Raw genomic sequence first — 57,671 nt, 5'->3', positions numbered from 1 at the left:
TGGTCGGCGGGGACGCCATGACCGCTTCCCTGGTGCGGACCGGGCGGCGGATGTCGGACATGATGATGGACGCCCCTTGGTCCGTGGCCCACGTCGAACGACCCAGCGGATCGCGCGCCGACGCCCGGTCGGCGGAGCGGCTGTCTGAGGCCTTCAAGCTGGCGGAGCAACTGGGCGGGCGGCCCGTGACCATCAGCGGCGACGATGTGGTGCGCGCCGTGCTGGATCACGCGCATCGCAACAACGTCACCCAGATCGTCATCGGCAAAACGCGCGGCGGGCGGTTCAGCGAATGGACCGGCCGGGCGCTGGCGACCGAACTGCTGCGCAAGGCGCAAGGGGTCGCCGTCCACGTCGTGACCGAGGGCGACCTGACCGCGCCCGAACCGGCGACACGGTCGGGTGTCCGGGCGGCGCTGGACTGGCGCGGCTATCCGGTCGGCGCGGCCTTCGTCCTGGCGGCGACAGGGGCGGCCCTCTTGCTGGACGCCCGGTTCGAGCGGGTCGATCTGGGCGTCATCTATCTGGCGGCGGTGGTGGCGGCAGGGGTGCTGAACGGGCTCAGGCCCGCTCTGGCGGCGGCGACTCTGGCCTTCCTGACCTACAACTTCCTGTTCCTCCAGCCGCGCTACAGCTTCCTGATCGGTTCGCCGACGGACGTCCTGACCCTTATCCTGTTCTGGGGCGTGGCCCTGGGCACGGGCGCCCTGGCGGGACGGGTGCGCGAACAGGCCAGAGCGGCCCAGCGGCGTGCCGCCGCCGTCTCGGCCCTGCTGGCCGCCAGCCAGACCTTGTCGGCCGGCCAGGATCGCGCCGTCACGGCCCGCAGCCTGGCCGAACAGGCCTCGGCCGCCGCCGGCGCGGGCGCCGTCGTTCTTCTGCCCGACGGCGAGGACATCGTTCTGACCGGAGCCAGCCCCGACGGCGTGACCCTGGCCCCCGACGCCATGGCCGCCGCCCGCTGGGCCTGGACCCACGGCGAGGTCGCGGGCCACGGCACCGGCACCCTGCCGCAGACCTGTTGGCGGTTTCAGCCTCTTCAGGGCGTGCGCGCCCGGGCGGGCGTGGCGGGCATAGATGCGTCCGCCGTGGCGGCGGGCTCGGACGAGGAACGTCTGGCCATGGCCCTGCTGGACCAGGGCGCCGTGGCGCTGGAGCGGGCCGATCTGGCAGGTCAGGCGCTGGAGACCGAGACCCTGCGCCGCGCCGATCGTTTCCGCGCCGCCCTGATGAACTCGGTCAGCCACGATCTGCGCACCCCCCTGTCCACCGTCCTGGGCTCGGCGACGACCCTGATCGACTATGGCGCGACCCTGAAGCCCGAGGTCCGCGAAGACCTGCTGCTCAGCATCCGCGAAGAGGCCGAACGTCTGTCGCGCTATGTCGGGGATCTGCTGGACATGACGCGGCTGGATGGCGGGGGGCTGAACGTCCGCACCGACTGGACCGATGTGCGCGACATCCTGAATGCGGCCGCCGACCGGGTGTCGCGCCGCCTGAGCCGGCGCAGAGTCACGCGCGACTTTCCGGCCCAGCTCAGTCTGGTCGAGGCCGATCCGGGCCTGCTGGAACAGGCGGTGGTCAATATTCTTGAGAACGCCATCGCCTACAGTCCCGATGACACCACCATCGAACTGGCGGCCTATGAGGATCGCGGCGCCGTCGTCATCTCCATCGAGGATCAGGGGAACGGCATCCCGACCGCCGAGCTGGAACGGGTGTTCGACAAGTTCCGCCGCATGGAGGAGCCGACCGACCGCGCGAAAGGGGCGGGCCTGGGCCTGGCCATCGCAAAGGGCTTCGTCGAGGCGATGCGCGGCCGCATCGCCGCCGCCAGCCCGATCCAGGACGACGCCGACGGCAAACGCGGCGCCCGCATCCTGATCCGCCTGCCCAAATCCATCGCCACCCACCCGGATCTACTCTGATGTCCGCCGTTCGCCCCCAGGTTCTGGTCATCGACGACGAACCCCAGATCCACCGTTTCCTGGCACCCGCCCTGAACGCCGCCGGCTACGAGCCCCGCCGCGCCGACAGCGGCCAGGAGGGCCTGCGCGCCATCGCCTTGTGGAGCCCCGACGCCGTGGTTCTGGACCTGGGACTGCCCGATATGGACGGCAAGGATGTGCTGACCCGCGCGCGTGAGTTCTATCCGGGGCCGATCATCGTCTTGTCCGCCCGTGACCGCGAGGCCGAGAAGATCACGGCCCTGGACCTGGGCGCCAACGACTATGTCGAAAAGCCGTTCGGCGTGGGCGAACTGCTGGCCCGCATCCGCGCGGGTCTGCGCCAGGGCGCGCTGACGCCGATCGTGGGCGGCGTGGTCACGGCGGGCGATATGGTGATCGACCTGGACCGTCGCATCGTCGCCCGCGCGGGCGAGCGGGTGAAGCTGCGCCCCAAGGAATACGAGGTCCTGGCCTATCTGGCCCGCAACGCCGGCAAGGTGCTGGGTCACGTCGATCTGCTGAAGGCCATATGGGGCGCCGGCCATGCCGACGACGTCCAGTATCTGCGCGTCGTCGTCGGTCAGCTGCGGCACAAGCTGGAGGCGGACCCGGCCCAGCCAGTCATGCTCGTGACCGAGCCCGGCATCGGCTATCGGCTGGTTGTCTAAACCGCTCCGTCTTCCTGCGGCATGCCCTGGGGCACGATGGTCTTGATGATGGAGGCGTCCAGGTCTTCGAAGGCGTGCAGGCCGATGGTGTCGTACAGTTCCTGGCGGGTCTGCATGCGGTCGACGTATTTGTGCGTGCCGCCATTGGTCTTGATCGAGGCGTAGAGTTCGGCCTGGGCCTTGTTGGCGACGCGCAGGGACGACACGGGCCAAATCACCATCTTGTAGCCCATCTGCTCGAACTCGGCGGCCGTGTAGAAGGGCGTCTTGCCGAACTCGGTCATATTGGCCAGCAGGGGGACGCCGGGCATGGCCTTGGCGAACTTCTCGAACATCTCGCGGGTGTTGAGCGCTTCCGGGAAGATGCAGTCGGCGCCGGCGTCAACATACATCCTGGCGCGGTCGACGGCGGCGTCGAAGCCTTCCACGCCGGCTGCGTCGGTGCGGGCCATGATGACGATGTCGCGGCTGGCCTTCCTGGCGGCGGCGACCTTGGCGGCCATATCCAGGGCGGGAACCAGGGCCTTGCCGTTCAGGTGGCCGCACTTCTTGGGCAGGATCTGGTCCTCCAGATGTACGGCCCCGGCGCCCGCCTCCTCGAACGTCCGCACCATGTGCATGACGTTCAGCGCCTCGCCATAGCCGGTGTCGCCGTCCACCAGCAGGGGAAGGCCGGACGCCCGGGCGATCTGGCGGATGAAGAAGGCGACTTCGTCCACCGTGATGATGCCAAGGTCCGGCAGGCCCATGGAGGCCGTCATCGCCGCGCCCGACAGATAGACCCCGTCGAAGCCGGCGTTCCGGGCCTGGATGGCCGCCTGGCCGTTGTGGGCGCCGGGCAACTGCCAGATTCCTTCGCGGGCCAGGGCGGCGCGGAAACGCTTGCCGGCGGATTCGGTCGGCAGGTCGGCGGCGACGAGATAGGGCATGGAGGCTCCGTAGGCTTTCAGGCGGTCTTAGGCGCGTTCGGCCAGAGGCGCGAACGTCAGGTTTTCCGGGCCGGTATAGTTAGCCGAGGGGCGGATGATCTTGTTGTCGGTGCGTTGCTCGATCACATGGGCGGCCCAGCCCGTGGTGCGCGAGATGACGAACAGGGGCGTGAACATCGCCGTCGGCACGCCCATCATGTGGTAGGAGACGGCCGAGAACCAGTCCAGGTTCGGGAACATCTTCTTCTCGTCCATCATGACGCTCTCGATGCGTTCGGCGATGTCGTACATCCGGGTCGAGCCGGCCTCGTCCGACAGGGTCTTGGCGACACGTTTGATGACGACATTGCGGGGGTCGCTGATCGTATAGACGGGGTGGCCGAAGCCGATGATGACCTCTTTCGCCTCCATGCGACGGCGAATGTCGGCCTCGGCCTCGTCGGCGTCGGCGTAGCGTTTCTGGATTTCGAAGGCGACTTCATTGGCGCCGCCGTGCTTGGGACCGCGCAGGGCGCCGATGGCCCCGGCGATGGCCGAGAACATGTCCGAGCCCGTCCCGGCGATGACGCGGGCGGTGAAGGTCGAGGCGTTGAACTCATGCTCGGCGTACAGGATCAGCGAGGTGTGCATGGCCCGCACCCAGCTGTCGGACGGCGCCGTTCCATGCAGCAGATGCAGGAAATGGCCGCCAATGGAATCGTCGTCGGTCTCCACCTCGATGCGGCGTCCGTTCTGGCTGAAGTGGTGCCAGTAGAGCAGCATCGAACCCAGGGAGGCGATCAGCCGGTCGGCGATGTCGCGGGCGCCGGGGTGGTTGTGGTCGTGCGCCTCGGGCAGGGCGCAGCCCAGGGCCGAAACGCCCGTCCGCATCACGTCCATCGGGTGGGCCGCCGCCGGAACCGTCTCCAGCGCCGACTTCACGGCGGCGGGCAGGCCGCGCAGGGCCTTGAGCTTGGCCTTGTAGGCCTTGAGCTGAGCGGCGGTCGGCAGGGCGCCGTGGATCAGCAGATGGGCGATTTCCTCGAACTCGCTGGTCTCGGCGAAGTCCAAGATGTCATAGCCCCGATAATGCAGGTCGTTGCCCGAGCGACCGACGGTGCACAGGGCGGTGTTGCCCGCCAGGACGCCGGACAGGGCGACGGACTTCTTCGGCTTCACGCCAGGAGCGGCGGCGACTTCGGACATGGATTTCCTCGAAAAGCTTATTGGGCGGCCACGAAGACCGGGGCGCCGGAGCAGGGGTGAAGGGTGATCGGGCGCGGACGGCCTTCGGCGTCGACGGCGACCATTTCGAAGCGGCCGTTCAGCGCCGGGCGTCGCGCGCCGGTGGACAGGGTTTCGGCCACGCCCTCGACCTCCACGGTCAGGGACGTGCGACCGACACGGATCACGCGCGCCACCATGTCCAGCAGTTCGCCGACGCGGACGGGCGTGTGAAAATCGGTGGCTTCGGACCGCGCCATCACGACGTCGTTGCGGGCGCGGCGGCTGGCGGCGACGAAGGCGGCCTTGCTCAGCAGCGCAAGGGCCGAACCGGCGAACAGCGCGCCATAGTGATTGGCCTGTTCCGGGAAGACCATTTCGGCGAACCGGGTCTCGTCAGGGGGAAGCGGCGTCGGCGACGACATGGGGGCCTCGGACAGCGGATCATCCGCAAGGCCCTTGAATATTCACGCTTCGATCGATCTCAGAAGGACTGAAAGAGCGGAAATCAGTGAAGGCGATGCTGCAAATCCGCGAAAGCTGCAAACCTGGATGTGTCCGCAAAGTTTGCTGATTTGCAGGGCGGCGTTCACAAATCTCCGCCCTTTCAGGCGTTCCGAAGCCCCCGTCGCGGGTCGATAATGACGCGATGAAGATCAGGGGAACTCGGCTCAAATGAATGAAGCCTATCGTCGCCGACTGCTCGGTACGTCGCTCGACTATTTCGATGTGCGCGCGGCGGTTCACGCCATTCAGCCGGGAGCCTATGACCGTCTGCCCTATGTGTCGCGGGTGCTGGCCGAGCAGCTGGTGCGTCATTGCGACCCCGCCTCGCGCGACGAGGCGCTGAGGCAGATCGTCGAGCGCAAGCGCGATCTGGACTTTCCCTGGTATCCGGCGCGCGTCGTCTGCCACGACATTCTGGGCCAGACGGCCCTGGTCGATCTGGCGGGACTGCGTGACGCCATCGCCGAGCAGGGCGGGGATCCGGCCAAGGTCAATCCGGTCGTGCCGACCCAGCTGATCGTCGACCACTCCCTGGCGGTCGAGGCGCCGGGGTTCGATCCCGAGGCCTTCGCCAAGAACCGCGCCATCGAGGATCGCCGCAACGAGGACCGGTTCCACTTCATCGAATGGACCAAGCGGGCCTTCGAGAATGTGGACGTCATTCCCGCCGGCAACGGCATCATGCACCAGATCAATCTGGAGAAGATGTCTCCGGTCGTGCAGGTGCGCGATGGGCTCGCCTTCCCCGACACATGCGTCGGCACCGACAGCCATACGCCGCACGTCGACGCCCTGGGCGTCATAGCGATTGGAGTCGGGGGGCTGGAGGCCGAGACGGTGATGCTGGGGCGGCCGTCGATGATGCGCCTGCCCGATATCGTGGGCGTCAAACTGACGGGGCGGCGCCGTGAGGGCATCACCGCCACCGACATCGTGCTGGCCCTGACCGAGTTCCTGCGCAAGGAGCGGGTGGTCGGCGCCTGGCTGGAGTTCTTTGGGGAGGGGGCGGACAGCCTGACCATCGGCGACCGGGCCACCATCTCGAACATGTGCCCTGAATACGGGGCGACAGCGGCGATGTTCTACATCGACCAGCAGACCATCGACTATCTGCGCCTGACCGGTCGCGAGCCCGAACAGATCGACCTGGTCGAGACCTATGCCAAGACCATCGGCCTTTGGGCCGACGGGCTGAAAACCGCCGACTATGAGCGGGTGCTGGCGTTCGATCTGTCCACGGTCGAACGCAATCTGGCTGGGCCTTCCAATCCGCATCGTCGCCTGCCGACCTCGGCCCTGCAGGCGCGCGGCGTGGCGGTCGATCTGGACGGCGCCCTGGCCGAAGAGCGCGAGGGTCTGATGCCGGACGGCGCGGTCATCATCGCCGCCATCACCAGCTGCACCAACACCTCCAACCCCCGAAACGTTGTCGCGGCGGGCCTGGTGGCCCGAAAGGCCAACGCCCTGGGTCTGGTCCGCAAGCCTTGGGTCAAGACCTCGTTCGCCCCGGGCTCCAAGGTGGCGCAACTCTATCTGGAGGATGCAGGCCTGCTGCCGGAACTGGAGGCGCTGGGCTTCGGCATCGTCGGCTTCGCCTGCACCACCTGCAACGGCATGTCGGGCGCGCTCGATCCGGTGATCCAGAACGCGATCGTGGAGCGCGACCTCTATACGACGGCCGTCCTGTCCGGGAACCGCAACTTCGACGGCCGCATCCATCCCTACGCCAAACAGGCCTTCCTGGCCTCGCCGCCACTGGTGGTGGCCTACGCCATCGCCGGGACGGTGCGGTTCGATATCGAGCAGGATGTCCTGGGCGTCGCGCCCGACGGTAGTAAAATCCGTCTGAAGGACCTGTGGCCCACCGACGCCGAGATCGACGCCATCGTCGGCAGGCACGTCAAGCCCGAACAGTTCCGCAACGTCTATGAGCCGATGTTCGCCAAGCGCCTGCATGGCGGAGCGCCCGCCGCGCCGCTGTATGACTGGCGGCCCCAGTCGACCTATATCCGCCGTCCGCCCTATTGGGACACCGAGGGGCTGGGTGCCCTGGCGGCCAGCCCGCGCACGCTGAAGGGGATGCGGCCCCTGGCCATCCTGCCGGACAACATCACGACCGATCACCTGTCGCCGTCGAACGCCATCCTGCCGACCTCGGCGGCGGGCGAATACCTGACGGCGATGGGCGTGCCGGAGGAGGACTACAACTCCTACGCCACCCATCGGGGTGATCACCTGACGGCCATGCGCGCCACCTTCGCCAACCCCCAACTGGTCAATGAGATGGCTGTGGTGGACGGGGCGGTGAAGAAGGGCTCTCTGGCGCGGCTGGAGCCGGACGGCCAGGTGGTGCGGATGTGGGAGGCGATCGAGACCTATCTGGGCCGTCGTCAGCCGCTGATCATCATCGCGGGCGCCGATTACGGCCAGGGCTCGTCGCGCGACTGGGCCGCCAAGGGCGTGCGTCTGGCGGGGGTCGAGGCCATCGTCGCCGAGGGTTTCGAGCGGATTCACCGCACCAATCTGATCGGCATGGGCGTGATGCCGCTGGAGTTCACCGGCGGGGTGACCCGGCTGGGTCTGAAGCTGGACGGCACGGAAACCTATGACGTCGTCGGTCAAGCCGCGCCGGGCGCGGAGCTGAGCCTGGTCGTTCACCGCGCTGAAGGGACGCAGGAGACGGTCTCGGTCAAATGCCGCCTGGACACCGCCGAGGAGGTCTCGATCTATGAGGCGGGCGGGGTGCTGCAACGTTTCGCTCAGGACTTCCTGGAACAGGAGGCCGCCGCCTGATGTCGCACGGTCCGCAGATCCGCATCCCCGCCACCTATATGCGCGGCGGCACATCGAAAGGCGTCTTCTTCCGTCTGGAAGACCTGCCCGACGCGGCGCGCGTGCCCGGCCCGGCGCGGGACCGGCTGTTCCAGCGGGTGATCGGCAGTCCGGACGCCTATGGCAAACAGATCGACGGCATGGGCGGCGCGACCTCGAGCACGTCGAAATGCGTGATCATCTCGCCCAGCGACCGGCCCGACCATGATGTCGACTATCTGTATGGCCAGGTCTCCATCGACATGGATTTCGTCGACTGGTCGGGCAACTGCGGGAATCTGTCGACGGCGGCGGGGGCCTTCGCCATCCACGCGGGCTATGTCGATGCAGGGGGCGACGGCGTCCGCACTGTCCGGATTTGGCAGGCCAATATCGGCAAGACCATCATCGCCCATGTCCCAGTCGCGGGCGGGGCCGTGCAGGAAACCGGCGACTTCGAACTGGACGGCGTGACCTTCCCCGCCGCCGAGATCGTGCTGGAGTTCCTCGATCCCGCCGATGAGGGCCAGGCCGATGACGGTTCAGGGGGCGCCATGTTCCCGACAGGCAATCTGATCGATGAACTGGACGTGCCGGAGGACCTGGTGGCGGGCGGCAGGCTGAAGGCCACGCTGATCGACGCCGGCATTCCGACCATCTTCGTGGACGCTGCCGATATCGGCTATACCGGCGCCGAGTTGCAGGAGGCCCTAAATGGCGATGCGGCGGCCTTGAAGCGGTTCGAGGCCCTGCGCGCCATCGGCGCGGTTCGGATGGGGCTGATCGCATCGACCGATGAGGCCTCGCGCCGTCAGCACACGCCCAAGATCGCCTTCGTCGCGCCGGCCCGCGATCACGTCGTCTCCAGCGGCAGGACGATTAAGGCGCAGGAGATCGACCTGCTGGTCCGCGCCCTGTCGATGGGCAAGCTGCACCACGCCATGATGGGCACCGCCGCCGTCGCCATCGGCGCGGCCGCCGCCGTGCCGGGCACGCTGGTCAATCTGGCGGCCGGCGGGGGCGAGCGCAGCGCGGTCCGGTTCGGTCATCCGTCCGGCACGTTGCGGGTCGGGGCCGAGGCGCAGCGGCGCGACGGCGACTGGACCGTCGTCAAGGCCGTCATGAGCCGCAGCGCGCGTCGGCTGATGACGGGCGACGTCTTCGTGCCGTCGGAGCCCTGAGCGGTCTGAGCGGCGGCAAGACGTCTTGCGATGTCTTCATGTTTGCAATATTTGCATTTATCGGTCAGGCTTAAGCATTCTCTTTGCGGATGTTTGAGAAATTCTTTCCGGCTTTATGCAAAAGTTGTAAAAGTCTATGAGCAAGACCTTCATGGGTGTTCGTCTGCGTCGGCTGCGCGAAGAGCGCAGCCTGACCCAGACCGCCGTGGCGCAGGCGCTGGGAATATCCAACAGCTATCTCAGTCAGATCGAGCACAACCAGCGCCCGCTGACCGTGCCCCTGCTGCTCAAGCTCAACGCCGCTTTCGGCGTCGATGTTCAGCTGTTCTCGGAAGACGAGGAGGGGCGGCTGATCTCGGATGTGCGCGAAGCCCTGGGGGAGGGCGGGGCCGAGCACATATCGACGGCTGAGTTGCGGGAACTGGCGCTGAACATGCCTGCGGTCGGGCGGGCGCTGGTCGCGCTGCACCGCAAGTCGAGGCGCAGCGCCGACCGGGCCGAGGCCATGGCCTTGAGGCTGGGAGAGGAGTTCGCCGACGACACGCCCGCCCGTATGCCGTTCGAACAGGTGCGCGACTTCTTCTATTCGCGTCGCAATCATGTCGCCGAACTGGATGAGGCGGCCGAGCGTCTCTATGCCGCCGCTGGTCTGGCGCCGCGTCAGGTCCGGCCGGGCCTGGCGGCCTGGCTGGCCCAAAGGCACGGCGTGCGCGTCGTCGTCGACGAGGGGGAGGAGGCCCAGCGTCGCTTCGACGCCGTCAATCGCACCCTGCATGTCTCGCCCTTCACCAAACAGGGCCAGCAGGCGTTCCAGATGGCGATGCAGCTCGCCTATCTGGAGGCGGGCGCCGCCATCGAGACCTTGATCGACGGCGCGGGGTTCGACGACCGGGAGACGCGCGACCTTCTGCGCATCGGCCTGGCCCAGTATTTCGCCGGCGCCGTCCTGTTGCCCTATCGTGATTTTCTTCAGCAGGCCGAGACCTTCGCCTATGACATCGTGCGGCTTGGGCGGCATTTCGGGGTGGGGTTCGAGACCGTCTGTCACCGGCTTTCCACCCTTCAGCGTCCGGGGGCGCTGGGCGTGCCCTTCTTCTTCGTCAGGGTCGATCGCGCAGGCAATATCTCCAAACGCCAGTCGGCGACCGACTTTCACTTTTCGCGCGTGGGCGGTTCATGCCCGCTCTGGAATGTCTACGAAGCCTTCGCCCAGCCCGGCCGCGTCCTGACCCAGATGGCGCAGATGCCGGACGGGCGCACCTATCTGTGGATCGCCCGAACGGTCGGCAGTCCCGGTCCGGCCTTCGGCGCGCCGGGCAAGAGTTTCGCCATCGGCCTGGGGTGCGACATCCGCCACGCCTCGCGCCTGGTCTATTCGCAGGGTTTGGACCTGTCGGACGTCGCCGCCGCCACGCCCATCGGCGCGGGCTGCAAGGTGTGCGAGCGCCCAGCCTGCCCGCAAAGGGCGTTTCCGCCCATAGGGCGCGCGCTGGTGATCGACCCCAATCGCAGCGCGGCGACGCCCTATCCAACGGCGGCCTGAAGGAGCGCTGGTGGATCATATAAGGACATAAAGATATCTTTATATCTTTCTTGACTTCAGGCGTGGCTGTGGCAGTGTCCGTGCGTCGTGGTTCTCCGCTCAGTCTTCGGGCTGGGGGGAGCTAAGAGGGAAACCGGTGCAATGCCGGCGCTGCCCCCGCAACTGTAAGCGGCGAGCTGAGGGTCCATTGGATGTCACTGGGGGTTCGCCTCCGGGAAGGCCGGACCGGAAGCCGTGACCCGCGAGCCAGGAGACCTGCCTCGACAGATAACGTCCTCCGGCGGGGTGTCGGTCAGGTCGCATGAACGCCGCGACGGAGGCTTTTCGTGTGCGAGCGGTCGCGCGTTCCTGCCCGCTGTTCCGCCAGCATCAACGGCAGAGACCATGGCGAACAGCGCGTTCACATTCACCCTCAAGCGCACCGCGCTCGACGAGAACTATATTCCCGCCGAGAACACGCGGATCACGACCAATTTCGCCAATCTGGCCCGGGGGGACAGCCGACAGGAAAACCTGCGCAACACCCTGAGGATGATCGACAACCGCTTCAACTCCCTGGCGCATTGGGACAATCCGAGGGGGGATCGCTATGGGGTGGAACTGCAGATCGTCTCCGTGGAGATGAGCGTGGAGCCGGGCGAGGGGACGGACAGTTTCCCGCTGATCGAAATTCTTCAGACCACGATCGTGGACCGCCAGACCGGCCGGCGCATCGATGGGATCGTCGGCAACAACTTCTCCTCCTATGTGCGTGACTACGACTTCAGCGTCGTCCTGCCCGCGCATATGAAGGCCAATCCCGGCGCCTTCGCGCCGGCGGATTTCGGCGACCTGCACGGCAAGCTGTTCAAGCATTTCCTGAACTCGGCCGCCTATCGCGACAACTTCGCCAAGCCGCCCGTCATCTGCCTGAGCGTGTCGAGCAACAAGACCTATCACCGGACTGGCGGCGAGCATCCTGTGCTGGGCAGCGAATACGCGAACGACGAGTTTTCCCCGACCGATCAGTATTTCGCCAAGATGGGGATGAAGGTCCGCTACTTCATGCCTAGGGGCAGCGTCGCGCCCTTCGCCTTCTATCACATCGGCGACCTGACGGGCGACTACACCGACCTGGAACTGGTCAGCACCATCAGCACGATGGAGACCTTCCAGAAGATCTATCGGCCCGAGATCTACAACGCCAACTCCCCGGCGTCGGAACAATACCGGCCCAGCCTGCAATGTCAGGACTATTCGCTGACGCGCATCGTCTACGACCGCGAGGAGCGCAGCCGCCTGGCGGTCGAACAGGGCCGGTTCGTCGAGGAGCGTTTCATCAAACCCTATCGGCAGGTTCTGGACCAATGGTCCGCCAGCTTCGCCGCCTGATCCGTCATTCCCTAAGAAGTCATCCGTCATGAAAACCCTGCTGCCCACATCCACCGCCGGAAGCCTGCCCAAGCCCGTCTGGCTGGCCGAGCCCGAGACCCTGTGGTCGCCCTGGAAGCTGGAAGGCGCTGAACTGGTCGAGGCCAAGCAGGACGCCCTGCGCCTGTCGCTGGACGACCAACGCCGCGCCGGCATCGACATCGTCAGCGACGGCGAACAGACGCGCCAGCACTTCGTCACGACCTTCATCGAGCATCTGGACGGGGTGGACTTCGAGGCCCGCAAGACCATGCGGATTCGCAATCGCTACGATGCGAGCGTGCCGGTGGTCGTGGGCGCCGTCAGCCGTCAGAAGCCGGTCTTCGTCGAGGACGCCAAATACCTGCGCCGGCAGACGGACCAGCCGATCAAATGGGCGTTGCCGGGGCCGATGACGATGATCGACACCCTGTACGACGACCACTACCGAAGCCGCGAGAAGCTGGCCTGGGAGTTCGCCAAGATCCTCAACGAGGAAGCCAGGGAACTGGAGGCCGCCGGCGTCGACATCATCCAGTTCGACGAGCCCGCCTTCAACGTCTTCTTCGACGAGGTGAACGACTGGGGCGTCGCCACGCTGGAACGGGCGGCCGAGGGCCTGAATTGCGAAACCGCCGTCCACATCTGCTACGGCTACGGCATCAAGGCCAATACCGATTGGAAGAAGACCCTGGGGTCGGAGTGGCGTCAGTACGAAGAGGCCTTCCCCAAGCTGCAGACCTCCAGCATCGACATCATCTCGCTCGAGGCCCAGAACTCACGCGTGCCGATGGACCTGATCGAGCTGATCCGGGGCAAGAAGGTGATGGTCGGGGCCATCGACGTGGCGACCGACGTCGTGGAGACGCCCGAACAGGTCGCGGACACCCTGAGGAAGGCGTTGCAGTTCGTGGACGCCGACAAACTGTATCCCGCCACCAACTGCGGCATGGCGCCCCTGTCCCGCCGCGTCGCCAATGGGAAGCTCGCGGCTCTGGGCGCGGGCGCTGCGATCGTTCGCAACGAACTCTTGGCCTGAACCCTGACGATGGGGGAGTTGGCTCGCGGTGGCGTCGTCGAGCCATCCGACGAAACGCCCGTCCTACGCCCGGAAGGCTTTTGATCATGCCGAACCACCTCACCGACATCGCCGAGGAAGCCGATCTGCGTCGGCTCTTCGGCCTGTTCCCGACCGGAGTGACTGCCCTGGGCGCCATGGAGGACGGCCGTCCCGTCGGCATGACGGCCAGCGCATTCGTCGCCGTGTCGCTAGATCCGCCTCTCGTTTCGGTCTGCATCAAGCGCGGCTCCTGGACCTGGCGGCGGCTGCGCGCCCGGCCGCGCATCGGCATCTCGTTCCTTGGAGACAGCCATGCCGTCGCCGCGCGTCAGCTGGCCCAGACGGGCGATGATCGGTTTTCGGGGCTGGACTATCAGGTCGGCCCGGAGGGCGCGCTGTTCCTGGCCGGCGCGCCCGCCTGGCTGGACTGTTCGGTGGAGAAGGAGGTCGAGGCGGGCGACCACGACATCGTCCTTTTCCGTCTGCACCGGGCCGCCGCAGCCGATGGGATTTCGCCGCTGATCTTCCACTCCAGCAGATTCCACACCCTTTCGCCCATCGAGCGATCGCACGCGCCGCTCTGCCCCGCCGAATGAGAAGCCGGCCTGAGTAGAACGGGTCAGACCAATCGCCGCAGAAGATCCCCGAGAGGAACTGAGCCGGCCTTCGAGGCTTTGGACTTCAAGCCGTGAGCAGGCGCGTGTGGGGGGCGATCATGAATGCAGAACCGATCTGGACGCCCTATTGCGGTCCGGCGCCGGAGGCGGGGGATTGGCGGTGGAACCTGGACCCGGTCCTGTTGGGCGTCATGCTGATGGTCACGATGCTTTTGGCCGCGCGGCTGGACGGGCGGCGGCGGGTGTTCGGTCTGATGGGGATGGGGGTTCTGGCGATCAGTTTCGTCTCGCCCCTGTGCGCCCTAAGCTCGGCGTTGTTTTCGGCGCGGACGGTTCACCACGTGCTTCTTATCGGGGTGGCGGCGCCGCTGCTGGCCTGGGCGACGCCCCGGCGTGACGGCGGCGGGCTGATTCTGGCGACGGCGGCGCAGGCGGTGGTGCTGTGGGCCTGGCACGCGCCGGGTCTTTATGGCGCGGCGCTTTCGAACGACGCCCTCTATTGGGTCATGCAGCTGAGTCTGCTGGGGAGCGCCGTCTGGTTCTGGACCAGGGTCAGAGCCGCTTCGGCCCCGGCGGCGGTCGTGGCCCTGCTGGCGGCCATGCTGGCGATGGGATTGCTGGGGGCGGTGCTGACTTTCGCCGGACAAGCGGTCTATGCGCCGCACTTCTACTCGACACTGGCCTGGGGCATGACGCCGCTCGAGGATCAGCAGGCGGCGGGACTGATCATGTGGGCCCCGGCGTCGGCGCTTTATCTGTTCGCCGCCCTGGCGGTTCTGGGGCGGATGCTGAGGCCGACGCGAGAGGTCGCGGCGTGATCGTTCGGCTGTTCCAGCAGGCCCTGGAATGGGCGGCGGGCCATCATGACGAGGGTCGCTATTCGCCGGTGGCAATCGCCTTTCACTGGACCATGGCAGGGCTGGTGGTGTTCCAGATCGGCTGGGGCTTCTGGATGGGGCGCCAGCCGGTGGGGGCGGCCATGGTCGCGGCCTATGACCTGCATTTCGCGATCGGAGTGCTGATGCTGATCCTGGTGATCGGCCGGCTGTCCTGGCGGCTGATGGCGCCGGACCTGGTCAATGATGCGGACAAGCCAGGCTGGGAAAGCTGGGCGGCGCACGTCACCCACTATGTCTTCTACATCTGCCTGTTCGGTCTGCCGCTGACAGGATGGGCCATGATTTCGGCGACGGATCGGACGCGCCAGCTAGAGGCGCTGGGGTTCATTCGCTGGCCGTTGCTGCCTCTGCAGGATTTGTCGAACACCCAGCTATGGGCGATCGAGGCGGCGGCGGAGTGGATGCATTGGGGCATGGTGCTGACCCTGCTGCTGATGATCCCCATTCATGCGGGCGCCGCGCTCAAGCACCATCTGATCGATCGGGACGACGTGTTTCACGCGATGCTGCCGGTCGTGCCGCTGCGTCCACGGAAGCGGACCCGGTGGCAGCGGCGGTGGCGGGCGCTGGAGCGGCGGGTCGTGTCGACAGCCAAAGGGCTATTGCGCGGGCTTCTGGGTCCGAAAGCGATTTGACGGCTGAGGCCATGACGCCGCGCGGATCGTTGCGGCGCTTGCCCGACTTCCAGCGGTCGATCTGCTCCAGCGTATAGGCGGCGGGCTGGCCGGCGATCTGGGGGTTGCCGCCGCGACCCGTCCCTTCGCCCTCGGCGCCGTGACATGAGGCGCAGGCCACGATGCCGCGCGACGGATCGCCCGACAGATAGACGGCCGGAGCGGGGGCGGGGACCGTTTGGGCCGACGAGGCCGGCAGGCCGGCGTACCAGGCGGCGACGGCGTGGCGATCCTTCTGATTCAGCGCCTTAGCGATGCGGGTCATCTGATCGTCGGGACGAAGGCCCGAGGCGTAGTCCTCCATTTGCTTCCGCAGATAGCCGACATCCAGACCGGCCAGGCGCGGGGCGGAGACGCCGTCGCCCTGGCCCTGCAGACCATGACAGGTGAAACAGGCGTTGGCCGCCCCGCCGGCGCCGCCGCTCATGGCGATGATCCGTCCATCGGCGCTGAAGGCCGCATCCGTCTGTCCGCGTGTGGCGTCGCAGGCCCCGAGCGCCCCCAGGGCGAACGACAGACCGATGAAGGGAAGGGGCGAGCGCACGCCCCTTCGAACCCGCCTCTATGGCGAAGGTTCCGGCGCGCGTCCGGGGCGGCGTGTCGCACCGGGGAACCCCGGCCCCCGCAGCGGATTGTGTGGTCAAGCTTTTGGGGGCGGGATGATACGGTCGACGCAGACGCGTTGGAGCAAGAGGGGATGGCTGATCGCCGGCCTGCCCCTGATGCTGGCCGCGTGCGTGGACAAGGCCGATCTGCCCCGTCAGGTGGCGCAGGGCGATGCGGCCAGGGGGTTGGGCGTCGTGCAAGAGATCGGTTGCGCCGCCTGTCACAAGATCCCCGGCGTCGCCTGGCCCCAGGGTCGCAGCGGCTCCAACCTGGCCGGATTCGGCGCCCGGCCGATGATCGCGGGGCGGCTGCCCAACCAGCCCGACGTGTTGATCCGGTGGTTGATCGACGCCCCTTCCCTGGACCCCCAGACCGCCATGCCGCCCATGCCCCTGTCCCACGATCAAGCCCGCGACGTCGCGGCCTATCTGTATACGCTCGATGACGACTGAACCGACGCCCGGAACCGCCGGCTGGCCGCCGCCCGTGCTCGATCCGGCAGGACCGTTCGCGGCGCCGATCCACACCGTGGCCTGGGTGCTGTTCGTCATGTCGTTGGTGGTCATGGCGATCGTGCTGGCCGCGCTGGGCGTGGCGCTGTTCGGATCGCGAGAATGGAAGCGGCGCGTGGGCGGCGAGCGGTTGATCTGGGCGGCGGGCCTGGTCTTTCCGGTCGTGGTCCTGACGGGGCTGCTGATCTACGGACTGAACACCACCGCGAGGATCGCCGATGCGCCCCGGCCCGGCGAAATGCGCATCCGCGTGACCGGCGAGATGTGGTGGTGGCGCGTGGCCTATCTGGACGAGCAGGGCCGCGAAATCCTGCAGGACGCGAACGAGGTGCATATTCCCGTCGGCCAGCCGGTGGTGTTCGAACTGGAAAGCGCCGACGTGATCCACAGCTTCTGGGTTCCGCGCCTGGGCGGCAAGACCGACATGATCCCCGGTCGTCGCAACTTCATGCGGCTGCAGGCGGACCAGCCGGGGACCTATGGCGGCCAGTGCGCGGAATACTGCGGCGGGCCGCACGCGCTGATGGGGCTGGTGGTGGTGGCCCATGCGCCGGACGGCTTCGCCGCCTGGAGGGCGCGCCAGGCCAGGGCCGCCCAGCCGGTGGTCCCGGCGCAGGAGACGCCGGCCCTGATCGACCAGGGGCGTCAGGTGTTCGCGGCCTCCGGCTGCGCCGCCTGCCACACCATTCGCGGGACCGAGGCCAACGGGCTGGCCGGGCCCGATTTGACCCACGTCGGATCGCGCCAGACCCTGGGCGCCGGCATCCTGCCGAACAATCAGGGCACGATGGCGGGCTGGATTTCCGACAGCCAGGCGATCAAGCCGGGCAACAGGATGCCGTCCTATCCGGTCCTGGCCGGGCAAGACCTGCGGGCCGTCGCCGCCTATCTGGAAAGTCTGAAATGAGTTCGGAAACCGGGTTCGACACCGAACTCTATAAACGCTTTCCGACCACCGAGCCCCGGCCCGAGGGCGAACTGGAGCAGTTGGAGGACGTCTGGTGCGGCCCGCGCAAGCCGTGGGAGTGGATCACCGCGATCAACAACAACTTCGTCGGCGTCTATTACGTCGGCGCGGCCATGCTGTTCTTCGTGCTGGCCGGGGTTCTGGCCTTGTTGATGCGGACGCAGCTGGCCCTGCCGATGACCGGTTTCCTGGCGCAGGAGACCTACAATCAGATTTTCACCATGCACGGCACGGTGATGATGTTCCTGTTCGCCGTGCCGGCGGTCGAGGCGCTGGGCGTGCTGTTGCTGCCGCAGATGCTGGGGGCGCGCGACCTGCCGTTTCCGCGCCTGTCGGCCTATGCCTTCTGGGCCTATCTGATCGGGGGCCTTTGCTTCTTCTGCTCGCTGTTTTTCGGCCTGGCGCCCAACGGCGGCTGGTTCATGTACCCGCCGCTGACCTCGATGACCTATTCGCCGGGGATCAACGCCGACTTCTGGCTGCTGGGCATCGGCTTCATCGAGATTTCGGCCATCGCCGGGGCCATAGAGATCATCGTCGGGGTGCTGAAGACCCGCGCGCCGGGGATGACGCTGGACAAGCTGCCGATCTTCGCCTGGGCCATGCTGATCTTCGCCTGCATGATCATCATCGCCTTCCCGTCGATCATCCTGTCGACCCTGTTGCTGGAGCTGGAGCGGGCGCTGGGCTGGCCGTTCTTCGATGCGGCCAAGGGCGGCGATCCCATGCTGTGGCAGCACCTGTTCTGGTTCTTCGGCCACCCTGAGGTCTACATCATCTTCCTTCCGGCGGCCGGGGCCATGTCGACCCTGATCCCGGCGGTGGCCCAGACCAGGCTGGTCGGATACCGGCTGGTGGTTCTGGCCATGCTGGCGACGGGCTTCATCAGTTTCGGCGTGTGGGCCCACCACATGTTCACGACGGGCATGCCGCAGATTTCCATCAACTATTTCAGCGCCGCCTCCATGGCCGTCAGCGTGCCGGCGGGGGTGCAGGTCTTCGCCTGGATCGCCACCCTGGCGGCGGGCAAGATGCGGTTCAACACACCGGGCCTGTTCGCGGTCGGGGGGCTGGTCACCTTCGTCATGGGCGGGTTGACGGGGGTGATGGTGGCCATGGTGCCGTTCGACTGGCAGGCCCACGACAGCTATTTCATCGTCGCCCATCTGCATTACGTGCTGATCGGCGGGATGGTCTTCCCGTTATTCGCCGCCATCTACTACTGGACGCCGATGTCCAGCAGTCGGCCGCTCAGCGAGCGGTGGGGCAAGTGGATCTTCTGGCTGATGTTCGTCGGCCACAACGTCACCTTCCTGCCGATGCATCTGACCGGGCTGATGGGGATGCCGCGCCGGGTCTATACCTATCTGCCGGATCGGGGCTGGGACCTGCCCAACATGATCTCGACCGTGGGATCGTTCCTGTTCGGCCTGGCCGTGCTGTTGTGGGTCGTGGACATGATCCGCAACTTCCGCCCGTTCCGCGCCAGGGAAGCGGGCAATGTCTTCGGGGGGGCGGGGCTGGAGTGGCTGCCGTCCGGCCTGTATTCGCTGCGGTCGTCGCCGGTGATCCGGAGCCTCTATCCGCTGTGGGACCAGAAGAATCTGGCGCGGGATGTCGTGGCGGGTCGGTACTTCCTGCCTGGCGCGCCGCGCGGCGAGCGCGAAACCCTGATCACCAGTCCAGTCAACGCCGAGCCGCAATATGTGCTGCGCATTCCCCGGCCTTCCAGCTGGTATGTGTGGGGCGCTGTCTTCACGGCCGGCTTCTTCCTGATCCTGACTGTCCAGGCCTATCTGCTCTCGGTCGTCAGCGGCCTGCTGGCGATCTACTGTATCTGGGAGTGGGCCTGGCGGCTGGATCGGCCGAACCCGCATGAGACGGTGGACGTCGGCGGCGGCGTCCGGCTGCCGACCTATGTGTCGGGGCCGTCCAGCCACGGCTGGTGGGCCATGGTCATCACCCTGATCGTCGGCGGCATGGTCGCCGTCATGGCCTGCTTCTCCTATGTCTTCCTGTGGAGCCGCCGGCCTGACCTGTGGCAGGCGCCGCCGGATCTGGGCTCACTGACGTTGACGCTGGGTCTGCTGGTCCTGGCCGGCGTCGGCGGCTGGGCGGCGCAGGCCGCGCTGAAGCTGGACCGGCCGCGCAGTCCGGTGATCGCGGCGGGACTGATGCTGCTGGCGACCCTGGCGGCGGGCGGGGCCTGGGCGGCTGAAGCCTCGGCATGGTGGGCCTCTGGTCTGCGGCCCGACGTTTCCAGCCAGGGCGCCACCGTCTTCGCCCTGTTGGCGTGGCAAGGGTTGTTCGCGGGAATCTGTCTGCTGATGGGGCCGTTCGCGGCGCTGCGCTGGATGTTTGGTCATCTGTCGCCCAAGCGGCCGGCGACGTTCGAGCTGATCGCCCTGTTCCTGGCCTTCACGGCGCTTCAAGGGATGGGCACGACCCTGCTGGTGCGCCTGTTTCCCGGCGTGATGTCGTGAGGTTCTGGTTCGTGACTTTAGGCGGCCTGATGATTTGGGCCGTGCATTTCCTGGGGCTCTATCTGCTGGCCAGTTTCGCGGACGTGGCGTGGCGCGACGCGGCGGGCGGCAAGGTCATCGGCCTGGTCTTCAGCCTGGCGTGTCTCGCCGCCATCGCCGCCGTGGCCTGGCGCGCGGCGTCCCAGCTTCGCCGGGCCGAGCCGGACGACACCCGCGCCTTCGGCCTGCGGATGGCGGTGGCCGGGGGCGTCATCGCGGGCGTCGGCGTGCTGTTTCAGACCGCGCCCCTGATGCTGGCCTGAGCCGCTCTGCCCTTCAGAACCAGGTTTTCAGGCCCACGACGACCTGGGTCTTATCCGGTTCGTCGCCGCGCGCCGCGATCAGGTCAGCGGTCGATCCCAGGGCGCGGGTCCATTCGACCCCGACGTAGGGGGCGAACTCGCGCGTGAATTCATAGCGCAGGCGTAGGCCCGCCTGGATCGAAGACAGGCCCGAACCCAGATCCAGGTCCGGCGCGTCGCGGGCGGACAGGGCGGCCTCTACACGCGGCTGCAGGATCAGCCGCTGGGTGATGCGCTGATCGTATTCGGCCTCGACCTTGGCGGTCAGGTCGCCGCTGGTGGACAAGAAGGCGGCGGCGTCGATCTCCCACCAATGGGGCGCCAGTCCCTGGACCCCCAGCACGGCGTGGGTCGCATCCGGTCCATCCGGGCGAAGATCCTGGCGCACCCCCGCCTGCAGGTTCCAGAAGGGCGATATGGCGCGGCTGTACAGGGCCTGGATTTCCGCCTCGTGCAGACGGCCGTGCAGGTCGCCTTCGCCCTCGGTCTTCCACCAGAAGCGATGGATGTCGCCGCCGGTCCAGCCCTGGGCGTCCCACAGATAGGCGTCGGCGCCGTCGCCAAAGCCGGCCTCAAGCCGGTCGATGACGACGGCGGTCGTGCGAACGTCGCCGTTCTCGGCGATCAGCAGGCGTCGCGAGGCGGCCATGGCCTGGGCGCCGAAGACGGTGTCGGCGGCATGGGCGGGGCCGGACAGGGCGGCGGGGGGCGGCGGCGCGCTGGGCGCAGCCATGCTCATGCCGCCCATGTCGTGACCCGCGTGGGGATCGGCTGTCGCGCCCATCGTGCTCATGTCATGGCCGGCGTGCGGGTCCGCCGGCTGAGCATCCATCCTGCCCATGTCGTGTCCCGCATGAGGATCGACGGAAGGGGGCATCGCATGGCCCGCGTGCGGATCAACGGTCGGTGTGGCGGCCCGCGCCGGCTGCGCCTGGTGATGGCCGGCATGGGGATCGACGGACTGGGCCTGTGCGAGGCCGGCCGCCAGCAGCAGGGGCGTCAGGGTCAGGAAAAGGCGGCTCATGCGGCGCCTCCATGCAGCGGGCGCACGGTCACGACGTTGAACATGCCCGCGTGCATGTGCATCAGCAGGTGACAGTGGAAGGCCCAGTCGCCCGGCGCATCGGCGGTCAGGTCGAAGGTGACCTTCGATCCCGGCGCGACATTGACCGTGTGCTTAGAAGGCTGATGGCCGGCTGGCCCGCCCGTGACCAGTTCGAAGAAATGGCCGTGCAGATGGATGGGGTGGGACATCATGGTGTCGTTGACCAGGGTCACGCGCACCCGCTCGTTGCGCTCGAACCGGATCGGCTCGACCAGTTCGGAGAATTTGCGCCCGTCGAAACCCCACATGAACCGCTCCATATTGCCGGTCAGGTGGATTTCCAGGCTGCGCGACGGCGGGCGGCGGTCCGTGTTGGGGTTCAGCGAAACCAGATCGGTATAGACCAGCACGCGGTGCGGCGCGTCCTGAAGCCCCAGCGGCCGCTCGCCCAGCCGGTCGGCAGGAGCGGGCGAGATCATGTCTACCCCGACGCCCACCGCCATGCCCGGCGGCGCCTTGGACGGATCGCGCATGGACATGCCGCCATGATCCATGGAGCCATGATCCATCGCGCCGTGATCCATGCCGCCCATGCCGCCCATCCCCATGTCGCGCAGGGTCAGGTTCGGCACGGGTCTCAGCGGCGGAACCTCGGCCGTCATGCCCAGGCGGGGCGCAAGTGTGGCGCGGCCCATGCCGGATCGGTCGATGGCTTCGGACACGATGGTGTAGGCGCGGTCCTCGGTCGGACGGACGATCACGTCATAGGTTTCGGCGACGGAAATCTGGAACTCGTCGGTCTCGATCGGGCGCACATTCTCGCCGTCGGCGCTGACCACGGTCATGGGCAGTCCGGGAATGCGGACGTTGAAGATCGACATGGCCGAGGCGTTGATGATGCGCAGACGCACCCGCTCGCCGGGGCGGAACAGGCCGGTCCAGTTCTCCTCGGGGCCGTGGCCATTGATCAGATAGGTGTAGGTCGAGCCGTTGACGTCCAGGATGTCGCGCGGGTCCATTCGCATCGAACCCCACATCCGCCGCTCCTCGAGGCCCATCCGGTCCGACCCGTCGATCAGGCCGGCCAGGGTGGTGCGCTGGCGGTTGAAATAGCCGGGGCTCTTCTTCAGCTTGTCCAGGATCTGGTGCGGATGCAGGAAGCTCCAGTCCGACAGGACCAGCACGTGTTCGCGATCATAGGCGACCGGATCGGGCCCCGCCGGGTCGATGACGAGGGGGCCGTAGTGGCCCATCGCCTCCTGCAGGTTGGAATGGCTGTGATACCAATAGGTGCCCGACTGGATGACCGGAAACTCATAGACGAAGGTTTCGCCGGCCTTGATGCCGGGAAAGCTGATGCCAGGCACCCCGTCCATCTGGAAGGGCAGCAGCAGGCCGTGCCAGTGGATCGAGGTGTCTTCGTCCAGGGTGTTGGTGACGGTCAGCCGCGCGTTCTGGCCTTCGCGCAACCGGATCAGCGGCGCGGGCAGGGTTCCGTTGACGGTCACGGCATGGCCCGTGCGACCGCCCACGGTGAACGGCGAATGGCCCACGGTCAGGTCGATGTTGGGGCCGTTCAGGGTCGGCAGGCCGGACGATCCGCTCTGGGCCCAGGCGGGCAGGGCGGCCTGCAAGGCCATCAGGCCGCCGCCGGCCGCGACGCCTCGCAACAGGCTGCGGCGGTCGAGGGGGAACTGGGTCATGCGTTCATCCGTCCTTGGCCGTGCATCAGACGGCCATCACCAGCATGGCGGCGGCCATGGCGATCATCATCAGGTTCTCGGTCAGGCTGACGAAGCCGAGCGGCACGTTGGACGCCCCGCCGACGCAGGCGCATTTCAGCTCTCGCTTGTCGATATAGACGGCCTTGAACACCGAGACGGCGCCCACGCCGCCGATGACCAGGGCGACCGGCGCCGACAGCCAGGTCAGGGCGCCGGCCAGCATCAGCACGCCCGCGCCCAGCTCCGCGAACGGATAGACATAGCCGTAGCCCGGCCATTTCTGGGCCAAAAGGTCGTAGTTCAGGAACATGGTCGAGAATTTCTCGACGTCCTGCAGCTTCAGCATGGCCAGCAGGCACATGGCCGTGGCGATGAAGTTGGGCAGGATCGACACGCTGGCCAGGGTTCCGAACCGCAGCCAGGCGATGGCGGCGGCGATCAGCAGGGCGACGGCGAACACGGCGAGGACGGGCGTATAGCTGGTCTGGCCCGGCGCGGGGACTTTCTGGCCGAAGAAGCGGCGCAGGTCGTCATGCCCGCCGATGCGCTGGCCATCGATGAAGGTCTGGGGCGTGGTCTTGACGTCGTGCCGGGCCTTGAAGGCGTCGGTCGCGGCGCGGCTCGTCAGATGTCGGTCATCGACCCGGTAGCCCTTGCGTTTCAGCAGCCACAGCGATTTCCGGCCATACGGGCAGACGTGTTCCGGCATGACCATTCGATAAAGGGTGGCGGTCTTTTCGGGTTGCGGCATCGAAGATCCAGACGGGCTGACAACGGGCTGCACCCCCTGTAGGGTCTGTACCATGGTACGGAGTCAAGCGATGGCGATGACGATCGGCGGACTGGCCAAGGCCGGGGCGGTCGGGGTGGAGACGATCCGCTATTATCAGCGGCGCGGCCTGCTGGAGACCCCAGCGGGCGAAGGGACGACACGGCGCTATGGGGCGGCCGATGCGGACCGGCTGCGCTTTATCCGCCAAGCCCAGACGGCGGGGTTCACCCTGGCGCAGATCGGCGAACTGCTGACGCTGGATTCAGGCACGGACCGGACCACGGTCCGGGCCATGGCGACGGCGCGCATCGGGGAACTGGATCGCCAGATCGCGGACCTGCAGGCGGCGCGGGCTGCGCTTCAGCGCCTGGCCTCCGACTGCGCGCGCAACGAAGAGGGACCGTGTCCCATTCTGAAGGCGTTCGAACGGCCCGTTACGGCGTGAAATCGATCGTGCGTTCGAACTGGGCGTCGACCGCGCGGCCCTGTTCGGTGATCGGCGTGACCTGTGCATCGTTCATCAGGGCCAGGGCCGCTTCGCCAAAGCCATAGCCGGGCTTGGTCTCTTCCAGAACCACGCAGTCGGTGACATGACCGGACGCCAAGGCGGTGCAACGCAGACGCACGCTGAAATGGTCCTGGGGCGCAACCGACGCCTTCTGCACCTGCGCCGGCCTGAAGTCGGCGCGCTCGCGCGGCAGAGCGTCGGCGGGTGCGCCGAGCAGGGTGGTCATCAGGGTCAGGCCGAGGATCAGGGTCATGGCGTGTCTCGCTTACGCCCTATTAAGATTTGACTGCGGCCGATGTTCCATCGCCCGACGAACTGTGTTCCGGTCGTGTCGTCCGAAACACAGGCGGCGTCACGCCGAGGGCGTCGCGAAGGGGCGCAACCGGTCGCGGTGGCCGGCGCACAGCGTCTTCAGCCAGGTTCGGACGGTGCGCAGGCGCGCGGTGTCGTGAACCTCGCGGTGGGTGGCCAGCCAGAAGCGCCGCTCGATCAGCACGTCGGGGACCACGCGCTGCAGCCCCGTGGCCATGAAACACGGCAGGACGCCGATCCCGCCGCCGGCGGCGATAATCTCCTTCTGGGCGCGTATCGAGGACGACCCCAGGTGCGGCGTCAGGCCGGGCCTGATCTCGTCCAGATAGCGAAGCTCGGGCGCATAGATCAGATCGTCGATATAGCCGACGATGTCGAAGTCGCTCAAAGCCTCGACCGTATTGGGCGCGCCATGGCGGGCCACATAGTCGGGCGCGGCGTACAGCGCCAGTTGATAGGGCGTCAGCGGCTCCACGATCAGCCGCGCCGCATCGGGCGCCGCCAGGGTGATGGCCATGTCCACCTCGCGGCGGCTGGGCGACAGGAAGCCGGCGTTGGCGGCCAGTTCGATCCGAAGCCTGGGACTGGCGCGACGCAAGGCGGCCAGCGCGGGCGCCATCAGGGTGACGCCGAACCCTTCGGAGGCGCTGATGCGAACCACGCCGGCCAATGTGTCGGGCTGGGTGACGCGCGCCACCGCCTCCATCGCCCCCTCGGCCTCCAGTCCGATGTCCAGAAGCTGGGCGCCCGCCGCCGTCAGGTGCAGGCCGGTGGTGGAGCGCACCACCAGCGTCGATTTCAGCGCGCTTTCCAGCCGGGCGACGCGCCGCCCGACCGTCGCCGCATCCACCCCCAGCCGTTGCGCCGCGCCGCCCAGCGAGCCGGCGCGGGCGGCCGCGACGAAGATGCGCAGATCGTCCCAGTCGAACATGACCTTGTCCATGCAAAAATGCAGATCGGTTCCTGCAACTTCGCATTATCGACCCTCGCGAGGCGATGCTAGCAAGGGCGACACAAGAATAATCACCACGGGAGACCTCGCATGCGCGACATCCGCCACTTCATCGACGGCGCGGCCTTTGACGGCGCGTCGGGCCGGTTCGGCGACGTGTTCAACCCCAACACGGGCGAGGTTCAGGCGCGCGTGCAACTGGCCACCACCGGCGAGGTCGATCGGGCGGTTCAGGCGGCGCAGAACGCTTTCGAAGGCTGGGCCTCGACCAATCCGCAACGCCGCGCCCGCGTGATGTTCGAGTTCAAACGCCTGGTCGAGGCGAATATGAACGATCTGGCCGAACTGCTGTCCAGCGAGCATGGCAAGGTCATCGCCGACTCCAAGGGCGACATCCAGCGCGGCCTGGAGGTGATCGAGTTCGCCTGCGGCATCCCGCACGCCTTGAAGGGCGAATACACCTATGGTGCCGGGCCGGGCATCGACGTCTATTCGATGCGCCAGCCGCTGGGCGTTGTGGCGGGCATCACCCCGTTCAACTTCCCGGCCATGATCCCGATGTGGATGTTCGGCGTGGCCATCGCGGTGGGCAACACCTTCGTGCTGAAGCCGTCCGAGCGCGATCCGTCGGTCCCGGTGCGTCTGGCCGAACTGATGCTGGAGGCCGGGGCGCCCAACGGCGTGCTGAACGTGGTGCATGGCGACAAGACGGCGGTGGACGCCATCCTGACCCATCCGCTGGTTCACGCCGTCAGCTTCGTCGGCTCGTCCGACATCGCCCACTATGTCTATCAGACGGGCGCCGCCAACCATAAGCGCGTCCAGGCGATGGGCGGCGCCAAGAACCACGGCATCGTCCTGCCCGACGCCGATATGGATCAGGTGATCAAGGACCTGTCGGGCGCGGCCTATGGCTCGGCGGGCGAACGCTGCATGGCGCTGCCGGTCGTGGTGCCGGTCGGCCAGAAGACGGCGGACGAACTGCGTGAGCGGATGGTCGCCGAGATCCCGTCGATGCGGGTCGGCGTCTCGACCGATGCGGGCGCACACTACGGGCCCGTCGTCACCGCCCAGCACCGCGACCGCATCGCGGGGTGGATCGAGAAGGGCGTGCAGGAAGGCGCCGAACTGGTCGTTGACGGCCGCGACTTCAGCCTGCAGGGCCACGAGAAGGGCTATTTTATCGGTCCGTCGCTGTTCGACCATGTGAAGCCCGAGATGTCTTCCTATCAGGAGGAAATCTTCGGACCGGTCTTGCAGATCGTGCGCGCGGAGACGTTCGAGGAGGCGCTGGCCCTGCCGTCCAACCATCAGTACGGCAACGGCGTCGCCATCTTCACCCAGAACGGCCGCGCAGCCCGCGACTTCGCCGCCCGGGTCAATGTCGGCATGGTCGGGATCAATGTGCCGATCCCGGTGCCGGTCGCCTATCACACCTTCGGCGGGTGGAAGCGGTCGGCCTTCGGCGACATCAACCAGCACGGCATGGAGGGCGTCCGCTTCTGGACCAAGACCAAGACCGTCACCGCCCGCTGGCCGGACTCGGCGCTGGAGCATTCGGACAGTTCGTTCGTCATTCCGACGATGCGCTGATCCCAACGCCGTCGCCCTCGGGCTTGACCCGAGTGCCGGTTGTCCGCCGCTTGTGCGATGACGCGGACGCACAGACGCTCCCGCCTCCGATCCTCGGGTCAAGCCCGAGGATGACGAGCGAGGGGCGGGGAGTGACGAGATATGGATTTCGCCCTTACCGACGACCAGCGCGCTATTCAGGACGCGGCGCGCGCCTTCGCCGACGCCGAACTGGCTCCGCACTCGGCCCGCTGGGACGAGGAGAAGCATTTCCCCGTCGATGTGATGAAACAGGCGGCCGAGATGGGGTTCTGCGGCATCTACACGGGCGAGGAACACGGCGGCATGGCCCTGGGGCGGGTCGAGGCGGCCTTGATCTTCGAGGAGTTGTCGCGCGGCGACGTGGCGACGGCGGCCTTCATCTCGATCCACAATATGGCCACGTCCATGATCGACCGCTTCGGGTCGGACGATCTGCGGGGACGGTTTGTCCCCTCGCTGGTGACGATGGACAGGATCGCCTCCTACTGCCTGACCGAGCCGGGCTCGGGCTCCGACGCGGCGGCGCTGCGGACGACGGCGGTGCGGGACGGCGATCATTTCGTGCTGAATGGGTCCAAGGCCTTCATCTCGGGCGCCGGAACGTCGGACGTCTATGTCGTCATGGTCCGTACGGGCGGGGAGGGCCCGAAAGGCGTCAGCGCCATCGTGGTCGAGGCCGGGACGCCCGGCCTGTCGTTCGGCGCGCAGGAAAAGAAGATGGGCTGGAACGCCCAACCGACCGCCATTGTCCAGTTCGACGACTGCCGCGTGCCGGTCGCCAATCTGCTGGGCGAAGAGGGGGCGGGTTTCCGCTACGCCATGGCCGGGCTGGACGGCGGGCGGCTGAACATCGCCGCCTGTTCGCTGGGCGGGGCGCGGCTGGCGCTGGAGACGGCGCAAGCCTACGTCGCCACGCGCAAACAGTTCGGCAAGCCGCTGGCCGAGTTTCAGGCGCTTCAGTTCCGTCTGGCCGACATGGCGACGGATCTGGAGGCGGCGCGGCTGATGGTGCTGCGCGGCGCCTGGGCCATCGACAACGACCACCCGGAAAAGACCAAATGGTGCGCCATGGCCAAGCGCCTGGCCACCGACGCCTGTTTCCAGATCGCCGACGAGGCGCTGCAACTGCACGGCGGCTATGGCTATCTGAAGGACTATCCGCTGGAACGGATCGTGCGCGACCTGCGGGTCCACCGCATCCTGGAAGGCACGAACGAGATCATGCGCGTGATCATCGCGCGGGAGATGGCCAAGTGAGCGACGCCGAGATCATTACACGCATCGAGAGCGGCGTCGGCCGCATCACCCTGAACCGACCCAGGGCGATTCACGCCCTGAACCGGACGATGTGCGAAACGATGATCGCCACTTTGCTGAGCTGGCGCGACGACGCGGCCGTGCGCTCCGTGCTGGTCGATCATACGGGCGAGCGCGGGTTCTGTGCGGGCGGCGACATCCGCATGATCGCCGAAAGCGGCGCCGGCGACGGTGTGGATGCGCGGGCCTTCTTCAAGGCGGAGTATCAGCTGAACGCCCTGATGTTCGGCTATCCCAAGCCGATCACCGCCATCGTCGACGGCATCGTCATGGGCGGCGGGGTCGGGATTTCGGAACCGGCGGATATCCGTATCGCCACCGAAAGGACCTCCTACGCCATGCCGGAGACAGGCATTGGCCTGTATCCCGAGGTCGGGGGCGGCTGGTTCCTGCCGCGCCTGCCGGGACAGACGGGTGTCTGGATCGGCCTGACTGGCGCACGGCTGAAGGCGGCGGACACGGTGGCCCTGGGTATCCACACCCACTTCGTGCCGTCCGAGGGCGTCGAGGCGCTGAAGACGGACCTGCTGGCCGATCCCGCCGATCCGTCGTCGGTCGCCGCGCGCCACGCAAAGGACGCGGGCCCCGCGCCCCTCGCTGCCCACCGTGAGGCCATCGACCGGCTGTTCGCCTTCGACACGGTGGAGGAGATTTTCGCGGCGCTCGAAGCCGACGGATCGGACTGGGCGGCGGCGCAACTGGCGACGCTGAAGACCAAGTCGCCGACCTCGCTGAAGGTCACGCTGCGCCACATCCGCGAGGGGGCGAAGGCCGCGTCCTTCGACGCCAACATGGCCGTGGAGTACGCCGTCAGCGGCCGGATCGGCGCGACCTACGACTTCCAGGAAGGCGTGCGGGCCGTGATCGTGGACAAGGACAATGCGCCGAAATGGTCCCCGGCGGACCTGTCGGGCGTTACCGACGCGACGCTGGACGCGCTGTTCGCGCCCCTGCCGGACAATGAAAAATGGACGCCGCTGCCGTGAAAAGGCTGGGTCCCCGCTTTCGCGGGGATGAGCGGAAGCACAAAGGGAGAGAGACCATGACCAAGATCGCCTTCATCGGCCTGGGCAATATGGGCGGCGGCATGGCCGCCAATCAGGCCAAGGCGGGCCATGCGGTCGCGGCCTTCGACCTGTCGCCCAGCGCGCTGGAGCGGGCCGCGTCCCAGGGCTGCACCCCCGTGGGATCGGTGGCTGAGGCGGTCAAGGACGCCGAACTGGTCGTCACCATGCTGCCCGCCGGTCCGCATGTGCGATCCGTCTATTCGGAACAGATCATCGGCGCGGCGCCGTCCACCGCCCTGCTGCTGGATTGCTCGACCATCGACGTGGAGACGGCGAGGACGGTCGCGGGTCTCGCCAAGGAGGCGGGCTACGCCTTCGCCGACGCTCCGGTGTCGGGCGGCACGGCGGCGGCGGATGCGGGGACCTTGGCCTTCATGGTCGGCTGCGACGAAGGTGATTTCGCGCGCGTCGAGACGGCGCTGGAGCCGATGAGCCGCATCACCATCCGCGCGGGCGATCACGGCGCGGGGCAGGCGGCCAAGATCTGCAACAACATGCTGCTGGGCATCTCCATGCTGGGCACGTGCGAAGCCATCGCCCTGGCCGAAAAACTGGGCCTGGACCCGGAGCGCTTCTTCGAGATCGCGTCCAAGTCGTCGGGCCAGTGCTGGAGCGTGACAAGCTATTATCCCTGGCCCGGCCCGGTGCCGACCGCCCCGTCCAACCGCGACTATCAGGGCGGGTTCGCCACGGCCATGATGCTGAAGGACCTGAAACTGGCGCAGGACGCGGCGGCCAAGTCCGGCGCGACAACGCCGCTGGGCGCCCAGGCCGAGGCTCTGTACGCACTGTTCGACGGCATCGGGCACGGCGGGCGCGACTTTTCGGCCATGCTGCAGATGCTGAGGGGGCGGCTGGCGGATTTGGACCCCGCCTGAAGACCCTTCGACTCGGTTTATTCTGACGGTCGGAAGGCCCGCGACGCCGCCCCGTTGCGGGCCTTGTTACCTGTTCGGGTCTGCCGATAACTGGCGCATTCTCGCTTGGATAATGGCGACGACGGCTTGGCCCTGTCGGACGTGCAGCGCCTCGTTGGCGATTGAAATCGCAGATTATTCAGCCCGCGTCCGCGCCGACTTCCATCGCACTTCTTTGCACAACCTGACCCGACGTCTCGCAAAATTGACGGAAATGCGACCTTCAGACGCTTGCGGGCCGGATTACTCCTGTGTCATGTAACCGCTTACATTCTGTATCGACGGAACTTCGACAAGAAGCCGGCACGGTGGGAATTCAGGGAGACGATCGATTGGACATGGCCGCACCGACCGCTGAGTCGACCGCCGGGCAGGAGGGTTCCCCCTTCGCCAAGGCCGCCACCATGCGTGACGTGGCCGAACGCGCCCAGGTGTCCGTCGCCTCCGTCTCTCGTGTGCTGAACGGTCTGGGCGTGACGTCCGACGCGACCCGCCAGCGTGTGCTCGATGCTGTGGAGCATCTGCGCTACGTCCCCCATTTCGGCGCCCGCAGCCTGTCGACCAGCAAGAACGACACCATCGGGGTCATCCTGCCCGACCTGTTCGGCGAGTTCTTCTCGGAGTTGATCCGGGGCATGGATTTGGCCGCGCGGGCGCATGGCAAGCATCTGATCGTCTCCAGCTCGCATGACGGCGCCGAGGACACCCTGGCGGCCGTCCGCTCCATGCGCGGCCGCGTGGACGGAATGATCGTTCTGTCGCCCCATGTCGGCGCCGCCAATCTGGCCAATGAGTTCGCCGGGCGGATGCCGGTCCTGCTGATGAACGCTGGCACGGCCGAGGCCGGGCGCGCCGCCATCGTCATCGACAACCACGGGGGCGCGGTCGCGGCGGTCCAGCATCTGCGCGCCACAGGCCGGCGCCGCATCGCCCATATTCGCGGCGCCGCCGCCAACGTCGAGGCCGACACCCGCGCGGCCGGCTATGTCTCGGCGCTGGACGACCAGGCGCCGATCATCGTGGAAGGCGACTTCTCCCAGGCGTCGGGGCACCGCGCCGCGACGCAGCTTCTGGCCATGCCCCAGCGGCCTGACGCTGTTTTCGCCGCCAACGACATGATGGCGGTCGGCGCCCTTCTGGCCTTTCAGGAAGCGGGCGTGCGCTGCCCCGAAGACATCGCCGTCGTCGGCTTCGACGACGTGCCCATCGCCGCCCTGGTGCGGCCCGCGCTGACCACCATGCGCGTCAACATCGCCGAGATCGGCCGGCGAGGCGTCGAACGCCTGATCGGCCTGGTCCAGGCCGGCCAGACCGGCGAGGCCGCCGACACCAACTGCGAAATCGTCCGACCGATCCTGGTCGAACGCCAATCCACCGCGGCGGTCCCGACCGCCAGGTTCAACAAGGGGTGAGGGACGTCATGCCGACGCCAACCGATCCCAAGGGAAGGGGAGAACTCAGGATGACCCAGTTCAACACACGCAACCTGGCCCTGGCCGCCGCCTCGGTCCTGGCCTTGAGCATGGCCGTCGCGGGAGGCGCGTCGGCTCAGAACGCGACCACCACGCTTCGGGGCTCGGTCTACGACGGCCAGACCGCCGAAGCCGGCGCTACCGTGGTCGCGACCGAAGTGTCGACCGGCTATGCGACCCGCGCGCGCGTCGGCGCCGACGGGCGTTATGTCCTTTCGGGCCTGCGTCCCGGCACCTACCGTGTCCAGGTCACCAGCGCTGACGGTCAGACTGCGGAACAGACCGTCACCCTGTCGTTGGGCCAGGTCGGAACCCTGAACCTGGACGTCGCCGGGGCCACCGCTCCGACCGGCCAGGCCACGGCCGGCGCGACCGAGTTGGGCGACATCGTCGTCACCGGCCGTCGCGTGTTCGAAGTGCGCACGCCGGAAGTCGCCACAAACGTCACTCAGCAGCAGATCAACAACCTGCCGCAGATCAGCCGCAACTTCCTGAACTTCGCCGCGCTGGCTCCGGGCCTGCGCGTGACCGAAGACGATACGGAGCGGACGATTTCCGCCGGCGGCCAGACCGCCCAAGCCATCAACGTCTTCATCGACGGCCAGAACCGCAAGTCGCTGATCAACGACGGGGGCGTGGCCGGTCAGGACGACAGCCGTGGAACGCCATTCCCTCAGGGCGCGGTGCAGGAGTTCCGCGTCATCAGCCAGAACTTCAAGGCCGAATACGAGCAGGCCGGTTCGGCCATCATCACCGCCGTGACGCGATCCGGCACCAACGAGTTCCACGGCGACGCCTTCGTCTTCTACCAGGACCCTGACTGGGTGGCGCAGGACGAGATCTCTCGCCGTCGCGGCGCCGAAAAGGCCCCGGTGCGTCGTCTGCAATATGGCGCCAGCCTGGGCGGACCGATCATCCAGGATCGCCTGCACTTCTTCGGCGCCTATGAACGCAAGGACGAAGACCGCATCGCCCAGTCGTTCCTGAACCGCACCGAATACAACGACTTCTTCGCCGCCGACCTGGGTACGGTGTCCACGCCCTATGAGCAGGACGTCTTCTTCGGCAAACTGTCATGGCAGATCGACGACCGTCAGCGGCTGGAACTCAGCACGGAATACAAGACTGAAGAGGACATCCGCGGCGCCAGCGGTCAGAACGCCCCCAGCCGCGCCGCCCGCAACAATGGCGAGACCCAGGCCTTCAACCTTCGTCATCAGTTCCAGGGCCAGCATTTCCTGAACGAGTTCTCGATCGACTATCTGAAGTCGAGCTACGAGCAGTCGGTTATTAATGGCGGTGACTATGGTCGTCAGTATGTGATCTTCAACGACGACTCGACTGGACCGACCGGCCAGCCCGGCTTCCAGTACAACGTCAACAACAGAAACTCGACTGTCTTCACCGCTGGGGGACGTGCCGACGCGCAATTCCTGCAGCAGAAAAGCACGACGATCCGCAACGATCTGACGATCCCAGACCTGGCCTGGATGGGAACGCACACCATCAAGATGGGTGCGAAATATTCGATGCAGAACTATTTTGTGCAGAAGGATTTCGGTCGCAATCCGACTTTCACATACGACGTCGATGCGCGACCAGAGATCAACGGTAGCCGTGAAATCCCCGTCGCCGTGGATTTGGGCGTGGCTGTGCCTCCAGCGGATGTCGATAACAATGTCATCGGGCTCTATATCCAGGACGATTGGCAGATCACGGACAAGCTCGAACTCAACCTCGGCATTCGTTGGGACTATGAGGACAATGCGGTCAACAACGATTACCGCACGCCCGATTCCATCCGCAACATGCTGTCGGCGATCCAGAATCTTCCGGGCTACGACTTCCCTTCTTACTTCAACCCATCGGATTACATCTCGAACGGTGATCGCAAGGCGTTCAAGGGCGCGTTCCAGCCGCGCTTCGGCTTCTCGTACGATGTGTTCGGCGACGAGCAGACGGTGATCTTCGGCGGCGCCGGCCGCTATTATGACCGCATCGGCTTCAACTTTGCTTTCGACGAGCGTTTCAAGCCGTTCCAGTTCAACAAGACCATCTATTTCACGCGAAACGGGACACCTATCCAGACAGGCACAGATGGTTCCGGCAACCCGACATTCACCAACACTGTGGCTTGGAACACATCCTATCTGACGCCTGCTGGGCTCGATCCGCTGCTGGCCGCAAGCCCGGGCGCCGGCGAGGTCTTCCTGGTGAAGAACGATTTCGAGCCGCCGCGCACGGATCAGTTCAACCTCGGCATCCGTCAGAAGTTCGGCCGCTGGCAGACCGCGCTGACGCTGGCCGCCGGCCATACGGAGGGTGAATCGGCCTGGTATATCGCCAATGCGCTCACCGAGACGGGCGGGCGCTTCAACGGGCCGACCCCGGGCTCGGTCGGCTTCTCGCAGTTCCGCAACCTGATCTTCTTCCAGAACACGGATAAGGAGCGCGACTACAAGGCGATCTATCTGACTGCTGACAAGCCGTATAACGCCGAGGATCGTTGGGGCTTCAACATCGCCTACACCTATATGGATGCGACGCAGAACGGCAGCCGCGACAATGGCTACGGCGCCTTCGACTTCGACTACAACACCCCGGGCCAGTCGCCGAAGTATCGCTCTTCCACGGACGAGCGGCACCGCATCGTGGCGTCTGGCACCCTGGGCTTGCCCGCCGACTTCCTGCTGTCGGGCATAGTGACCCTGGGATCGGGGTTGCCGTACAACATCAACGATTGCCCGAGCGCCCCGGCCGGCGGTCCCAACATCTGCTGGAACGCGGGCAATCCTGAGAAGCGGGCTTTCTTCCCGGGCTTCAACTTCGCCTATCGCCAGGTCGATCTGCGTCTGACCAAGGGCTTCGACGTCTTTGGGGGGCAGCGGGTCGAGTTCATCGCCGACGCGATCAACATCTTCAACTTCACCAACTTCAAGTCGTTCGATACCGGCTTCAACAGCCCGCGCTACGGCGCTGGAACCGAAGTCTATCTGCCGACCCGCAGCTTCCAGGTTGGCCTGCGCTACGCCTTCTAAACCCTGAGCCTAGGCCGTCTTTCGCTTGTCGGAAGGCGGCCTTTCTTTTTGATGCAGACCCAGTGAGCGTGCCCATGAATCGTCGAAACTTCCTGATGCGGACCACCACGGGCGCGGCGGCTGTGGCCGTCGGGTTTCCGGTGATGGCGGCGGCGCAGCAGGCGGGGGCGACGGGGGCGATGGCGGGGGCGGTCAATGGGACGCAGAGGCGGCCTTTGCGGCTGGATCAGGAGATCGAGGAGCTGCAGGAGCGGACGTTCCGCTGGTTCGAGAAGGTCACGGATCGGCGCACGGGCCTGACGCCGGATCGCTGGCCCACGCCGTCCTTCTGTTCGGTGGCGGCGGTCGGGTTCGCCCTGACCTGCTGGCCGGTGGGCGTCGAGCGCGGCTGGATAAGCCGGGCCGAGGCGCGTGAGCGGACGCTGACGACCCTGCGGTTCTTCCATGATCTGCCGCAGGGACCGGAAGCCACCGGCACGGCGGGTCACAAGGGGTTCTTCTATCATTTCCTGGACATGGAGACCGGGCTTCGGTTCGCGCAGAACGAGCTGTCCACGGTCGATACGGCCCTGCTGATCGGCGGCATGCTGTTCGCGGCCCGCTATTTCGACGGCCGTCACGCCGACGAGGCGGAAATCCGCCAGAAGGCCCAGGCCATCTACGAACGGATCGAATGGCCGTGGGCCGTGATCCGCGACAACCGCATCACCATGGGCTGGCATCCCGAGAGCGGCTTCATCCCCTCGGACTGGCACGTCTATAACGAGGGGATGCTGGTGCTGCTGCTGGCCATCGGCAGCCCGACCCATCCGGTGTCGGTCAATGTCTGGCACGAATGGGCCGCCAGCTATAACGAGAGCTGGACCGACCGCTGGGGCAGCTGGCATCTGAATTTCGCGCCCATCTTCGGGCACCAGTACAGCCACATGTTCATCGACTTCCGCGGCATTCGGGACGCCTGGATGCGGGGGCAGTCGGCGCAGTTGGGCGAACAGCTGGACTATTTCGAAAACAGTCGCCGCGCCGTCTACGCCCAGCAGAAGTACGCCCATGACAATCCGGGCGGCTGGGCGGGCTATTCGTCCGAGGTCTGGGGCCTGACGGCCTGCGACGGGCCGGGCGATTTCAAACAGATCATCGACGGCAAGGCGCGCGAGTTCTTCAGCTATTCCGCGCGCGGGCCGGGCGAGCGTGACGACGGCACCATCGCGCCGACGGCGGCGGCCAGCTCCATCGCCTTCGCGCCCGAGATCGTCGTGCCCTGCGTCAAGGCGATGAAGCGGACATACGGGGCGGGCCTCTATACCGAATGGGGTTTCCTCGACAGCTTCAACCCGACCCTGACCGTGCGCGACGGGCCGCTGCAACACGGCAGGATCGTGGACGGCGTGGGCTGGGTGGACGGCGACTATCTGGGCATCGACCAGGGGCCGATCGTCATCATGACCGAGAACCACAGGTCCGAGTTCGTCTGGCGCCATATGCGCGGCGAGCCCAATATCCGCCGCGCGCTCGACACCGCGGGCTTCACCGGCGGTTGGATGAACGGATGAGTTTGACGGCGCCCAGGCCCCATCTCGATAGACGTGGCGCGCTGGCCCTGATGGCGGGAGGGGCGGCTGCGGCCTGCACCCCGCGCCGTGACGGCGAGACCGTGCTGCGCTTCTGGGCCATGGGCAACGAGGGCGGGACGGTGGGTCAGTTGATGCCCGAGTTCGAGCGCCGCAATCCCGGGGTTCGGGCTTCGATCCAGCCCCTGCCGTGGACCGCCGCGCACGAAAAGCTGCTGACCGCCTACGCCGGCGCCTCGCTGCCGGACGTCAGCCAGATCGGCAATACCTGGGTGGCGGAGCTGACCGCCATCGGCGCCCTGTCGCCGACCCCGCCCGAGGCCGCGAACCTGTTGACCGATCAGTTTTCGGCGGTGCTGGAAACGAACGAGATCGTCGGCCGGGCCATGACCACACCCTGGTATGTGGACACGCGGCTGCTGTTCTATCGCAAGGATTTGCTGGCGCGGGCCGGCTTCGGGGCGCCGCCCGAGGACTGGGCCGAATGGAAGCGGGCCATGCACGCGATCAAGCGCGTGGCGGGCGGGGGCGACTACGCCATCTTGCTGCCGCTCAATGAGTTCGAGCAGCTTCTGACCTTCGGGCTTCAGATCGACGAGCCGCTGCTAAGGGATCGGGACACGCGCGGGAACTTCTCCAGTGCCGGCTTCGTCGCGGCCCTGGCCTTCTACCGCAGCTTGTTCGCTGAAGGCCTGGCGCCGCTGGCCTCATCGACGCAAATTTCCAACGTCTGGACCGAGTTCGCCAAGGGCTATTTCAGCTTCTACTTCTCCGGGCCGTGGAGCGTGGGCGATTTCCGCAGCAAGCTGCCCGCGTCGTTCCAGCCGAACTGGGCCACGGCGGGCGTGCCGGGACCGAACGGCCTGGGCGCCTCGGCGCCGGGTGGGTCGAGTCTTGCGGTCTTCAAGACCTCGCCGCATCAGGATGCGGCGTGGGCCCTGGTGCGCTATCTGTCCGAGCCGGCGGTGCAGGCCCGGTTCAACACCATCGTCGGCGACCTGCCGGCGCGCCAGAGCGCCTGGGACATCGCGGGCGTCGAACGCGACCCGATGCTGGCGCCGTTCCGGGGCCAGCTGGCGCGGGCCAGGGCGGTGCCCAAGGTGCCGGAGTGGGAGCGGATCGTGACGGAGATGCAGATCGTCGCCGAACGGATGGTGCGTGGCGAATACAGCCCCGAGACCGCCGCCGCCGAGATCGACCGCCGCGCCGACCGACTGCTGGAAAAGCGCCGCTGGATGATGGAACAGGGCAGGGCCGTATGACCGTCGCCGACCCCACTTTGGCGAGGGCCAGGCCGTCGCGCGGACGCGGCGCCCGCGAGCGGGCCGCCTGGGCCTTCGTCGCCCCGGCCCTGCTCGCCATCGGCCTGTTCTTCGCCATTCCGGTGATCGCGGCCCTGCTGCTCAGCCTTACCGACTTCGACATCTATGTCCTGGCCAACCTGGACAATCTGCGTTTCGTCGGCCTGCAGAACTATGAGCGGTTGCTGAGCAATCCCCTGTTCTGGGGCGCGATGAAGAACACCCTGACCTTCGCCGTTCTGGGCGTGCCGCTTTCCATCGCCGCGTCCCTGGCGGCGGCGGTGATCCTGAATGCGCGGGTGGTGAAGTGGCGGCCGATCTGGCGGGTGATGTTCTTCGCCCCCTATGTCACCACCCTGGTCGCGACGGCGGTGGTGTGGCGCTATCTGCTGCACACCCGCTACGGCGTCATCAACTGGGGGCTTGAAAGCATCGGCCTGCCCGCCGTGGACTGGCTGGGCGACCCCTCGACCTCGATCCCCGCCATCCTGATGTTCGTGGTCTGGAAGATCTTTGGCTACAATATGCTGATCTTCCTGGCGGTGCTTCAGACCGTGCCGGACGATTTGTATGAGGCCGCGCGCATCGACGGCGCCGGGCCGTGGAAGCAGTTCCGCCATGTGACCCTGCCGGCCATCGCGCCGACCATGCTGCTGGTCTCGATCATCTCTGTCGCCAGCTTCTTCCAGCTGTTCGCCGAACCCTATGTAATGACCCAAGGCGGCCCGGCCCAGAGCACGGTGACGGTGCTCTACTTCATGTACGAAGAGGGCTTCAAATGGTGGAACCTGGGCTCCGCCAGCGCCGTCGCCTTCGTGCTGTTCCTGTGCATCCTGGCCATCACCCTGGTTCAGCTGGCGGTGGCGAAGCGGGTGGGGGCGTATCAATGAAAATCCGCGCGATCCTGCTCAATCTGGCCGTCGGCCTCATCGCCCTGATCGTGCTGTTCCCGCTGGTCTGGATGGTGTCGGTCAGCTTCATGGCGACGGGCGAGGCGGCCGTCTTCCCGCCGCCGCTGCTGCCCTCGCACTGGACGCTGGAGCATTATCGCGACCTGTTCCTGAACCAAGGCATGGGTCGGTATCTGTGGAACAGCTTCGCGCTTGCGACCCTGGCGACCATCCTTGCTTTGGGCTTCACGGTCCCGGCCGGCTACGCCTTCGCCAAGCTGAAGTTCAAGGGGCGCGAGCGGCTGTTCCAGTTTCTGGTCGCCGCGCTGGTGGTGCCGGCCCAGATCGGCACCCTGCCGCTGTTCCTGATGTTGAAGTCGATGGGGTTGGTGAACACCTACGCCGGGGCGCTGGTCCCGTGGCTGGCCTCGATCTTCGGCCTGTTTCTGGTGCGTCAGTATGCGCTGAGCATTCCCGACGAGATGCTGGAGGCCGCCCGTATCGACGGGGCCGGCGAGGGACAGATCTTCCGCCGCGTGGTCCTGCCGACGCTGCAGCCGATCATCGTGACGCTTGGCCTGTTCGTCTTCCTGGGCAGTTGGAACGACTTTCTGTGGCCCCTGATCATCCTGACGGATCAGTCGAACTATACGCTGCCGGTCGCCTTGGCCGCGTTGTCGCGCGAGCATGTGCAGGACATCGAACTGATGATGGCCGGCGCCGTCGTGACCGTCGCGCCCGTGCTGATCCTCTTCCTCGCCCTGCAACGCTACTATATCCGTGGAATGCTCGCGGGCAGCGTGAAGGGGTGATCTTCGAAGCTGTCTCGCTTCCCTAATATCGTCATCCTCGCCCCTGTGGCGAGGATCCAGACTCCCGGTGGCGGACGTGCGTCCCCGGTTTTCACTGAGTCTCTGGATCCTAGGCACAAGGCCTAGGATGACGGTGTTTGGGGGCGAAAATGGAGTAGCGAAATGCGTTTTCTGACCTCTGCCCTCGCTCTCAGCGCCGCTCTCATGGCTGCGCCCGCTGCCGCGCAGGAGACGCGCGTTCTCGACAGCATGGATGACGCGGCGCGGTGGGAGGCCACGGCCTCCACTGATGTTTACGCCGCCGTCTCCGCCGTCGCCGGTCATGACGGACGGGCTGTGCGGCTCGACTACGATTTCGACAGCAAGGCGGGTTATGCGGTGCTCAGCAGGCCGTTGCCGTTCGACCTGCCCGACAATTACGAGATCAGCTTCTGGGTGCGCGGCCAGGGACCCGCGAACACCTTCGAGGTCAAGTTCACCGATGCGTCGGCCGAGAATGTCTGGTGGAAGCAGACGGTCCGCTACGACTTCCCCGACGGCTGGACCAGGTTCGTCATCAAGCGGCGTCAGGTCTCCAAGGCCTGGGGGCCCAGCCCCGAGACCGAACTGCGCCGCGCAGAACGGGTCGAGTTCGTGGTGGTGGCGGCCGACGGCGGGCGCGGCTTCATCGACATCGACCAGCTTTCGATCCGCCAACTGCCCGTCGATCCGGCCGTGCCGCCCCAGCCCATCGCCAGCGACGGCCGCTCGCCCTCCACCGCGTCGCGCGCCGTGGACAATGACCTAAAGACCGCCTGGACCCCGCCCGTGAGCGAGACGTCGGCCCTGACGCTGGACCTGGGTTATGAGCGTGAGTTCGGCGGCCTGACCCTGCGCTGGGGCGAGCGCGGCGCGGCGGCGGACTATCGCGTTTCGGTCTCGACCGACGAGCGGGACTGGCGCGAGTTGGCGACGGTCACGGGCGGCAACGGCGGCGTTGATTGGCTGAGAACGCCAGAGGCGAGCGCGCGCTGGCTGAAGCTGCAGCCGCTGCGGCCCGTTCCGGCGCCGGACGTGGTCGGTTCGTCCGGCGCGGGTCAGAGGCTGGGCGCGGCCCAGGCGACCACCTATGCGCTGAACGAGATCGAGGTCGAGCCCCTGGCCTTCGGCGCCGACCCCACGGTCTTCGTCGAGGCGGTGGCCAAGGAGAACCGGCGCGGCCTCTATCCGCGCGGCTTCTCGGGCGAACAATCCTATTGGACCCTGGTCGGTGTCGATGGGGGCGGCGAGAGCGGCCTGATCGGCGAGGACGGCGCCATCGAACTGCGCCGCGCCGGCCCCAGCATCGAGCCCTTCGTAGTGGACAACGGGCGGCTGATCACCTGGGCCGACGTCAATATCGAACAGGGGTTGAAGGACCGCGACCTGCCGATCCCGTCGGTGACCTGGACCGCCGACGACTGGAGGCTGAAGATCACCAGCTTCGCGGACGGGCCGGCCGATCAGGCGCAACTGTGGGGGCGTTACGACCTGACCAACACCTCCAGCCGGCCGCGCACCCTGACCCTCGCGCTGGCCGCCCGGCCGATGCAGGTGAATGCGCCGCGTCAGTTCCTGGCCATTCCCGGCGGCGTCAGCCCGGTCGAGACGATCAGCTGGCACGGCGCCGAACTGAGGCTGAACGACACAGTGCGGGTGCAGCCGCTGGCGGCCCCGGATATGGTCGCGCTGGCGACCTTCGATGCCGGCAGCGATCCGCAGTCCCTGATCCTGCCGTCTGCGCGCCGACCGGCCGCAGAGGTCATGACGACGACCGACGCCACAGGTCTGGCGGCCGGCGCCCTGACCTACGAGGTGACGCTGCAACCCGGAGAAACGCGAACGGTCGGATGGGTGTCGCAACTGTCCGGCGAAGACCTGGCGCCCGAGCCGATGGGGCAGGCGGCTGCGGTTCTGGATGTGGTCGAGGCGCGGCTGGCCGGCGAATGGCGCCAGAAGCTGGACCGCGTCGAACTGACCCTGCCGCCCGCCGCCCAGCGCATCGAGGACGCGCTGAAATCCTCGCTGGCCCATATGCTGATGTCGCGTCAGGGGCCGATCCTGCAGCCCGGCACCCGCAGCTACAACCGTTCGTGGATCCGCGACGGGGCCATGATGGCCGAGGGGCTGAATCGGCTGGGCATGGCCGAGCATTCCGCCGACTATCTGCGCTGGTACGCCCCCTATGTGTTCGAGAACGGCAAGGTGCCGTGCTGCGTCGATTCGCGCGGCGCCGATCCGGTGCCCGAGAACGACAGCCACGGCCAGTTCGTCTTCCTGGCCGCCGAAACCTATCGCTACACCCGCGACGAGGCCCTGTTGCGCCAGGTCTGGCCGCAGGTGCAGAAGGCCATCGCCTATATGGACGAGCTGCGCGCCTCGACCCGGACGGCGGCGTTCCAGGCGCCGGATCAACGCCACCTCTACGGCCTGCTGCCGCCGACGATCAGCCACGAGGGCTATTCGGACAAGGCGGCCTATTCCTACTGGGACGATTTCTGGGGCCTGCTGGGCTACAAGGATGCGCTCTTCATCGCCGAGACTTTGGGCGATGCGGACGCCGCCGCCCGCTATGCGGCTGCGTGGGATCAGTTCGCCGCCGATATCCGGGCGTCGATCACGGCGACGGCGCAGCATCACGGCATCGACTGGATCGCGGGGGCTGCGGATCGGGGCGATTTCGACGCCACCTCGACCACCATCGCCCTGTCGCCGGCGGGCGAACAGGATAATCTGCCGCCAGAGCTGATGGCGCGAACCTTCGACCGTTATTGGGAAAACTTCCAGAACCGACTGACCAATCGCACGGCTTGGAAGGACTATACGCCCTACGAATGGCGGCTGGTCGGCGCCTATGTGCGGCTGGGCCAGAAGGACCGGGCGCTGGCGGTGCTGGACTTCCTGATGGCCGACCGCCGGCCCGAGGCCTGGAACGGCTGGGCCGAGGTGGTGGGGCGCGAAAAGCGCGAGCCGCGCTTCATCGGCGACATGCCCCATGCCTGGATCAGCTCCGACTATATCCGCTCGGCCCTGGACCTGTTCGCCTATGAACGCGACCACGATCACGCCCTGGTGCTGGCGGCGGGTGTGCCGGCGGCTTGGCTGGACACCCCGGAAGGCGTCGGGGTGAGGGACCTGCGCACCGCCTATGGGCCGTTGACCTATGCCTATCGCAAGGAACGGCAGGGGTATGTGCTGACCCTGGGCGGCGGAGCGACGCCGCCGGGCGGGTTCGTGCTGCAATGGAAGGCGGGGCAGGAACGGCCGGAGCGGGTGCGGATCGACGGTCGCGCGGCGGCATGGACGGGCGATGAGTTGGCGATCCCGGCGGGCGCGCGGCGGGTCGTCCTGAATTGATCCTTCTCCCCTTGGGATAAGTCCCAAACGCTAACTTGCTAGAATCAAACGATATTTTGTGCTATGAAGTTCATACACGATGTATGCACGTCACGGCAGATCAATGACTTAGCGCCGCGATGTGCACGAAATCTGCACGACGATGGAGGCTGTCATGGCGTTTGTCACGGACAAGGAAGAGCTGAAACCCGGACTGGTCATCTTCCGGCGGGGCGATTTGCAGACCCGGGATTGGTATTGTCGAGTCCGACTGCCGAAGGCGACGCGCTACAAGACCATCGCCTTAAAGACGCCGGACATCACGACGGCGCGTACCCTAGCCTACGACCACGAAAGCGAAGTCCGCTTTGCGTTGAAGCGAAATCTGCCGGTGTTCAACCGTCCATTTTCGGCGGTGGCGAAGGACTACATCGCAGAGCAGAGACTGCGCGCGCAGCGCGGCGAGATCACGCCGGGCCGGGTGAAGCTCATCGAGTCGGTCGTGAAGAACCAGCTCAATCCCTATGTCGGCAAGATCCAGATCGACCTCATCGCTCTGGACCGCTGGCAGAACTATCCGTCCTGGCGACGGTCGCTCGGTCAGGGGCGGATGACGCGCCATGGCAATGTGCGACCGATGACGGACGCCGAACGCGATGCTGCCAAGGCCCTCGCCGATGACAAGGCGAAGCAGAAAGGGGGCGCGGTCGGCAAGCAAACGGCGGAGACCCCGGAGCCCGAGAACACGGACTGGATCATCGTCAGTGACGCGACCATTCGCTTCGAGATGAAGATCTACCGCGCCATCATCAATGACGCCGTTTCCAAACAGGAGGCCCCGCCTCATCACCGGATCGAAGGCATGCCGTCGCTTGAGAAGCAGCGCCGGGATGCGTTCTCGCTGGAGGAATACCGCCGCCTCCATACCCACGCCCGCACCAAGTGGGTCGATGCCGCGAAGACCGAAACCGCCCGCTGGTACCGGGCCATGGTTTATCAATTCGTCCTGATCATGTGCAACACCGGCATGCGGCCTTCAGAGGCGCGTAACCTGCGTTGGCGCGACGTGATGGAGGCGACTGACAAGAACGGTCAGCCGGTGACGGTGTTGTCCGTGCGTGGCAAGGGCAAGTCCCGCCAGCTTGTCGCGCCGAGCAGCAATGTCGGGAAATATCTGGACCGCATCCGCGCCATCGCGGTGAGCACCGCGCCAGAAGCTCCGGTGTTCAGCAGCGCCACCGGCGCAGAGGAACGCACCCTCTACAAGGCCTTCATCGCGGACCTGCTGGACCACGCGAACCTGCGGGTCGGTCCATCCGGCATTCTGCGCTCGACCTATTCGTTCCGGCACACCTACGCCACCATCCGCCTGACCGAAGGCGTCAGTGAACTGCTGCTGGCCGAGCAGATGGGAACGTCGGTGCAGATGATCCAAGAGCATTACGGCCATGTGGACACCATCAAGCATGCCGACCTCGTGTTGCAGGGCATGAGCGACTGGGAGCCGCAGGAGCCAACCTGGCGCGCCATGCGGGATCTTCGCGGGTCTGAACGCGGTGCCGAGCTGGCGGGTGCTATCCGCCGCGAATCGCGGGTGCGGCATGATCCGATCTTGAAGGCCGACCGGTTGGTGAAGGATTGGAAGCGGCTGGAAACGCAGCATGACCGGCTGGACGGGTGGCGGCACAGAGGCGAACGCCAACGCGTGGAGGCGCGCATGAAGGCGATGGCGGGCACGCTGAAGCGCGATCCGCAGCTGGCATCGCTGGTGCGGTCGCGGGCGCAGGACTTGGGAATGGGCCAGAGTTCGACCCTCGGTCGGGTGATCTCGGCGCGTAGCGTGCAGCAGGCGACCCAGCAGATCGGGCGGGACTTGCATCGGGGCCTGTCGTTGTAACGAAGTCAGGAGGCGAGGATGGCGGAGGATCAAGCGGGCGACCCGGCCCAGGCGTTCGAGGACCTGCGGGCCGAGGTCTCGGTGCTGCGCCGCGCTATCGAGGGCCTTCCAGCGGCGATCCGGGAGAAGCGGCCGCCTGACTACAGTCAGGATCTCGCGATACTCGGCAAGGGTCTCGACGAGATCGGTCAGTCGTTGGAGACGGTGCTGGCCTCGCCTGCGCTTAACCTCACGCCCGAGCAGCAGGGCCAAGGTATCGCGAGGGCGGGTTCGGCGCTGGTGCGGGAGGCGGCGCAGAGGCTGGACCGCGCCGCGCAGGAGGCGGAGCGCGAGCGGTCGCGGCTCTCCGGCCTCATCGGTCAGGCCTGGGCGAAGGATAGGCAGGTCCGGTTGCTGGGCTGGATCGGGGGCGTGGCGTTCGCGGTCGGGCTGTTGCTTTCGCCGATCCTCGCCGGCGTCTTGCCGTTCGGGCTGAACACGCGGGTGGCGGCTCTGGTGATGCGGGAGGATCGCTGGACGGCGGGCGGAGCGTTAATGCGGGCGGCGAATCCGATGGGCTGGGGTCGTATCGTCGCGGACGCCCGGCTTGCCGACGAGAACCGGGACGCCCTTGAGACGTGCCGGGCGGCGGCGATCGACAGCGGGAAGGTGCAGCGGTGCACGGTGACGGTGGCGCCGCCGAAGGATTCGGTAGCAGACCGCTACCAGAGTAGCAGCCTAGTGCTGCCACCCATGATCTCTTAGGGGCTTAGCAGAAGTCTGCTTCGGGCATTGATGATCATGACTGACATCGACCCATTGCGGACCTGCACGTTAGCTACACTCCCAGGCACAGGCCGTCAGCCGAAGATCAATCTCCCTGCGAGAGCGCCAGACGCAATAAGTAGCGGCGCCGCCCACTTCCCTTTCGCCAGCCACGCCGCTGCCAGTGCTGTTAGGAAAATGAGGGCAGCGCCCCAAAGGATCGGCGCACGTTCAGCCGTTGACCACGTCAGCTGGAGACAGGTCGCGCCAATGATTCCAACCACGGCCGCTGCGACCCCAGCTAACACGCGGTGCAGCGCCGGGTTGTCCACCACGGCTTCCAACCGTTCGAACAGTATCAGGGAGAAGGCGAAGGCCGGCAGGAAGATGCCCGCTGTCACCGCCAAGGCTCCGGTCCAACCGCCTGCGACATAGCCGGCGAAAGTACCGAAAATCACCAGTGGCGCGGGCAACACTCCAGCCAAGGCGACACCGTCGAGAAAGGCGCCGTCGGACAGCCATCCCCGTCCCACGGTATCGGCACGAACGTAGGGAATGGCTGTGTAGGCCCCGCCAAAGGTCAGAAGCCCGCCCTTGAGACCTGCAACAAACAGATCAAGCGTTCCCGCTTCAGTGATAGGGCCGTTGACCTTGATAGCCGCAGTCATCCCGACTGAGTGCAGGATGACAGATAGCGCAACGGCGACCATACCGACGCCCAAAGCGATCCAGGGTCGTCCGCTGAACCCGTAGATCAGGCCTCCAGCGACGAGCGGTATCCAGAACGGCGCGCCGATGAGGCTGGACGCAAAGCCGAGGCCTGCCAGCAACCACAGCATTCGGTCTTCAAGGACGTGCCGCCCGATCCGCTGCACCGCCCTGATGATGAGCGCCACCACGACGATCTGAACCCCGAGCAGCGCACCGGTCCAGACAGCGCGACCGGCGACCAAGACGTCATAGGCCCATGCCGCCAGCATCATAAGGATAAAGCCCGGCAACATGAACCCGAGGCCCGCTAGAACGCCGCCTATGCGGCCACGCGCCAACATCCCCATGTGTACGCAAAGCTCATGCGCTTCTGGACCGGGAAGCGCCTGCATTACCGCCAGCAGGCGGTTAAACCGTGCACTGGAAATCCATCGCTCATGCTCAACGAGCTGGTGTCGGATCATGGCGATCTGCGCGACAGGCCCGCCGAATGCCAGGACGCCGAAGTGCAGAAATTTCAGGAACAGGGCGATGAGCGTAAGGCGAGGAGCAATCGCTTCTTCCCGTGCAGCGGCCATCACCTTGCTCCTATCTCCAAGCACGCGCGGCGCGACAGCGGGCCGCTCGCTATGTGTCAGGCAGACCTTAGAAGGAAGGCCCAAGGTCGTCGTGGGACGATTTCCGCTAACCCCCCCGTAGACGACATAACGGAGGTCTGCTTCCAGCGGCGTCTAACTAAGTCATCATCCTTCAAGTCCGCGTTTTAGGCGCACTCCCGGCCCCGACTCGCTTGTCCCTTCCAGGAAGGTGACCCCAGCGGTTTCAAGAGCCAGCTGAACAGCTTCGACATTAGCGGCAGAGCTACGCCCCGGACCGAGCTGGCTCTCCATACGCACGATGGTGGGCAGCGAGAGGCCCGACGCCTTCGCCAACGAAGGCTGGCTCCAACCGAGGAGGGCGCGCGCGGCCTTGATTTGTGGGGATGTCAGCACAGCAATGATGATTTTATTATCATGAAAGACTATTTTATATTGACGCGGCACTTGCCTTCGGCGATTATAAAATAATCATAGTTGATTGGAAGGCATTAGTCATGGGCTCGCGTCGAAAGACGGGCATCGAGGACGCGCGCCTGCCTGCACTTTCCAGGCGCGCGCTCATCGCCGGCACATCGGCCGTTGCGTTTGGGGCGGCCAATCCGGCTGCCGCTTCCGCTGCCCTGCTTCCCGCCGCCGATGCCGCTTCGGACGTAGCGACGCGGCGGTGCAGAAACTGGCTGGCCGTCGATGCCCAGATAGAGCGTCTCCAGACCCGTTGGGCGAAACTGGAAGGCTGGCTGATCCGGGAGCATTCGTGGTGCAACCTCACGCCGACTGAACAGCAGGCTTTGCCATGGTCCAAAGAGCTTCGCGACATAGACGGCATCTTGACCACGCTATTCGACAAGCGTGAGCGTCTTCTAGAGGCGATCCCTGATTCAAGCGCGGCGACCTTGGAGGCGATCGTTGCGCGGCTGGCAGTCGTTGAGCGTCTGATCTGGCCCGAGGACCATCCGGAGGCCCACGCAATGATCACGAGATCGCGGATGGACCTCATCGCGATCTCCCAAGGAACTTCCATGAACTTGTTGAACGCCTAGCCGGAAGGCGATCGACGACGTGCTGCTAATGATCGAGCCATCATCGGAATCGACTGGAGGACGAGCGGATGACAACGCCAAAGTCCCGGCCAAAACGCGGACGTGCAAGAAGCTCTGCGGATGTCCTTAAGGCGGCGATCCTGCGACTGCCTACCAACCTTCGCGACGTGTTCGTTCTCCATCGTTTCGGGGGGCTCACCTACGGCGAGATCGGATCGCAACTTGGGATAGCCCCGGACGCTGCGGAGGCGGCATTTGCTACCGCACTGGCTCGCCTCGCGCGGGCGGTCAGGATTTCCGAGGAGTGATGCTCCGCCATTTTCTGGAGTTGAAGCCCACTCGGCTGATAACCAGCGGCCAGATACGCGGCGGCCATTGAGCCGTAGCGACGGTAGATCGTGTAGGTGCTGGGCGTACCGTAAGCGTCCAGTATCTCACGCGACAGGCTGCCATGCTCGGCAAAGGCCCGTTTCAGGTGCTGGTGCAAATCGTCCATCGAATATCTCGGCTTGCCTCGGCCGTGACGGTTCATGTCGCCCTTAAAAAGGTGATGGTTCGCAAACTTGGCCGGCACGGGCAGGTTCAGTAGATCGCGAATGACCGGCATAGGGCCGACTTGCCGGTAGTAAACGCCGGGGCTCCATCGGCCGAAGCGTCGAATGAGGCCCTGACTGATGTAGCCATGGTCGGCGCCAACGCGCCGCAGATCGGCGAGCGCGGCTTTAAAAGCAACAGGAGTTCGGTTGCGCTGGCGCTTTCGTTGTGCAGCCTCGAAGACATCCTTTGTCACGATTGGGGGAACGCCGTCATCCACGACGATCCAGTCGGCGCGAGGCAGGGCGCCCCCAGACTTGACGCCGACTGGTCTGGAGTAACGCCCGCCGATGAGTTTGCCGATGTAGGCCTGGTTATCGAGGATGTACCGCACTCGTCTGGCTGACCAATCACCCCACTCAGCATTCACGTCCTGATCTGCCGTCAGTTTTCGCGCGACGCTCACAGTGGTCGCCTTCGGACGAAGATAGAGCGCGAATATTCGACGCACGAACTCCACCTCGGCGTCCGGTCCCAGGATGAGCTTGGTTCGCACACCTTGCTGTTTACGGACGAACGAACCCGATGGTGCGGCGAGCATCGTGCCATCACTGCGCGTGAATATCCGCCGCAAGCCGAGCGGAGCCCGCCCTCCGGTCCAGAATCCTTGGGCCAATAGTCCACGCTGAGCGCGTGTCACCTTCTCGGAAAGGTCATGGCTGTACTGTCCCGCCATGGTCCGTTTGATATGCTTCATCAGTTGCGACATCGGACTGCCGTCGTTTTTAAAACCGTCAGCGCAATAGAGGACAGGTACGCCCGCCTGAACGCACATGAACTCGTAGTAGGCGGCCTGGTCGGAATTTTGGAACCGGCCCCATCGGCTGACGTCGTAAACAAGGACGCAGGTGAACCCGCTGTCCCCTGAAAGCACGTCGGCTAAAAGGGCTTTTAGACCGTCTCTGTTACGGAGAGAGACCCCACTCACGGCGGCGTCTTCGTAAGTCCGAACGATCTGCATCCCATGTTCGACCGCAAAGGCCTCGTTGGTCGCCTTCTGGAACGTGGGTGAGTATTCTTGTCGCTCAGTCGACATTCGCACGTACTGCGCTGCTTTAATCGGCGAGGCCTGCATGTTCATCTCCCGCAATATCTGATGGATCTGAACATCAGCACTCGGACGACTTTTGATTGTCAAAGCGAGTTAGAGTGGATGGTTGGGCTTAGGCCGCCCTGGCGATCTCATTCCATTCGGACGGTCGCCCTAGCGCAACAGGCTTGGGGCTTTGCCGTGCGCGCACCGTTCGCCCGCTTGGGTATTTCAGGCACTGAAGTTCATGGCGATCTGCGCTGGGGCGCAGGAGGGCTTTAGGCTGCGCCACGAGCTTCCGACGCTGCCAGAGATCTCGTCCCTCTCGGGTGACAATCCCTATCGCAAGAGACTTGGGGCGTCGCCCCCGGCGCACTCCGAAGAGCCTTCCGCCCAGCTTCTCTCGCGATGCTCGTTGCAGCCGGGTCCCCGCGAAGCCTCCCGCTACGTTTGCTCCCCCAGTCTCGCCGACGGGCAAGGGTTCAGTACGAACCCAAACTCCAGAGGCGGATATGAAGAATGACTATTCAATAACTCGGACACGCTGGAATGGCATCGAGATCGAAATCCGGTGGAACGCCGACTATCTGGTCTATGACGACCGAACCCATATGGCCCATCTGGAAGTGGTGAGCGTGTCACCCGAGCGAGCGCCATTGCCGATCACCGAGACCGGCTACAGGTCGCATTTCACGCCCAAGGCGGCGATGGATGGTTACGAAAGTGCGGAAGCCTTCGTGGAGGCGTGGCTCGATCAGGCTTCGCGTTCGCCTGAATGGACGGCCTTTGAGGAAGCGAGCAGGCAGCTCTCGCTGTTCTAGGCGGGCGGAATGGTTGCGGTTGGCGCGGACGCCCACCGTTCCCGTCACTCCTTTGGCTGGCGAGACTTCCGCGCGTTGGGCGCAGGAGCGGCTGCGGCGGCCTTCGCCTGGTGCCATATCGAGCCCAACCGCTGACGCTGACAGCAGCCCAAACCAGTGGACGCCGCCAGCGACTCCAGCCATCTTTTGTGGGCAACGTGCAGAATTATCTACACGAACTCTACACGGCACTTCTCTCCGATAAGATTATTCTGTTTTACAGAGAGTTAAGCGGGATCAAGGAGCCTATACTTCTCCCCATGGGGGAGAAGGTGGGGCCGGAGGCCCCGGATGAGGGGTATCTATCCGCATCGAAACGGCGAGGGCGAGGTTGTGGAAGCTGCCCCCTCATCCGTCTCGCTTCGCGAGCCACCTTCTCCCCCGAGGGGAGAAGGACTTTCAAAGGCGTTTGAACGCCTTGCCGCTCGCGTCGAACAGGTGCGCCTGTTTCGCGGGGACGTGCAGCGTCAGTCGCTCGCCGGCCTTGGCGCGCAGTTCGCCGGCCAACTGAACCGTCAGCGTGTCTTCGGTCGCCGGGTGCTTCAGGTGCGCCATGGTCGTCGCGCCCAGGGTTTCGACGAACATGACCTCGGCGTTCAACGCATCGCCGTCGCCGCCTAGGGTCAGGTGTTCAGGGCGGACGCCCAGTGTCACGGCATCGCCGGGCTTGGCCGAGGCGGCGTCCACGGCGATTCGGATCGTCTCGCCGGCCGTCGTCTTCACCGTCGCGCCGCCTGCCGACGCCTCGATGATCTCGCCCGCCAGCAGGTTCATCTTCGGGCTGCCGATGAAGCCGGCGACGAATAGGTTGGCGGGGTGGTCGTACAGGTCCATCGGCGCGCCGACCTGTTCGATCCGGCCGCCGTTCAGCACCACGATCCGGTCGGCCAGGGTCATGGCCTCGACCTGGTCGTGGGTGACGTAGATCATCGTCGTCTTCAGTTCGGCATGCAGCCGCGCGAACTCGTAGCGCATCCGCACGCGCAGGGCGGCGTCCAAGTTGGACAGGGGCTCGTCGAACAAAAAGACCTCGGGCTCGCGCACGATGGCGCGGCCGATGGCGACGCGTTGGCGCTGGCCGCCCGACATGGCCTTGGGCTTGCGGTCCAGATAGTCGGTGATGCCGAGCGCCTCGGCGGCGGCGCGGACGCGGCGGTCGATCTCGGCCTTGTCCGTCTTGGCCAGTTTCAGGCCGAAGGCCATGTTCTCATAGGCCGTCATGTGCGGGTAGAGCGCATAGGACTGAAACACCATGGCGATGCCCCTGTCCGACGGCGACAGGTCGTTGACCACGCGGTCGCCTATCCAGACCTGGCCGGTCGTCGCCTCTTCCAGCCCGGCGATGGTGCGCAGCAGGGTGGACTTGCCGCAGCCAGAGGGGCCGACGAAGACCACGAACTCGCCGTCGGCGATCTCCAGATCGACGCCCTTCAGCACCTCGACGGCGCCGAACGCCTTCTTCACGTCGACCAGACGGACGTTCGCCATGCTTCCTGCTTCCCTGAGCCATTTCTTATTTTGCCGCACCGTAACCGGTTACACCTTCGGATCAATGCCGCACGATGTCTCGTCGTCGACTGAATTTGCAAAATTGCAAAATTACGCTTTCGCAAAACCGCCGCGCTGGCTAGAAGCCGCTGCCAGACGCGGGGGAGCATCCAGATGACGCAACGCAGATTCCTGATGATGACGGCTTCTATGGCCTGGCTGGCGGATGCGGCCGCCCATGCCGAGGACCAGAAGGCGGCGCAGGTGGACGATATCGTGGTCACAGGATCGCGGATCGCCGGCGGCGACCGGATCGCGCCGGTGGAGACGGTCGGACGCGACGTCATGGAGGCGGCCGGGATCGCCGATGCGTCGCAGCTGGTGCGGCTGGTCACGGCCAACTCGGGCTCGGAGGCCCAGGTCGATCAGTTGAACCAGCCCCAGAGCTCGGGCACGGCCCAGTTCAACCTGCGCAATCTGGGCCTAGGGTCGACGCTGGTCCTGGTGGACGGTCAGCGCTGGACGACCAGCGCGGTGGTCGCCACCGACGGATCGGCCTTTGTGGACATCAACTCGCTCGTGCCGACGATCGCCTTGCAGCGGGTGGAGGTGGTCAAGGACGGAGCCTCGGCCGTCTATGGCTCGGACGCGGTGGCGGGCGTGGTCAACTTCATCACTCGCCATGACGTGGACCGGCCCGAGATCAGCGCCAAATACGCTGTGGCCGACGGGTCGGAAGAGAGCGTTGTCCAGGCCATAGGCGGGTTCGACCTGCTGGGCGGAAATCTGACGCTGGCCGCCGCGCATTTCCACCGTTCGGCCCTGGGGTCGGACGAGCGGGACTTCACCCAGGCCGAACGCTATGGCCGGGCGGCGTGGACGGCGGTGACCAGCTATGGCCAGCCCGGCTCCTATTTCCGACCCAGCCGCAACGGCTTCTCGCCCGATCCGGCGTGCGGGAATCCGGCTTTCGGCAGCGCCTACAAGAACACGCCGACGGACAGCTTCTGCCGGCTCGATTACTCCGACTTCTTCGATCTGGCGCCGGAGGAGACGCGGACGCAGCTTTTCGCCGACTATCGCCGGCCGATCGGGGACATGACCCTGTCGCTGCAAGGGGCCTGGTCATCGACCGAGACGGTGGCGCGACAATCGCCGTCCTTGCCGATCCTGGCGCAGTCGCTGACGGTTCCGGCGTCGCATCCCGACAATCCGTTCGGCGAGGCGGTGTTGTTCCGCGGGCGGCTGCTGGGGGCCGAGGCCGGGGCGTCCCAGGCCGATTTCGAATACACGACCTGGCGCCTGTCGGCCGGTCTGGACGGGCGGTTTGCCGGCGGCTGGATATGGAACCTGGCCGCGACCAGCAGCCGTCAGCACGTCGCCTATGACAAGCCGGACGCCATCGGCAGCGCATTGCAGCGGGCGCTTAACGGCTTTGGCGGGGCGGGTTGCAACCCCGCGACGGGCATGGCCGGTGTCGGGGCGTGCCAGTATTTCAACCCGTTCGGCAGCGCCTATCTGGGAACCGGCACGGCCAATAGCACGGTCCTGATCGACAGCCTGATCGGCTATACGGGCCTGCGCGGCGCGGCGACCCTGACCACGGCGGACGCCTCGACCAGCGGTCAGGCCCTGGCGTGGGACGGCGGTTCGGTCGATGTGGCGCTGGGCGCCCAATATCGGCGCAGCGGCTTCCGGCACGACTGGAGCGATCTGGTCAATGCGGGGGATCTGCTGACCGCCGGCTATTCCCCCGACTTCGAGGGGGATCAGGAGACGCTGGCCGCCTTCGGCGAGGCGCGGCTGCATCTGGGCGACCGCATCGAGGCGCAGCTGGCGGGCCGCTACGAAACCTACGACGGGGAGGGGCGGTTCAGTCCCAAGGCCGCCATCCGATGGGACGTGACCGACGCCGTGGCCGTGCGGGCGTCGTGGGGGCAGGGGTTCCGCGCGCCGTCCGTCTACGCCCAGTCCGGGGCGCAGGCGTCGCAGCCGTCGGTGTTCGACCGGGGCGCCTTCGTCTTCGTCAACACCCTGACCTCGGGCGATGCGGCGCTGGAGCCCGAGAAGTCCGAGAGCCTGAGCCTGGGCGCCGTGTGGCGGCCGCTGGACGGGCTGGAATTCAGCCTGGACGCCTGGCGCTTCGACTACACGGATCAGGTGGTCAAGGAGGCGGCCCAGGCCGTCATCGACCAGGCGGCGGCCGATACGGCGGCGGGACGGACGGGCACGCCGGCGCAAGCGCGCATCACCCGCTCGGCCAGCGGCGCCCTGACCTTCATGCAGCTGTATTTCATCAACGCCTCGTCCATCGAGACGCAAGGGCTGGACCTGGCGGCGCGCTATGGCCGCGAGCTGTGGGGCGGTCGGGCGACGGCGTCGGCGACCTGGACCTATGTGGACGCCTATGACATCCGGCTGAACGATGGTGCGGCCCAGGTTTCGGGCGTCGGATCGACCAATCTGAGCAATATCGGCCGGTCGCTGCCGCGCAATCGCGGAGAGTTCGCCCTGGGCTGGAGCGGGGGGGCGGACGCCGTGACCGCGCTGGTCCATTACACCGACGGTTATCGCAACGACCGCAGCGGGATCACCGATGCGACCATCGCCAGCCAGACCACGGCGGACGTGCTGTACAGCCGCACGATCGGCGCCGACATCGACCTGGCGGTGGGGGTGGTCAATGTGTTCGACAAGGCGCCGCCGCTGGCCCAGTTCGCCCTGGGCTATGATCCCGTGGTCGCCGACCCGCGCGGCCGGGTCTTCAGCGTGGGCCTGACCAAGCGGTTCTGAGGCGGTCGCGCGTTTGCGCGCTCAATCGGGCGGTGTATGCATCCCTCTTAGGCGGGGGCGATCCATGACGACCGAAGGCGAAACGACGCGCAAACAGGCGTTCAAGGACCTGTCCGAAGACGCCCTGGGCTTTGGCGGGGTCGAAGTGCGCACGGCGCGGGACCTGCTGATCCGCCCGCGCCTGGTGCTGCAGGCCTGGATGATCGAGGGGCCGACCGGCGGCGGGGTCTATGCCAAGCCACTGAAACTCTATCTGGCGCTGAACGCCATCCTGATGCTGGTGGTGTTCCTGCGCGGCGGCCTGGGCGGGGTGCTGGAGCAGATGCCCGCCGATCTGATGGCGTCGCTGGTGGCCCAGTCCGGCAAGTCGCGCGACGCCTTCATGTCCGACGCCGACGGCTGGATGTCCTTTCTGACCGTCCCGCTGATGGCGCCCCTCTATGCGCTGGCCGTCCTGCCGTTGGTGCGCTGGTGGGACGCCGAGGACCTGGGGTGGCGTTGCGGCTTTCGCGCCGCCTTCGCCTATCTGAACGCCTGGACCGTGCCGATGCTGCCGTTGTTCTGGTTCATATACGGCACGGGGCCGGTGGCGATGATGGGCAGCGTGGCCCTGTTCGTTCTCGGCGTCGTGGTCTTCGTGCGGATGGGCCGGGGGCGCTGGTATCGCGGGATCGCGGCCGGGATCGGCAAGGGGCTGGTGCTGCAACTGGCCATCAGCGCGATGATGGTGGTCGGAAGCCTGATGCTGGCGGCGATCGGCGTTCTGGCCGGGTTGCTGTTCTGAAGACGGAAGACGAACAAAACAGAGTGCACTGTGTGCACTTCGTCTGAAATTTTCCCCAGGCGAAATTGCACTGCACCCGGAAAAATAGTGCAAAGTGCAAGACGGTGCAATTTCGACGCGCCTGGATGTCAAAGACCGGATGACATCATACCGCACATCGCGGCCTGTATGGTCGATTGACGCTGCTGGAGGTCAGGCCGTGGGAAATGCTAGTATTTGTTCGAGACGTTAGGATGGCTGGCTTGGCGCGATGACGGCGGCCGCGCAGAGTTTCTATCGAAACACATTGTGTCGGTTAGGGCAGAAAGCGGAAGTCGCCATCGTCAGCTACGGGTGGTTAGTTGACATCACCCAGGTCCGTCCTCCCCCGTCACGAAATAGAGAAGGTTAGGAGCGCATGTCTCCAAGAGAGCTAACAGCGTCCTCATGCGATCCAATGTCAATTTGCTCGGGTCTCTTGGATGGATAGAAACTGCATCGTTGCCCTTCACCGAAAGCAGGTCGCCTCGTTCGGCGTTGCACGCGATTTCGACGCGGACAGCAAAATCTCCCACACTCTCTTTCGCCGGATCGAACTTACGAAAAGCTGATAGGCCCCGCGTCTTGAGCCATTCGTGTTGCTGATCGAGGGCCTGATCTCGCAGCGCGACCAATCTGGGCGACTTTGAAAGTATGCCTTGAAAAGCTGTTTCCAGGTCTTCTGATGCGAACACGAAGCGGGTTGGAAACGACAGATATAAATCTGCGAGGTCTATCAGCACCCCATTTGGGATTTTGGCTGCTGAAAAGGTGAGGACATCCTCTTGGCAGTCGGCATCCCATTCTACCTTCACATCTACCGGTTTGATGCCACATGAAATCAACGCATCTGCTAGGTCGCCTGTAGGGTGAGCGCCCATGGTCTCGAATTCCCTATCCTTCGCTGACGTCACTCTAAGATGGCGCTCAGAGAGACCGCAACGGGTCGATTTGCGCTACCGGCTCCCCAACACAAACGCGACATTGGCTGAGGAACAATGACCTACACCCTATATGGCATCCCCAACTGCGACACGGTCAAGAAGGCGCGGGTGTGGCTGGAGCAGAACGGGGTCGACTATGTGTTTCACGACTACAAGAAGACCGGGGCGGATGCGGGCCGGCTGGGTCAGTGGATCGATGAACATGGGTGGGAGACGGTGCTGAACCGGGCCGGGACCACGTTCAAAAAGTTGCCGGATGCCGACAAGGCGGGGATCGACAGGGACAAGGCCATCGCCCTGATGGTGGCGCAGCCGTCGATGATCAAACGGCCGGTGCTGGATATCGGCGACCGTCGTCTGGTCGGCTTCAAGCCCGAGCTTTACGCGGCGGCGCTCAGATAAGGCGAAGGGTCGCCGCCACGCCGAAATGGTCGGACGGATATTCGCCGTTCGTCGCGGTGTCGCCGAACAGATAGGCCTGGACGGGCGTGAAGCCCGACCGCTCGGCGAAGATGTGGTCGATGACGCGGTTCGGGTGGCCCTTGGCCGGATTCAGGGTGGTGGCGACCGATCCGCGCGGCAGGGCGCTGAAGAAGCGCGGGCCGGTCAGGACGGACAGACCGGAATCCTCCTGGGTCGCGTTGAAATCGCCCATGACGACCAGCGGGGCGCCGTCGTGGGGCAGCCAGTCCAGCAGCGACGCGATCTGGCTGGCGCGCACCGGGCCGGCGTCCTCCTGCCAGGCCAGATGGGTGACGACGACGTCGACGGGGCGACCCTGGACCGAGACGCGCAGACGCAGGGCGGTGCGATAGTCGTCCAGCGGCTCCAGCCGGATCGACGCCTCGGCCAGGACGGGCAGGCGGGTCAGAAGGGCGTTGCCGTAGCGGCGGGGCGCGCCCTCCGGGTCGGTCGAGACGAACGCGACGCAATAGCCGCCCAGTTCGCGGGCCAGCATTTCGGCCTGATTCTCAAGCCCGACCGCGGCGTCCTGCAATACCTCCTGAAGGGCGATGACGTCGGCGTCCTGCGCCTTCAGCGCCGCGATCAACAGCGGACGGCGCACGGTCCAGTCGCCCTGATCGTGCCAGATGTTGAAGGTGGCGAGCTTCAGCCCCGCGCTGGGGCGGGCCGCCGGGGCGGTGGCGCAGGCCGCCAGCGGCG

At 66.1% G+C, this 57,671-nt stretch carries 48 protein-coding genes, 1 pseudogene and 1 riboswitch (1 of these 50 running past the window's edge); of the genes and pseudogenes, 34 read left to right on the top strand and 15 right to left on the bottom strand.

Going from position 1 to position 57,671, the window contains the following annotated elements:
* Together RTU05_RS01460 and RTU05_RS01455 are read left to right on the top strand one after the other, a co-directional pair.
* Positions 1-1,928, top strand: partial view of a sensor histidine kinase KdpD gene (locus RTU05_RS01460; RefSeq protein ID WP_312595120.1) — the 3' portion only. It extends 757 nt beyond the left edge of the window; 1,928 of the gene's 2,685 nt are visible here — the last part of the coding sequence; the start codon falls outside the window, past its left edge; it ends in the stop codon at positions 1,926-1,928.
* The gene (locus RTU05_RS01455) at positions 1,928-2,617 is read left to right on the top strand and encodes a response regulator transcription factor (RefSeq protein WP_312595118.1); all 690 of its coding nucleotides are present in this window, start codon (positions 1,928-1,930) and stop codon (positions 2,615-2,617) included. Before RTU05_RS01460 ends, RTU05_RS01455 begins: the two co-directional genes overlap by 1 nt.
* On the opposite strand, the gene prpB is transcribed toward RTU05_RS01455, so the two are convergent.
* From prpB to RTU05_RS01440, 3 genes are read right to left on the bottom strand one after another with little or no spacing between them, the layout of a single operon-like run.
* Positions 2,614-3,546 (bottom strand): methylisocitrate lyase, encoded by a 933-nt coding sequence (gene prpB / locus RTU05_RS01450; RefSeq protein WP_312595116.1) that lies wholly within the window; start codon positions 3,544-3,546, stop codon positions 2,614-2,616. The genes RTU05_RS01455 and prpB overlap by 4 nt on opposite strands.
* 27 nt (positions 3,547-3,573) lie before the next feature.
* Positions 3,574-4,731: a 2-methylcitrate synthase gene (gene prpC, locus RTU05_RS01445; protein WP_292021684.1), complete on the bottom strand. Its 1,158-nt coding sequence runs from the start codon at positions 4,729-4,731 to the stop codon at positions 3,574-3,576.
* A 17-nt stretch (positions 4,732-4,748) separates the two neighbouring features.
* Positions 4,749-5,174 (bottom strand): acyl-CoA thioesterase, encoded by a 426-nt coding sequence (locus tag RTU05_RS01440; protein WP_312595114.1) that lies wholly within the window; start codon positions 5,172-5,174, stop codon positions 4,749-4,751.
* A gap of 250 nt (positions 5,175-5,424) precedes the next feature.
* Between RTU05_RS01440 and acnD the strand changes: the two genes are divergently transcribed.
* The 8 genes from acnD (at position 5,425) to RTU05_RS01400 (ending at position 15,391) form a co-directional block, all read left to right on the top strand.
* The gene (gene acnD / locus RTU05_RS01435; RefSeq protein WP_312595112.1) at positions 5,425-8,049 is read left to right on the top strand and encodes a Fe/S-dependent 2-methylisocitrate dehydratase AcnD; all 2,625 of its coding nucleotides are present in this window, start codon (positions 5,425-5,427) and stop codon (positions 8,047-8,049) included.
* Positions 8,049-9,248 carry a 2-methylaconitate cis-trans isomerase PrpF gene (gene prpF / locus RTU05_RS01430; protein WP_312595110.1) on the top strand — a complete coding sequence of 400 codons (1,200 nt, stop codon included), beginning with the start codon at positions 8,049-8,051 and terminating at the stop codon, positions 9,246-9,248. The genes acnD and prpF overlap by 1 nt, the downstream gene beginning before the upstream one ends.
* Before the next feature lie 136 nt (positions 9,249-9,384).
* Positions 9,385-10,791, top strand: a complete 1,407-nt coding sequence (locus RTU05_RS01425) for a short-chain fatty acyl-CoA regulator family protein (RefSeq protein WP_312595108.1) — start codon at positions 9,385-9,387, stop codon at positions 10,789-10,791.
* Positions 10,792-10,862: 71 nt separating this feature from the next.
* Positions 10,863-11,069: riboswitch (cobalamin riboswitch) on the top strand.
* A 106-nt stretch (positions 11,070-11,175) separates the two neighbouring features.
* A complete protein-coding gene (locus RTU05_RS01420; protein WP_312595106.1) occupies positions 11,176-12,162 on the top strand; it encodes a DUF1852 domain-containing protein in 987 nt (328 codons plus the stop codon).
* Between the two features lie 28 nt (positions 12,163-12,190).
* On the top strand, positions 12,191-13,219 hold the full coding sequence (locus RTU05_RS01415; protein ID WP_312595104.1) for a methionine synthase: 1,029 nt from the start codon (positions 12,191-12,193) through the stop codon (positions 13,217-13,219).
* An 86-nt stretch (positions 13,220-13,305) separates the two neighbouring features.
* Positions 13,306-13,836 carry a flavin reductase family protein gene (locus RTU05_RS01410; protein WP_312595102.1) on the top strand — a complete coding sequence of 177 codons (531 nt, stop codon included), beginning with the start codon at positions 13,306-13,308 and terminating at the stop codon, positions 13,834-13,836.
* 92 nt (positions 13,837-13,928) lie between these two features.
* Positions 13,929-14,675 carry a cytochrome c oxidase assembly protein gene (locus tag RTU05_RS01405; protein ID WP_312595100.1) on the top strand — a complete coding sequence of 249 codons (747 nt, stop codon included), beginning with the start codon at positions 13,929-13,931 and terminating at the stop codon, positions 14,673-14,675.
* Positions 14,672-15,391: a cytochrome b gene (locus RTU05_RS01400; protein ID WP_312595098.1), complete on the top strand. Its 720-nt coding sequence runs from the start codon at positions 14,672-14,674 to the stop codon at positions 15,389-15,391. Before RTU05_RS01405 ends, RTU05_RS01400 begins: the two co-directional genes overlap by 4 nt.
* A 7-nt stretch (positions 15,392-15,398) precedes the next feature.
* On the opposite strand, the pseudogene RTU05_RS01395 reads toward RTU05_RS01400, so the two are convergent.
* A pseudogene (locus RTU05_RS01395) lies at positions 15,399-15,857 on the bottom strand (c-type cytochrome); the annotation flags it as partial.
* A 232-nt stretch (positions 15,858-16,089) separates the two neighbouring features.
* On the opposite strand from RTU05_RS01395, the gene RTU05_RS01390 reads away from it, so the two are divergent.
* From RTU05_RS01390 to RTU05_RS01375, 4 genes are read left to right on the top strand one after another with little or no spacing between them, the layout of a single operon-like run.
* Complete coding sequence (locus RTU05_RS01390) at positions 16,090-16,488, top strand: c-type cytochrome (protein ID WP_312595096.1); 399 nt, start codon at positions 16,090-16,092, stop codon at positions 16,486-16,488.
* Positions 16,478-17,455 (top strand): cytochrome c oxidase subunit II, encoded by a 978-nt coding sequence (coxB, locus tag RTU05_RS01385; protein WP_312595094.1) that lies wholly within the window; start codon positions 16,478-16,480, stop codon positions 17,453-17,455. The genes RTU05_RS01390 and coxB overlap by 11 nt, the downstream gene beginning before the upstream one ends.
* Positions 17,452-19,998, top strand: coding sequence for a cytochrome c oxidase subunit I (ctaD, locus tag RTU05_RS01380; RefSeq protein WP_312595092.1), 2,547 nt, complete (start codon positions 17,452-17,454; stop codon positions 19,996-19,998). Before coxB ends, ctaD begins: the two co-directional genes overlap by 4 nt.
* A 29-nt stretch (positions 19,999-20,027) precedes the next feature.
* Complete coding sequence (locus tag RTU05_RS01375) at positions 20,028-20,300, top strand: hypothetical protein (RefSeq protein WP_312595090.1); 273 nt, start codon at positions 20,028-20,030, stop codon at positions 20,298-20,300.
* A gap of 13 nt (positions 20,301-20,313) precedes the next feature.
* On the opposite strand, the gene RTU05_RS01370 is transcribed toward RTU05_RS01375, so the two are convergent.
* Genes RTU05_RS01370 through RTU05_RS01360 form a run of 3 tightly spaced genes read right to left on the bottom strand, consistent with a single transcriptional unit; the run spans position 20,314 to position 23,859 of the window.
* A complete protein-coding gene (locus tag RTU05_RS01370; protein ID WP_312595088.1) occupies positions 20,314-21,363 on the bottom strand; it encodes a copper resistance protein B in 1,050 nt (349 codons plus the stop codon).
* On the bottom strand, positions 21,360-23,087 hold the full coding sequence (locus RTU05_RS01365) for a copper resistance system multicopper oxidase (protein WP_312595086.1): 1,728 nt from the start codon (positions 23,085-23,087) through the stop codon (positions 21,360-21,362). The genes RTU05_RS01370 and RTU05_RS01365 overlap by 4 nt, the downstream gene beginning before the upstream one ends.
* 25 nt (positions 23,088-23,112) lie before the next feature.
* Positions 23,113-23,859 carry a MauE/DoxX family redox-associated membrane protein gene (locus RTU05_RS01360; protein ID WP_312595084.1) on the bottom strand — a complete coding sequence of 249 codons (747 nt, stop codon included), beginning with the start codon at positions 23,857-23,859 and terminating at the stop codon, positions 23,113-23,115.
* Positions 23,860-23,929: 70 nt separating this feature from the next.
* On the opposite strand from RTU05_RS01360, the gene RTU05_RS01355 reads away from it, so the two are divergent.
* Positions 23,930-24,325 (top strand): MerR family DNA-binding protein, encoded by a 396-nt coding sequence (locus RTU05_RS01355; protein ID WP_312595082.1) that lies wholly within the window; start codon positions 23,930-23,932, stop codon positions 24,323-24,325.
* Here the strand turns inward: RTU05_RS01355 and RTU05_RS01350 are convergent.
* Positions 24,315-24,641: an energy transducer TonB gene (locus tag RTU05_RS01350; protein WP_312595080.1), complete on the bottom strand. Its 327-nt coding sequence runs from the start codon at positions 24,639-24,641 to the stop codon at positions 24,315-24,317. The genes RTU05_RS01355 and RTU05_RS01350 overlap by 11 nt on opposite strands.
* A 99-nt stretch (positions 24,642-24,740) precedes the next feature.
* Positions 24,741-25,631, bottom strand: a complete 891-nt coding sequence (locus tag RTU05_RS01345) for a LysR family transcriptional regulator (protein ID WP_312595078.1) — start codon at positions 25,629-25,631, stop codon at positions 24,741-24,743.
* A 111-nt stretch (positions 25,632-25,742) separates the two neighbouring features.
* Between RTU05_RS01345 and RTU05_RS01340 the strand changes: the two genes are divergently transcribed.
* The 13 genes from RTU05_RS01340 to RTU05_RS01280 all read left to right on the top strand — a co-directional run bounded on the left by RTU05_RS01340 (position 25,743) and on the right by RTU05_RS01280 (position 45,646).
* A complete protein-coding gene (locus tag RTU05_RS01340; RefSeq protein ID WP_312595076.1) occupies positions 25,743-27,245 on the top strand; it encodes a CoA-acylating methylmalonate-semialdehyde dehydrogenase in 1,503 nt (500 codons plus the stop codon).
* Positions 27,246-27,386: 141 nt separating this feature from the next.
* The gene (locus RTU05_RS01335; protein WP_312595074.1) at positions 27,387-28,523 is read left to right on the top strand and encodes an isobutyryl-CoA dehydrogenase; all 1,137 of its coding nucleotides are present in this window, start codon (positions 27,387-27,389) and stop codon (positions 28,521-28,523) included.
* The gene (locus RTU05_RS01330) at positions 28,520-29,569 is read left to right on the top strand and encodes an enoyl-CoA hydratase/isomerase family protein (protein ID WP_312595072.1); all 1,050 of its coding nucleotides are present in this window, start codon (positions 28,520-28,522) and stop codon (positions 29,567-29,569) included. Before RTU05_RS01335 ends, RTU05_RS01330 begins: the two co-directional genes overlap by 4 nt.
* A 56-nt stretch (positions 29,570-29,625) precedes the next feature.
* Positions 29,626-30,528 (top strand): 3-hydroxyisobutyrate dehydrogenase, encoded by a 903-nt coding sequence (gene mmsB / locus RTU05_RS01325; protein ID WP_312595070.1) that lies wholly within the window; start codon positions 29,626-29,628, stop codon positions 30,526-30,528.
* 377 nt (positions 30,529-30,905) lie between these two features.
* Complete coding sequence (locus RTU05_RS01320; RefSeq protein WP_312595068.1) at positions 30,906-31,979, top strand: LacI family DNA-binding transcriptional regulator; 1,074 nt, start codon at positions 30,906-30,908, stop codon at positions 31,977-31,979.
* A gap of 50 nt (positions 31,980-32,029) precedes the next feature.
* Complete coding sequence (locus tag RTU05_RS01315) at positions 32,030-35,077, top strand: TonB-dependent receptor (RefSeq protein ID WP_312595066.1); 3,048 nt, start codon at positions 32,030-32,032, stop codon at positions 35,075-35,077.
* Positions 35,078-35,151: 74 nt separating this feature from the next.
* Positions 35,152-36,630 carry a glucoamylase family protein gene (locus tag RTU05_RS01310; RefSeq protein ID WP_312595064.1) on the top strand — a complete coding sequence of 493 codons (1,479 nt, stop codon included), beginning with the start codon at positions 35,152-35,154 and terminating at the stop codon, positions 36,628-36,630.
* Positions 36,627-37,910 carry an extracellular solute-binding protein gene (locus tag RTU05_RS01305; RefSeq protein WP_312595062.1) on the top strand — a complete coding sequence of 428 codons (1,284 nt, stop codon included), beginning with the start codon at positions 36,627-36,629 and terminating at the stop codon, positions 37,908-37,910. Before RTU05_RS01310 ends, RTU05_RS01305 begins: the two co-directional genes overlap by 4 nt.
* Positions 37,907-38,839 carry a sugar ABC transporter permease gene (locus RTU05_RS01300; protein ID WP_312595061.1) on the top strand — a complete coding sequence of 311 codons (933 nt, stop codon included), beginning with the start codon at positions 37,907-37,909 and terminating at the stop codon, positions 38,837-38,839. Before RTU05_RS01305 ends, RTU05_RS01300 begins: the two co-directional genes overlap by 4 nt.
* Positions 38,836-39,651, top strand: a complete 816-nt coding sequence (locus tag RTU05_RS01295) for a carbohydrate ABC transporter permease (protein WP_312595059.1) — start codon at positions 38,836-38,838, stop codon at positions 39,649-39,651. The genes RTU05_RS01300 and RTU05_RS01295 overlap by 4 nt, the downstream gene beginning before the upstream one ends.
* Positions 39,652-39,813: 162 nt before the next feature.
* Positions 39,814-43,026, top strand: a complete 3,213-nt coding sequence (locus RTU05_RS01290; protein WP_312595057.1) for a discoidin domain-containing protein — start codon at positions 39,814-39,816, stop codon at positions 43,024-43,026.
* Between the two features lie 154 nt (positions 43,027-43,180).
* Positions 43,181-44,902, top strand: coding sequence for a tyrosine-type recombinase/integrase (locus RTU05_RS01285; RefSeq protein WP_312595055.1), 1,722 nt, complete (start codon positions 43,181-43,183; stop codon positions 44,900-44,902).
* Between the two features lie 18 nt (positions 44,903-44,920).
* Complete coding sequence (locus tag RTU05_RS01280; protein WP_248119130.1) at positions 44,921-45,646, top strand: DUF6118 family protein; 726 nt, start codon at positions 44,921-44,923, stop codon at positions 45,644-45,646.
* Between the two features lie 95 nt (positions 45,647-45,741).
* Here RTU05_RS01280 and chrA read toward each other — a convergent pair whose 3' ends face one another.
* Positions 45,742-46,935: a chromate efflux transporter gene (gene chrA / locus RTU05_RS01275; RefSeq protein WP_312595051.1), complete on the bottom strand. Its 1,194-nt coding sequence runs from the start codon at positions 46,933-46,935 to the stop codon at positions 45,742-45,744.
* Positions 46,936-47,100: 165 nt separating this feature from the next.
* Positions 47,101-47,400, bottom strand: coding sequence for a helix-turn-helix transcriptional regulator (locus RTU05_RS01270; protein WP_312595049.1), 300 nt, complete (start codon positions 47,398-47,400; stop codon positions 47,101-47,103).
* Between the two features lie 50 nt (positions 47,401-47,450).
* Here RTU05_RS01270 and RTU05_RS01265 point away from each other — a divergent pair, with 50 nt between their 5' ends.
* Both RTU05_RS01265 and RTU05_RS18245 read left to right on the top strand, forming a co-directional pair.
* Positions 47,451-47,996: a helicase gene (locus RTU05_RS01265; RefSeq protein WP_248119127.1), complete on the top strand. Its 546-nt coding sequence runs from the start codon at positions 47,451-47,453 to the stop codon at positions 47,994-47,996.
* Between the two features lie 68 nt (positions 47,997-48,064).
* Entirely contained in the window at positions 48,065-48,304 is a 240-nt protein-coding gene (locus tag RTU05_RS18245; protein WP_409411579.1) for an RNA polymerase sigma factor, read from the top strand.
* Here the strand turns inward: RTU05_RS18245 and RTU05_RS01260 are convergent.
* A complete protein-coding gene (locus tag RTU05_RS01260) occupies positions 48,196-49,665 on the bottom strand; it encodes a recombinase family protein (RefSeq protein WP_312595047.1) in 1,470 nt (489 codons plus the stop codon). The genes RTU05_RS18245 and RTU05_RS01260 overlap by 109 nt on opposite strands.
* A 467-nt stretch (positions 49,666-50,132) precedes the next feature.
* On the opposite strand from RTU05_RS01260, the gene RTU05_RS01255 reads away from it, so the two are divergent.
* A complete protein-coding gene (locus RTU05_RS01255) occupies positions 50,133-50,441 on the top strand; it encodes a hypothetical protein (RefSeq protein ID WP_312595045.1) in 309 nt (102 codons plus the stop codon).
* 438 nt (positions 50,442-50,879) lie between these two features.
* Here RTU05_RS01255 and RTU05_RS01250 read toward each other — a convergent pair whose 3' ends face one another.
* Positions 50,880-51,968 (bottom strand): sn-glycerol-3-phosphate ABC transporter ATP-binding protein UgpC, encoded by a 1,089-nt coding sequence (locus tag RTU05_RS01250; RefSeq protein WP_312595043.1) that lies wholly within the window; start codon positions 51,966-51,968, stop codon positions 50,880-50,882.
* Positions 51,969-52,142: 174 nt separating this feature from the next.
* On the opposite strand from RTU05_RS01250, the gene RTU05_RS01245 reads away from it, so the two are divergent.
* Both RTU05_RS01245 and RTU05_RS01240 read left to right on the top strand, forming a co-directional pair.
* Positions 52,143-54,761 carry a TonB-dependent receptor domain-containing protein gene (locus tag RTU05_RS01245; RefSeq protein ID WP_312595041.1) on the top strand — a complete coding sequence of 873 codons (2,619 nt, stop codon included), beginning with the start codon at positions 52,143-52,145 and terminating at the stop codon, positions 54,759-54,761.
* A gap of 64 nt (positions 54,762-54,825) precedes the next feature.
* Entirely contained in the window at positions 54,826-55,545 is a 720-nt protein-coding gene (locus RTU05_RS01240) for a hypothetical protein (RefSeq protein ID WP_312595038.1), read from the top strand.
* Positions 55,546-55,892: 347 nt separating this feature from the next.
* Here RTU05_RS01240 and RTU05_RS01235 read toward each other — a convergent pair whose 3' ends face one another.
* Positions 55,893-56,444 (bottom strand): hypothetical protein, encoded by a 552-nt coding sequence (locus tag RTU05_RS01235; RefSeq protein ID WP_312595036.1) that lies wholly within the window; start codon positions 56,442-56,444, stop codon positions 55,893-55,895.
* 117 nt (positions 56,445-56,561) lie between these two features.
* Here RTU05_RS01235 and RTU05_RS01230 point away from each other — a divergent pair, with 117 nt between their 5' ends.
* Positions 56,562-56,909 carry an ArsC family reductase gene (locus RTU05_RS01230; protein ID WP_312595034.1) on the top strand — a complete coding sequence of 116 codons (348 nt, stop codon included), beginning with the start codon at positions 56,562-56,564 and terminating at the stop codon, positions 56,907-56,909.
* On the opposite strand, the gene RTU05_RS01225 is transcribed toward RTU05_RS01230, so the two are convergent.
* Positions 56,902-57,671: endonuclease/exonuclease/phosphatase family protein (locus RTU05_RS01225; RefSeq protein WP_312595032.1), on the bottom strand; the 770-nt coding region annotated here is incomplete at its 5' end. The two genes, RTU05_RS01230 and RTU05_RS01225, sit on opposite strands and share 8 nt — an antisense overlap.

Source organism: Brevundimonas sp. (assembly GCF_032017145.1).
Taxonomy (GTDB): domain Bacteria; phylum Pseudomonadota; class Alphaproteobacteria; order Caulobacterales; family Caulobacteraceae; genus Brevundimonas.
Note: the sequence above shows the minus strand (reverse complement) of the source record. Positions and strands in the feature narration are given on the sequence as shown.

Coding starts and splice junctions, on each gene's coding strand:
- RTU05_RS01420 (WP_312595106.1), top strand. CDS start 11,176: ATGGCGAACAGCGCGTTCACATTCACCCTCAAGCGCACCGCGCTCGAC.
- RTU05_RS01310 (WP_312595064.1), top strand. CDS start 35,152: ATGAATCGTCGAAACTTCCTGATGCGGACCACCACGGGCGCGGCGGCT.
- RTU05_RS01375 (WP_312595090.1), top strand. CDS start 20,028: ATGATTTGGGCCGTGCATTTCCTGGGGCTCTATCTGCTGGCCAGTTTC.
- RTU05_RS01260 (WP_312595047.1), bottom strand. CDS start 49,665: ATGCAGGCCTCGCCGATTAAAGCAGCGCAGTACGTGCGAATGTCGACT.
- RTU05_RS01370 (WP_312595088.1), bottom strand. CDS start 21,363: ATGAGCCGCCTTTTCCTGACCCTGACGCCCCTGCTGCTGGCGGCCGGC.
- RTU05_RS01245 (WP_312595041.1), top strand. CDS start 52,143: ATGACGCAACGCAGATTCCTGATGATGACGGCTTCTATGGCCTGGCTG.
- RTU05_RS01290 (WP_312595057.1), top strand. CDS start 39,814: ATGCGTTTTCTGACCTCTGCCCTCGCTCTCAGCGCCGCTCTCATGGCT.
- RTU05_RS01315 (WP_312595066.1), top strand. CDS start 32,030: ATGACCCAGTTCAACACACGCAACCTGGCCCTGGCCGCCGCCTCGGTC.
- RTU05_RS18245 (WP_409411579.1), top strand. CDS start 48,065: ATGACAACGCCAAAGTCCCGGCCAAAACGCGGACGTGCAAGAAGCTCT.
- RTU05_RS01335 (WP_312595074.1), top strand. CDS start 27,387: ATGGATTTCGCCCTTACCGACGACCAGCGCGCTATTCAGGACGCGGCG.
- RTU05_RS01355 (WP_312595082.1), top strand. CDS start 23,930: ATGGCGATGACGATCGGCGGACTGGCCAAGGCCGGGGCGGTCGGGGTG.
- RTU05_RS01320 (WP_312595068.1), top strand. CDS start 30,906: ATGGCCGCACCGACCGCTGAGTCGACCGCCGGGCAGGAGGGTTCCCCC.
- RTU05_RS01280 (WP_248119130.1), top strand. CDS start 44,921: ATGGCGGAGGATCAAGCGGGCGACCCGGCCCAGGCGTTCGAGGACCTG.
- chrA (WP_312595051.1), bottom strand. CDS start 46,935: ATGGCCGCTGCACGGGAAGAAGCGATTGCTCCTCGCCTTACGCTCATC.
- RTU05_RS01230 (WP_312595034.1), top strand. CDS start 56,562: ATGACCTACACCCTATATGGCATCCCCAACTGCGACACGGTCAAGAAG.
- prpB (WP_312595116.1), bottom strand. CDS start 3,546: ATGCCCTATCTCGTCGCCGCCGACCTGCCGACCGAATCCGCCGGCAAG.
- RTU05_RS01295 (WP_312595059.1), top strand. CDS start 38,836: ATGAAAATCCGCGCGATCCTGCTCAATCTGGCCGTCGGCCTCATCGCC.
- ctaD (WP_312595092.1), top strand. CDS start 17,452: ATGAGTTCGGAAACCGGGTTCGACACCGAACTCTATAAACGCTTTCCG.
- acnD (WP_312595112.1), top strand. CDS start 5,425: ATGAATGAAGCCTATCGTCGCCGACTGCTCGGTACGTCGCTCGACTAT.
- RTU05_RS01455 (WP_312595118.1), top strand. CDS start 1,928: ATGTCCGCCGTTCGCCCCCAGGTTCTGGTCATCGACGACGAACCCCAG.
- RTU05_RS01300 (WP_312595061.1), top strand. CDS start 37,907: ATGACCGTCGCCGACCCCACTTTGGCGAGGGCCAGGCCGTCGCGCGGA.
- RTU05_RS01285 (WP_312595055.1), top strand. CDS start 43,181: ATGGCGTTTGTCACGGACAAGGAAGAGCTGAAACCCGGACTGGTCATC.
- RTU05_RS01440 (WP_312595114.1), bottom strand. CDS start 5,174: ATGTCGTCGCCGACGCCGCTTCCCCCTGACGAGACCCGGTTCGCCGAA.
- RTU05_RS01345 (WP_312595078.1), bottom strand. CDS start 25,631: ATGTTCGACTGGGACGATCTGCGCATCTTCGTCGCGGCCGCCCGCGCC.
- coxB (WP_312595094.1), top strand. CDS start 16,478: ATGACGACTGAACCGACGCCCGGAACCGCCGGCTGGCCGCCGCCCGTG.
- mmsB (WP_312595070.1), top strand. CDS start 29,626: ATGACCAAGATCGCCTTCATCGGCCTGGGCAATATGGGCGGCGGCATG.
- RTU05_RS01340 (WP_312595076.1), top strand. CDS start 25,743: ATGCGCGACATCCGCCACTTCATCGACGGCGCGGCCTTTGACGGCGCG.
- RTU05_RS01350 (WP_312595080.1), bottom strand. CDS start 24,641: ATGACCCTGATCCTCGGCCTGACCCTGATGACCACCCTGCTCGGCGCA.
- RTU05_RS01235 (WP_312595036.1), bottom strand. CDS start 56,444: ATGGGCGCTCACCCTACAGGCGACCTAGCAGATGCGTTGATTTCATGT.
- RTU05_RS01240 (WP_312595038.1), top strand. CDS start 54,826: ATGACGACCGAAGGCGAAACGACGCGCAAACAGGCGTTCAAGGACCTG.
- RTU05_RS01415 (WP_312595104.1), top strand. CDS start 12,191: ATGAAAACCCTGCTGCCCACATCCACCGCCGGAAGCCTGCCCAAGCCC.
- RTU05_RS01255 (WP_312595045.1), top strand. CDS start 50,133: ATGAAGAATGACTATTCAATAACTCGGACACGCTGGAATGGCATCGAG.
- RTU05_RS01265 (WP_248119127.1), top strand. CDS start 47,451: ATGGGCTCGCGTCGAAAGACGGGCATCGAGGACGCGCGCCTGCCTGCA.
- RTU05_RS01250 (WP_312595043.1), bottom strand. CDS start 51,968: ATGGCGAACGTCCGTCTGGTCGACGTGAAGAAGGCGTTCGGCGCCGTC.
- RTU05_RS01365 (WP_312595086.1), bottom strand. CDS start 23,087: ATGACCCAGTTCCCCCTCGACCGCCGCAGCCTGTTGCGAGGCGTCGCG.
- prpF (WP_312595110.1), top strand. CDS start 8,049: ATGTCGCACGGTCCGCAGATCCGCATCCCCGCCACCTATATGCGCGGC.
- RTU05_RS01410 (WP_312595102.1), top strand. CDS start 13,306: ATGCCGAACCACCTCACCGACATCGCCGAGGAAGCCGATCTGCGTCGG.
- RTU05_RS01360 (WP_312595084.1), bottom strand. CDS start 23,859: ATGCCGCAACCCGAAAAGACCGCCACCCTTTATCGAATGGTCATGCCG.
- RTU05_RS01305 (WP_312595062.1), top strand. CDS start 36,627: ATGAGTTTGACGGCGCCCAGGCCCCATCTCGATAGACGTGGCGCGCTG.
- RTU05_RS01425 (WP_312595108.1), top strand. CDS start 9,385: ATGAGCAAGACCTTCATGGGTGTTCGTCTGCGTCGGCTGCGCGAAGAG.
- prpC (WP_292021684.1), bottom strand. CDS start 4,731: ATGTCCGAAGTCGCCGCCGCTCCTGGCGTGAAGCCGAAGAAGTCCGTC.
- RTU05_RS01390 (WP_312595096.1), top strand. CDS start 16,090: ATGATACGGTCGACGCAGACGCGTTGGAGCAAGAGGGGATGGCTGATC.